General features: G+C 68.6%; 51 protein-coding genes and 12 pseudogenes (1 of these 63 running past the window's edge). 34 read left to right on the forward strand and 29 right to left on the reverse strand.

Annotated elements, in window-relative coordinates; translation table 11 throughout:
* Positions 1–671: 671 nt before the first annotated feature.
* The 4 genes from rpmG (ACFVJQ_RS33820) to ACFVJQ_RS33835 all read left to right on the forward strand — a co-directional run bounded on the left by rpmG (ACFVJQ_RS33820) (position 672) and on the right by ACFVJQ_RS33835 (position 3176).
* A complete protein-coding gene (gene rpmG / locus ACFVJQ_RS33820) occupies positions 672–836 on the forward strand; it encodes a 50S ribosomal protein L33 (RefSeq protein WP_385514679.1) in 165 nt (54 codons plus the stop codon).
* A 53-nt stretch (positions 837–889) separates the two neighbouring features.
* Positions 890–1150, forward strand: a complete 261-nt coding sequence (locus ACFVJQ_RS33825) for a type B 50S ribosomal protein L31 (protein WP_385789438.1) — start codon at positions 890–892, stop codon at positions 1148–1150.
* Positions 1151–1187: 37 nt separating this feature from the next.
* Positions 1188–1310, forward strand: coding sequence for a type B 50S ribosomal protein L36 (gene ykgO, locus ACFVJQ_RS33830; RefSeq protein ID WP_037617513.1), 123 nt, complete (start codon positions 1188–1190; stop codon positions 1308–1310).
* 525 nt (positions 1311–1835) lie between these two features.
* Positions 1836–3176, forward strand: a complete 1341-nt coding sequence (locus ACFVJQ_RS33835) for a DUF2254 domain-containing protein (RefSeq protein ID WP_385789440.1) — start codon at positions 1836–1838, stop codon at positions 3174–3176.
* Positions 3177–3237: 61 nt separating this feature from the next.
* Here the strand turns inward: ACFVJQ_RS33835 and ACFVJQ_RS33840 are convergent.
* The 4 genes and pseudogenes from ACFVJQ_RS33840 to ACFVJQ_RS33855 form a co-directional block, all read right to left on the reverse strand.
* Positions 3238–3363, reverse strand: a pseudogene (locus ACFVJQ_RS33840) (IS982 family transposase); the annotation flags it as partial.
* A gap of 103 nt (positions 3364–3466) precedes the next feature.
* Positions 3467–3808: a hypothetical protein gene (locus ACFVJQ_RS33845; RefSeq protein ID WP_385789442.1), complete on the reverse strand. Its 342-nt coding sequence runs from the start codon at positions 3806–3808 to the stop codon at positions 3467–3469.
* Entirely contained in the window at positions 3805–5526 is a 1722-nt protein-coding gene (ctaD, locus tag ACFVJQ_RS33850) for a cytochrome c oxidase subunit I (protein WP_385789535.1), read from the reverse strand. The genes ACFVJQ_RS33845 and ctaD overlap by 4 nt, the downstream gene beginning before the upstream one ends.
* Before the next feature lie 242 nt (positions 5527–5768).
* Positions 5769–6185, reverse strand: coding sequence for a transposase (locus ACFVJQ_RS33855; protein WP_385789537.1), 417 nt, complete (start codon positions 6183–6185; stop codon positions 5769–5771).
* 685 nt (positions 6186–6870) lie between these two features.
* On the opposite strand from ACFVJQ_RS33855, the gene ACFVJQ_RS33860 reads away from it, so the two are divergent.
* A complete protein-coding gene (locus ACFVJQ_RS33860; RefSeq protein ID WP_385789444.1) occupies positions 6871–7062 on the forward strand; it encodes a hypothetical protein in 192 nt (63 codons plus the stop codon).
* A gap of 161 nt (positions 7063–7223) precedes the next feature.
* On the opposite strand, the gene ACFVJQ_RS33865 is transcribed toward ACFVJQ_RS33860, so the two are convergent.
* The 5 genes from ACFVJQ_RS33865 to ACFVJQ_RS33885 are packed head-to-tail and all read right to left on the reverse strand — an operon-like array spanning position 7224 to position 12707.
* A complete protein-coding gene (locus tag ACFVJQ_RS33865) occupies positions 7224–8117 on the reverse strand; it encodes a Gfo/Idh/MocA family protein (protein WP_385789446.1) in 894 nt (297 codons plus the stop codon).
* A gap of 33 nt (positions 8118–8150) precedes the next feature.
* The gene (locus ACFVJQ_RS33870) at positions 8151–9365 is read right to left on the reverse strand and encodes an ROK family protein (RefSeq protein ID WP_385789448.1); all 1215 of its coding nucleotides are present in this window, start codon (positions 9363–9365) and stop codon (positions 8151–8153) included.
* 3 nt (positions 9366–9368) lie between these two features.
* Complete coding sequence (locus ACFVJQ_RS33875) at positions 9369–10253, reverse strand: carbohydrate ABC transporter permease (protein ID WP_385514671.1); 885 nt, start codon at positions 10251–10253, stop codon at positions 9369–9371.
* Positions 10250–11269: a carbohydrate ABC transporter permease gene (locus ACFVJQ_RS33880; RefSeq protein WP_224738860.1), complete on the reverse strand. Its 1020-nt coding sequence runs from the start codon at positions 11267–11269 to the stop codon at positions 10250–10252. Before ACFVJQ_RS33880 ends, ACFVJQ_RS33875 begins: the two co-directional genes overlap by 4 nt.
* A 31-nt stretch (positions 11270–11300) precedes the next feature.
* The gene (locus tag ACFVJQ_RS33885; protein ID WP_385789450.1) at positions 11301–12707 is read right to left on the reverse strand and encodes an ABC transporter substrate-binding protein; all 1407 of its coding nucleotides are present in this window, start codon (positions 12705–12707) and stop codon (positions 11301–11303) included.
* Positions 12708–12836: 129 nt separating this feature from the next.
* On the opposite strand from ACFVJQ_RS33885, the gene ACFVJQ_RS33890 reads away from it, so the two are divergent.
* Genes ACFVJQ_RS33890 through ACFVJQ_RS33905 form a run of 4 tightly spaced genes read left to right on the forward strand, consistent with a single transcriptional unit; the run spans position 12837 to position 17963 of the window.
* A complete protein-coding gene (locus tag ACFVJQ_RS33890) occupies positions 12837–13883 on the forward strand; it encodes a zinc-binding alcohol dehydrogenase (RefSeq protein WP_385789452.1) in 1047 nt (348 codons plus the stop codon).
* Between the two features lie 20 nt (positions 13884–13903).
* Positions 13904–14704, forward strand: a complete 801-nt coding sequence (locus ACFVJQ_RS33895) for a sugar phosphate isomerase/epimerase family protein (protein ID WP_385789454.1) — start codon at positions 13904–13906, stop codon at positions 14702–14704.
* Complete coding sequence (locus ACFVJQ_RS33900) at positions 14701–16056, forward strand: trehalase family glycosidase (RefSeq protein ID WP_385789456.1); 1356 nt, start codon at positions 14701–14703, stop codon at positions 16054–16056. The genes ACFVJQ_RS33895 and ACFVJQ_RS33900 overlap by 4 nt, the downstream gene beginning before the upstream one ends.
* Positions 16053–17963, forward strand: a complete 1911-nt coding sequence (locus ACFVJQ_RS33905; RefSeq protein WP_385514666.1) for a glycogen debranching N-terminal domain-containing protein — start codon at positions 16053–16055, stop codon at positions 17961–17963. The genes ACFVJQ_RS33900 and ACFVJQ_RS33905 overlap by 4 nt, the downstream gene beginning before the upstream one ends.
* A 316-nt stretch (positions 17964–18279) precedes the next feature.
* Here the strand turns inward: ACFVJQ_RS33905 and ACFVJQ_RS33910 are convergent.
* A pseudogene (locus tag ACFVJQ_RS33910) lies at positions 18280–18461 on the reverse strand (alginate lyase family protein); the annotation flags it as partial.
* Positions 18462–18686: 225 nt separating this feature from the next.
* On the opposite strand from ACFVJQ_RS33910, the gene ACFVJQ_RS33915 reads away from it, so the two are divergent.
* Together ACFVJQ_RS33915 and ACFVJQ_RS33920 are read left to right on the forward strand one after the other, a co-directional pair.
* Positions 18687–19592, forward strand: coding sequence for an NmrA family NAD(P)-binding protein (locus ACFVJQ_RS33915; protein WP_385789458.1), 906 nt, complete (start codon positions 18687–18689; stop codon positions 19590–19592).
* A 99-nt stretch (positions 19593–19691) separates the two neighbouring features.
* Complete coding sequence (locus ACFVJQ_RS33920; protein ID WP_385514664.1) at positions 19692–20132, forward strand: OsmC family protein; 441 nt, start codon at positions 19692–19694, stop codon at positions 20130–20132.
* A gap of 172 nt (positions 20133–20304) precedes the next feature.
* On the opposite strand, the gene ACFVJQ_RS33925 is transcribed toward ACFVJQ_RS33920, so the two are convergent.
* Complete coding sequence (locus ACFVJQ_RS33925) at positions 20305–20526, reverse strand: helix-turn-helix domain-containing protein (protein WP_385789460.1); 222 nt, start codon at positions 20524–20526, stop codon at positions 20305–20307.
* The gene (locus ACFVJQ_RS33930; protein ID WP_385514663.1) at positions 20526–21023 is read right to left on the reverse strand and encodes a DUF2975 domain-containing protein; all 498 of its coding nucleotides are present in this window, start codon (positions 21021–21023) and stop codon (positions 20526–20528) included. Before ACFVJQ_RS33930 ends, ACFVJQ_RS33925 begins: the two co-directional genes overlap by 1 nt.
* Before the next feature lie 174 nt (positions 21024–21197).
* Here ACFVJQ_RS33930 and ACFVJQ_RS33935 point away from each other — a divergent pair, with 174 nt between their 5' ends.
* The 3 genes from ACFVJQ_RS33935 to ACFVJQ_RS33945 all read left to right on the forward strand — a co-directional run bounded on the left by ACFVJQ_RS33935 (position 21198) and on the right by ACFVJQ_RS33945 (position 22950).
* On the forward strand, positions 21198–21815 hold the full coding sequence (locus tag ACFVJQ_RS33935) for a TOPRIM nucleotidyl transferase/hydrolase domain-containing protein (RefSeq protein WP_385514662.1): 618 nt from the start codon (positions 21198–21200) through the stop codon (positions 21813–21815).
* Positions 21816–21917: 102 nt separating this feature from the next.
* Positions 21918–22292, forward strand: a complete 375-nt coding sequence (locus ACFVJQ_RS33940) for a hypothetical protein (protein WP_385514661.1) — start codon at positions 21918–21920, stop codon at positions 22290–22292.
* Between the two features lie 106 nt (positions 22293–22398).
* On the forward strand, positions 22399–22950 hold the full coding sequence (locus tag ACFVJQ_RS33945; RefSeq protein WP_385514660.1) for a hypothetical protein: 552 nt from the start codon (positions 22399–22401) through the stop codon (positions 22948–22950).
* 201 nt (positions 22951–23151) lie between these two features.
* Here the strand turns inward: ACFVJQ_RS33945 and sigJ are convergent, their stop codons facing one another.
* Positions 23152–24087, reverse strand: coding sequence for an RNA polymerase sigma factor SigJ (gene sigJ / locus ACFVJQ_RS33950; protein WP_385789463.1), 936 nt, complete (start codon positions 24085–24087; stop codon positions 23152–23154).
* Positions 24088–24416: 329 nt separating this feature from the next.
* On the opposite strand from sigJ, the gene ACFVJQ_RS33955 reads away from it, so the two are divergent.
* Positions 24417–24956: a YceI family protein gene (locus ACFVJQ_RS33955; RefSeq protein ID WP_385514658.1), complete on the forward strand. Its 540-nt coding sequence runs from the start codon at positions 24417–24419 to the stop codon at positions 24954–24956.
* A gap of 197 nt (positions 24957–25153) precedes the next feature.
* On the opposite strand, the pseudogene ACFVJQ_RS33960 reads toward ACFVJQ_RS33955, so the two are convergent.
* Positions 25154–25525: pseudogene (locus ACFVJQ_RS33960) on the reverse strand (lamin tail domain-containing protein); the annotation flags it as partial.
* Positions 25526–25958: 433 nt separating this feature from the next.
* On the opposite strand from ACFVJQ_RS33960, the gene ACFVJQ_RS33965 reads away from it, so the two are divergent.
* Positions 25959–26276, forward strand: a complete 318-nt coding sequence (locus ACFVJQ_RS33965) for a hypothetical protein (RefSeq protein ID WP_385514657.1) — start codon at positions 25959–25961, stop codon at positions 26274–26276.
* A gap of 482 nt (positions 26277–26758) precedes the next feature.
* Here the strand turns inward: ACFVJQ_RS33965 and ACFVJQ_RS33970 are convergent, their stop codons facing one another.
* From ACFVJQ_RS33970 to ACFVJQ_RS33980, 3 genes and pseudogenes are all read right to left on the reverse strand, one after another.
* Positions 26759–27787, reverse strand: a complete 1029-nt coding sequence (locus tag ACFVJQ_RS33970; protein WP_385789539.1) for an alpha/beta fold hydrolase — start codon at positions 27785–27787, stop codon at positions 26759–26761.
* Positions 27788–28190: 403 nt separating this feature from the next.
* Positions 28191–28736, reverse strand: coding sequence for a hypothetical protein (locus ACFVJQ_RS33975; RefSeq protein WP_385514656.1), 546 nt, complete (start codon positions 28734–28736; stop codon positions 28191–28193).
* A 371-nt stretch (positions 28737–29107) separates the two neighbouring features.
* A pseudogene (locus tag ACFVJQ_RS33980) lies at positions 29108–29694 on the reverse strand (transposase family protein); the annotation flags it as partial.
* Here ACFVJQ_RS33980 and ACFVJQ_RS33985 point away from each other — a divergent pair.
* From ACFVJQ_RS33985 to ACFVJQ_RS33995, 3 genes and pseudogenes are all read left to right on the forward strand, one after another.
* Positions 29695–29946: pseudogene (locus ACFVJQ_RS33985) on the forward strand (IS30 family transposase); the annotation flags it as partial. It lies immediately after the preceding pseudogene.
* Between the two features lie 86 nt (positions 29947–30032).
* Positions 30033–30185 (forward strand): annotated as a pseudogene (locus ACFVJQ_RS33990) (transposase); the annotation flags it as partial.
* A gap of 21 nt (positions 30186–30206) precedes the next feature.
* Positions 30207–30644 (forward strand): cytidine deaminase family protein, encoded by a 438-nt coding sequence (locus ACFVJQ_RS33995; RefSeq protein ID WP_385514655.1) that lies wholly within the window; start codon positions 30207–30209, stop codon positions 30642–30644.
* 188 nt (positions 30645–30832) lie between these two features.
* Here ACFVJQ_RS33995 and ACFVJQ_RS34000 read toward each other — a convergent pair whose 3' ends face one another.
* The 3 genes and pseudogenes from ACFVJQ_RS34000 to ACFVJQ_RS34010 all read right to left on the reverse strand — a co-directional run bounded on the left by ACFVJQ_RS34000 (position 30833) and on the right by ACFVJQ_RS34010 (position 33097).
* A complete protein-coding gene (locus tag ACFVJQ_RS34000; RefSeq protein WP_385514654.1) occupies positions 30833–31195 on the reverse strand; it encodes a hypothetical protein in 363 nt (120 codons plus the stop codon).
* A 308-nt stretch (positions 31196–31503) separates the two neighbouring features.
* Positions 31504–32234, reverse strand: a pseudogene (locus ACFVJQ_RS34005) (recombinase family protein).
* Between the two features lie 116 nt (positions 32235–32350).
* Positions 32351–33097: a TetR/AcrR family transcriptional regulator gene (locus ACFVJQ_RS34010; RefSeq protein ID WP_385514653.1), complete on the reverse strand. Its 747-nt coding sequence runs from the start codon at positions 33095–33097 to the stop codon at positions 32351–32353.
* A gap of 133 nt (positions 33098–33230) precedes the next feature.
* Here ACFVJQ_RS34010 and ACFVJQ_RS34015 point away from each other — a divergent pair, with 133 nt between their 5' ends.
* Both ACFVJQ_RS34015 and ACFVJQ_RS34020 read left to right on the forward strand, forming a co-directional pair.
* Positions 33231–34268 (forward strand): amidohydrolase family protein, encoded by a 1038-nt coding sequence (locus ACFVJQ_RS34015; RefSeq protein ID WP_385514652.1) that lies wholly within the window; start codon positions 33231–33233, stop codon positions 34266–34268.
* 226 nt (positions 34269–34494) lie between these two features.
* Complete coding sequence (locus ACFVJQ_RS34020; RefSeq protein WP_385789467.1) at positions 34495–35244, forward strand: SDR family oxidoreductase; 750 nt, start codon at positions 34495–34497, stop codon at positions 35242–35244.
* Between the two features lie 186 nt (positions 35245–35430).
* Here ACFVJQ_RS34020 and ACFVJQ_RS34025 read toward each other — a convergent pair whose 3' ends face one another.
* Positions 35431–37185: an FAD-dependent oxidoreductase gene (locus ACFVJQ_RS34025; protein ID WP_385789469.1), complete on the reverse strand. Its 1755-nt coding sequence runs from the start codon at positions 37183–37185 to the stop codon at positions 35431–35433.
* Positions 37186–38326: 1141 nt separating this feature from the next.
* The gene (locus ACFVJQ_RS34030; RefSeq protein ID WP_385789471.1) at positions 38327–39613 is read right to left on the reverse strand and encodes an RNA-guided endonuclease InsQ/TnpB family protein; all 1287 of its coding nucleotides are present in this window, start codon (positions 39611–39613) and stop codon (positions 38327–38329) included.
* 17 nt (positions 39614–39630) lie between these two features.
* On the opposite strand from ACFVJQ_RS34030, the pseudogene ACFVJQ_RS34035 reads away from it, so the two are divergent.
* Positions 39631–39738, forward strand: a pseudogene (locus tag ACFVJQ_RS34035) (Arc family DNA-binding protein); the annotation flags it as partial.
* Between the two features lie 271 nt (positions 39739–40009).
* Positions 40010–40264 carry a hypothetical protein gene (locus ACFVJQ_RS34040; protein ID WP_385514688.1) on the forward strand — a complete coding sequence of 85 codons (255 nt, stop codon included), beginning with the start codon at positions 40010–40012 and terminating at the stop codon, positions 40262–40264.
* A 537-nt stretch (positions 40265–40801) separates the two neighbouring features.
* Here ACFVJQ_RS34040 and ACFVJQ_RS34045 read toward each other — a convergent pair.
* The 3 genes and pseudogenes from ACFVJQ_RS34045 to rpmG (ACFVJQ_RS34055) all read right to left on the reverse strand — a co-directional run bounded on the left by ACFVJQ_RS34045 (position 40802) and on the right by rpmG (ACFVJQ_RS34055) (position 41426).
* Positions 40802–40951, reverse strand: a complete 150-nt coding sequence (locus tag ACFVJQ_RS34045) for a ribosomal protein bL36 (protein WP_385789541.1) — start codon at positions 40949–40951, stop codon at positions 40802–40804.
* 15 nt (positions 40952–40966) lie between these two features.
* Positions 40967–41212 (reverse strand): annotated as a pseudogene (locus ACFVJQ_RS34050) (type B 50S ribosomal protein L31); the annotation flags it as partial.
* A 49-nt stretch (positions 41213–41261) separates the two neighbouring features.
* Complete coding sequence (gene rpmG / locus ACFVJQ_RS34055) at positions 41262–41426, reverse strand: 50S ribosomal protein L33 (protein WP_224739091.1); 165 nt, start codon at positions 41424–41426, stop codon at positions 41262–41264.
* Positions 41427–41988: 562 nt separating this feature from the next.
* On the opposite strand from rpmG (ACFVJQ_RS34055), the gene ACFVJQ_RS34060 reads away from it, so the two are divergent.
* Both ACFVJQ_RS34060 and ACFVJQ_RS34065 read left to right on the forward strand, forming a co-directional pair.
* On the forward strand, positions 41989–42690 hold the full coding sequence (locus tag ACFVJQ_RS34060) for a TetR/AcrR family transcriptional regulator C-terminal domain-containing protein (RefSeq protein WP_385514647.1): 702 nt from the start codon (positions 41989–41991) through the stop codon (positions 42688–42690).
* Between the two features lie 318 nt (positions 42691–43008).
* Entirely contained in the window at positions 43009–43998 is a 990-nt protein-coding gene (locus ACFVJQ_RS34065) for an NAD(P)-dependent alcohol dehydrogenase (RefSeq protein WP_385789474.1), read from the forward strand.
* Positions 43999–44273: 275 nt separating this feature from the next.
* Here the strand turns inward: ACFVJQ_RS34065 and ACFVJQ_RS34070 are convergent, their stop codons facing one another.
* Positions 44274–44429: a zinc-binding dehydrogenase gene (locus tag ACFVJQ_RS34070; RefSeq protein WP_385789476.1), complete on the reverse strand. Its 156-nt coding sequence runs from the start codon at positions 44427–44429 to the stop codon at positions 44274–44276.
* A 133-nt stretch (positions 44430–44562) separates the two neighbouring features.
* On the opposite strand from ACFVJQ_RS34070, the gene ACFVJQ_RS34075 reads away from it, so the two are divergent.
* From ACFVJQ_RS34075 to ACFVJQ_RS34110, 8 genes and pseudogenes are all read left to right on the forward strand, one after another.
* Positions 44563–44988 carry a PPOX class F420-dependent oxidoreductase gene (locus tag ACFVJQ_RS34075; protein WP_385789478.1) on the forward strand — a complete coding sequence of 142 codons (426 nt, stop codon included), beginning with the start codon at positions 44563–44565 and terminating at the stop codon, positions 44986–44988.
* 164 nt (positions 44989–45152) lie between these two features.
* Positions 45153–45551 (forward strand): hypothetical protein, encoded by a 399-nt coding sequence (locus tag ACFVJQ_RS34080; RefSeq protein ID WP_385789480.1) that lies wholly within the window; start codon positions 45153–45155, stop codon positions 45549–45551.
* An 840-nt stretch (positions 45552–46391) separates the two neighbouring features.
* On the forward strand, positions 46392–46703 hold the full coding sequence (locus tag ACFVJQ_RS34085; protein WP_385789482.1) for a hypothetical protein: 312 nt from the start codon (positions 46392–46394) through the stop codon (positions 46701–46703).
* A gap of 602 nt (positions 46704–47305) precedes the next feature.
* Complete coding sequence (locus ACFVJQ_RS34090) at positions 47306–48742, forward strand: Gfo/Idh/MocA family protein (protein WP_385789484.1); 1437 nt, start codon at positions 47306–47308, stop codon at positions 48740–48742.
* A gap of 387 nt (positions 48743–49129) precedes the next feature.
* Positions 49130–49346, forward strand: a pseudogene (locus tag ACFVJQ_RS34095) (hypothetical protein); the annotation flags it as partial.
* 248 nt (positions 49347–49594) lie between these two features.
* Entirely contained in the window at positions 49595–50947 is a 1353-nt protein-coding gene (locus ACFVJQ_RS34100; protein WP_385789486.1) for a M28 family peptidase, read from the forward strand.
* A 653-nt stretch (positions 50948–51600) separates the two neighbouring features.
* On the forward strand, positions 51601–52113 hold the full coding sequence (locus ACFVJQ_RS34105; RefSeq protein WP_385514684.1) for a lamin tail domain-containing protein: 513 nt from the start codon (positions 51601–51603) through the stop codon (positions 52111–52113).
* Between the two features lie 77 nt (positions 52114–52190).
* Positions 52191–52352, forward strand: a pseudogene (locus ACFVJQ_RS34110) (IS5/IS1182 family transposase); the annotation flags it as partial.
* A 129-nt stretch (positions 52353–52481) separates the two neighbouring features.
* Here ACFVJQ_RS34110 and ACFVJQ_RS34115 read toward each other — a convergent pair.
* From ACFVJQ_RS34115 to ACFVJQ_RS34125, 3 genes and pseudogenes are all read right to left on the reverse strand, one after another.
* Positions 52482–53054, reverse strand: coding sequence for a dihydrofolate reductase family protein (locus tag ACFVJQ_RS34115; RefSeq protein WP_385514639.1), 573 nt, complete (start codon positions 53052–53054; stop codon positions 52482–52484).
* A gap of 203 nt (positions 53055–53257) precedes the next feature.
* Positions 53258–53904, reverse strand: a pseudogene (locus ACFVJQ_RS34120) (transposase); the annotation flags it as partial.
* Positions 53905–54024: 120 nt separating this feature from the next.
* Positions 54025–54312, reverse strand: a complete 288-nt coding sequence (locus tag ACFVJQ_RS34125; RefSeq protein ID WP_385789488.1) for a hypothetical protein — start codon at positions 54310–54312, stop codon at positions 54025–54027.
* A 54-nt stretch (positions 54313–54366) separates the two neighbouring features.
* On the opposite strand from ACFVJQ_RS34125, the gene ACFVJQ_RS34130 reads away from it, so the two are divergent.
* Positions 54367–54584 carry the beginning of a MerR family transcriptional regulator gene (locus tag ACFVJQ_RS34130; protein WP_385789490.1) on the forward strand. 514 nt of this gene lie beyond the right edge of the window, so only the first 218 of its 732 coding nucleotides appear in the window; its start codon is at positions 54367–54369; its stop codon lies off the right edge, out of view.

Consider the following 54584-nt stretch of genomic DNA (forward strand, 5'->3'; position numbering starts at 1 on the left):
GCGCTGATCTTCGTCCCGTCGGAGAGGACCGCGAAGGCGGACAGGCCGAGGTCGATACCGGTGTCGGTGTCCAGTTCGGGGAGGGTGTCCGGCTCCTGGGTGAACGCCGGGGCTTTCTGCAAGAGTCCCAGTAACGGCGGAAGTCCTCGATCCGCCACGGGCGGCAGACCCGGTCGTGGTGTCCGCAAGCGTCGCGCGGGTCGGGCCGGGCGAAGCCGCGTCGCGCACGGACCGCTGAGGGCCGGGTCCGCGACGGGCGCCGGCTGACTGCGAAGATCGTCGTCGGAGTATGACGGCGGCCGTCATACAGAAGGGTTGCCGGCGAGTCCGTCCCTGCTCGCCCCTGTCCGTGTTGTCCCAGGGGTGGTCGATGGGGCGGTAGGTCTCAGTCGGTTTGGCGCCAGGTGCCGGGATGGTGGGTGCTGCGGCGTCGATGAGGTTCGGGAAGGCGGCGCGGCTGGCGGTGAGCCGTGTGGGGGCGACACGTTTTTCCGCGCGGCTGGAGCGGGGTCGGGGGCCGTGCGGCGCGTCGGTGCCCTGGTCGATCCGTCTCGGCGGGCCTGCGGCAGCGCGTGTCTCGCGCCGGGGCGGGAATGCGACGGCAGGAGCCGTTGTTCCAGTCCACAGGCCCTGGCATGTACCAGTCAATGCCCGGGCGAAAGGAGGACCTCATGGCACGCAACATCGCGCGCCCCGTCGTGACGCTGAAGTCGACGGTGGGGACCGGCATCACTTACGTGACGCGCAAGAACCGTCGCAACGACCCCGACCGGCTGGTTCTGCGCAAGTACGACCCGGTGGCCGGGGCGCACGTCCTTTTCCGCGAGGAACGCTGAACCACGCCGCCGCCCCCCGGGGGGACGAAACCATGAGAAGGGAAACAATCCCCATGAGGTCTGGCATTCACCCCGAAACCCGTCCGGTCGTCTTCCGTGACCGTGCCGCAGACGTCGCGTTTCTGACCCGCTCCACGGCCGCCTCGGCAAGGACGATCGAGTGGGAGGACGGCAACACCTACCCGCTGGTCGATGTCGAGATCTCCTCGGCGAGCCATCCGTTCTACACCGGGGCCTCGCGGGTCGTGGACACCGCCGGCCGGGTGGAGCGCTTCGAGCGCCGCTACGGCCGTACGGCGGCAGCCCAGCGCTGACCGCGAACCGGTATCCGCACAGGAAAGGAGCGGAGCCATGAAGGTACGCAAGTCGTTGCGCTCGCTGAAGTCCAAACCGGGGGCCCAGGTGGTTCGGCGGCGGGGCGTGGTCTTCGTCGTCAACAAGAAGAACCCGCGCTTGAAGGCCCGCCAGGGCTGACGGCACCCGTAAAACCCGACCGGCCTGGTCCCGCGACGCGCGGTGCCAGGCCGGTGCGCGCTGTTGGCCGGCCTTCCGGTGCGCGGATGCCCTGCAGGTGCCGACAGGCGGTCCACTTGCTGCCTCGGTACCCCAGCTCGCGGGTGACCGTTCTTCTTCCTCACTCCGGAAGACCGCGGGCAGTGGCCCAGCCGCGCAGTCGAGACCGGGTGATCCATGTGCCGGTCGCTTGAGTACGACCCATCACCGCCCGTATTGCCGATCGCATACCCCGCCGACCAGCACACGGCCGGACCGAGCCACACGGCCGCACGTCGCCCGGATGGGTGGTCTGCGGCGGTGTCCGTACGCCTCCGTGGAAGGCGCTCTCACGCCGCGATCGCAGGGGGCGTGATCACTTGGACAGTCGACGGACTCATCGGATACTGGGCCATGCCAGGCCGTGGTCAGCGTTGGCTGCGCTGTACGTGGAGACGTGCCCGTGTCGGCCCAGGTTGGCCACGCATCGACGTGCGGGAGTTGAACATGATCCGACGTGATGCGCTGGCGGAGTACGTTCGAGGGTCGCTGTGGGTGCTTCCCACGCTGTCCGTGCTGGGCGCACTGGTCGCTGGGTCACTGCTGTCCCTGGTCAAGACCGGTTCCGGATCGCCGCTGGCATTCCAGGGGACCGCAGACGATGCCCGGACGTTGCTGATCGGGATCGCCGGGACGATGGTCACGGTCATCGCGCTGCTGCTGGGCCTGACCGTGGTCGCGCTGCAGTTGTCGTCCACCCAGTTCTCGCCCCGGCTGCTGCGCAACTTTCTTCGCGATCGGCCCAACCAGATCGTGCTCAGTGTCTTCGTGGCGACCTTCGCCTACAGTGCGGCTGGTCTGTACACGGTTGGCGTCTCGGGAGGGGGCCGCTCCGCCAGCTTTCCCCGGCTCGCGGTGAGCGGCGCGATCGTCCTGCTCTTCGTCAGCCTCGGCCTGTTGGTGTTCTTCGCCGACCATCTCCTGCACTCCATCCAGGTCGACGCGATCATGAGCAGGGTGGAGCGCAACACCGTCCAGGTGGTCCGCGAGGGGGTATTCGCCGGCGGCGAGGAGCTCGTGGGAGTACCGGAGTGGGCCGTGCCCATCGCCGCCCGGCGGTCCGGGTACGTGCAGGTGGTGCGTCCTCACCTGCTGCTGCCTGTCGCGGCCGAGCACGAGGTCTGTCTGCGGCTGCGGCCCCGGGTCGGCGAACACGTCGTCGCCGGCACGACGCTGGCGTGGATCTGGCGTGGCTCACCGAGCGATCCCGCTCCTGATCCCCAGAGGTTCTCGCGGGTGCTGGACGCCGGGGTCCGTGTCGGATTCGAGCGCACCCTGGAACAGGACGCCGCGTTCGGAATCCGGCAACTGGTCGACGTCGCATGTAAGGCGCTGTCGCCGGCGGTCAACGATCCGTACACAGCGGTTCAGGCCATCGATCACCTGTCCGTGATCTTTTGCGCGCTCGCGCAGCGCCCACTGGGAAACCACATCGTCCGAGACGACGGCGGCGCCGTCGTGATCGTTCCCGGGCGGCGGTTTCCGGAATACCTCGCCGTGATGTGCGGGCTCATCCGCCGCTACGGGGCTCGTGAACCAACCGTCGCCCATGCTCTGCTTCGGTTGTTGCACAACTGCGCCGACGTGGTCGCTGACGATGCCGAGCGGTGTGCGGCGATCGAAGAACAAGCCCGCATCGTTGTCATCGAGGCCGAGCGACAGGTCGCCCAGCCGACCGACCTTGCCCTCGCGTACGCAGAGGCGGAATCCGTGCGTCAGCAGGTGGCCAAGAATCGGCTGACCGCTCACACACCCGGCAGCCGACCGGACGAGTCACAAATCCCCTGACCAGTCGGGCTGAGACGCATATAAACGTGCAACTGGCACCCAGGTGATCGATTCCAAGCGGTCAGTGATCGTAGGCGGTCAGTGAGTGCAGGACGAGCCGGCCGGTGTGGGTGGTGTGCCAGATTGCAGTGGTCAGCGCGAGGATGCGCTGCAGCACGCGGGCGATCACGCCGCCCGGTGCGCTGCCGCGTCCGGCATACTCGCCCGCAGCCGGTGGAGGTGCTGTTCGAACGCATCTGTCGGACATGTTGAAGATCACGCTGGAGCGTTGGGGTCACAGCCCCGGCTGGTCAGTGACGTAGCAGTTCCCACACCGTGAGGATGCAGGACGCCGTGCCGAGGGTGAGTGCGACGGTCCGCCGGCGCAGGTGCTGGTAGCGGGCCTCGTATTCGGCGCGCAGTTCGGTGCACCGGTCGGCGATGCGGCGGATGGCGGCCTTGGCCATGTCCACGCGGGCGCGGGTGTACTCCTCTTCGAGATCGTGGCGCTCGTCGGTCGTGAGCCAGGGCAGCCTGTCGCAGAAGGCCGTGGCTTCCTTGCGCGCTTCGGCCAGTTCGGCCTGCCAGTAGAGGTAGCCGTCGAGCTGGCGCAGCCCGCCCTGGACCGGATCGTCAGGGGACGGACGGTTCACCGCAGTTCCTTCCCCGGGCCGCTCACGCTCCGCGCACCCACGCCGGTGTGCTCGAGTTGGGCGATGTCCGGATGGTGCAGGTCGAATGCCGGCGATTCGGAGCGGATCCGCGGCAGGGTGAGGAAGTTGTGCCGCGGCGGTGGGCAGGACGTTGCCCATTCGAGTGAGCGGCCGTAGCCCCACGGGTCGTCGACGCCGACCGGCTTGCCGTATCTGGCCGTCTTCCAGACGTTGTAGAGGAACGGCAGGACCGACAGGCCCAGCAGGAACGAGGCGATCGTCGAGATGGTGTTCAGGGTGGTGAAGCCGTCGGCGGCGAGGTAGTCGGCGTACCGGCGCGGCATGCCCTCGGCAGCCAGCCAGTGCTGGACGAGGAAGGTGCCGTGGAAGCCGATGAACAGCGTCCAGAAAGTGATCTTGCCGAGGCGCTCGTCGAGCAACCGGCCGGAGAACTTCGGCCACCAGTAGTGGAATCCGGCGAACATCGCGAAGACGACCGTACCGAAGACGACATAGTGGAAGTGCGCCACCACGAAGTAGGAGTCGGAGAGGTGGAAGTCCATCGGTGGCGAGGCCAGGATGACACCGGTCAGACCACCGAAGAGGAACGTCACCAGGAAGCCGGTCGCCCAGAGCATCGGTGTCTCGAAGGACAGCGAGCCCTTCCACATCGTGCCGATCCAGTTGAAGAACTTCACGCCGGTCGGGACCGCGATGAGGAAGCTCATGAAGGCGAAGAACGGCAGCAGCACACCACCGGTGACGTACATGTGGTGGGCCCACACGGTCACGGACAGACCCGTGATCGCGATGGTCGCCGCGATCAGACCCGAGTAGCCGAACATCGGCTTGCGGGAGAAGACCGGGATGATCTCGCTGATGATGCCGAAGAACGGCAGCGCGATGATGTACACCTCGGGGTGGCCGAAGAACCAGAAGAGGTGCTGCCACAGCAGCGCGCCGCCGTTGGACGGGTCGAAGACGTGCGCACCGAACTTGCGGTCCGCCTCCAGCGCGAACAGCGCGGCCGCGAGGACCGGGAAGGCGAACAGGACCAGGACACTGGTCAGCAGCGTGTTCCAGCAGAAGATCGACATGCGGAACATCGTCATGCCGGGTGCGCGCATGCAGATGATCGTGGTGATGAAGTTGACGGCACCCAGGATCGTGCCGAAGCCGGAGAAGGCCAGGCCCATGATGGCCATGTCCGCGCCGACATTGGGCGAATGCTCGGCGTCCGAGAGCGGGGTGTACATGAACCAGCCGAAGTCCGCGGCGCCGTTCGGGGTGAGGAAGCCGGCCACCGCGATCAGCGAGCCGAACAGGTACAGCCAGTAGGCGAACATGTTCAGCCGCGGGAACGCCACGTCCGGCGCGCCGATCTGCAGCGGCATGATCCAGTTCGTGAAGCCTGCGAACAGCGGCGTCGCGAACATCAGCAGCATGATCAGGCCGTGCATCGTGAACGCCTGGTTGAACTGCTCGTTCGACATGATCTGCGTGCCCGGACGCGCCAGTTCGGCGCGCATGAACATCGCAAGCAGGCCGCCGAGGCAGAAGAAGCCGAAAGCTGTGCTGATGTACAGCGTGCCGATCGTCTTGTGGTCGGTGGTGGTCAGCCACTTCACCACCACATTCCCGGGCCGCCTGCGCCGGACCGGCACCTCGTTCTCATAGAAATCCACCGGCGAGGTGCTGGGTGGGAAATCGGAATGCATAGGCACGCTGTGGCTCCTGGTTGTTCTCGATCTGCGTGCTGACCCGATTCCGGTCCAGCCAACTGAATCAGCGCACACTTGCAGTGACTTTCCTGCCCTACTATGGCCTGCGATCCCATGCCCCACGCGATCGTGTCACCCGAGCGGAGGCATATCCTGGGCCACATGGGCGATGACCGTCGCCGCAGGTTTGTCGACCAGGCGGAGGGTGCGAGGTTCCCCTGTCGTTCGGGAGGCGCTGATCAGCTGGTCAGAGTGGGTTGACGGGGGTTCAGGTTCGCTCGTTCGGCCGTTGCCTGCTCGCGTAGTACTTCTCTTCGAACTCGATGGGACCGAGCCGGCCCTGACCGACCCCATGGACGCCTCAATTCCGCCCGCATCAAGCGTGTTGTGAGCTTGATGGACGTGTACTGACAGCCGTGGTCGGCATGATGGATCAGCTGTCCGGGCTCGACCTCGCGGGACGCGAGAGCGTACTCGAGCGTGGTGAGGACCAGGTCGGCGTCCGCGCGGGCGGAGGTCTCCCAGGCCACCACCCGGCGCGAGAATGCGTCGCGGATCGCCGAGAGCCACAAGGGCTCTTCAACGGTGGGGATCATCGTCAGGTCGGTGACCCACAGCCGGTTCGGTGCGGGCGCGGTGAAGTCGCGCTGGACCAGAGGCGATGTGCAGTTCCCGCAGGACGCACTCGACTCCCAGGTGCGGGTGCTCGTCGAGGAGCCCCGTCACCTGGGCCGGGTCGGGTCGAGTTGCGCCGCGAAAAAAGCCGAGGCGGTGCGCAGGACTTCGTTCGCGCGCTTGGCTGGGCGTTCTCCTTGCGCAGCGCGGCGAGTTCGGCGTGTTCCTCGGTGGTCAGCCGGTCGTCTACGACGGAGTGGCAGCCGTGGAAGTAGGTCACTCCGTGGGTACGGCGAAAATCGCCGGCGGGCTTTCCACAGCTGCGCGGTCGGCGAGTCGGCGGCACGGCGCCCTCGATTCATCCCGGCCAGGTTCGGACAACGCTCCTCCCCGGGCATCGCCAGCAAGCTCCGTACTGCCCGCAGAGCAAGACAGCGGGTGCGGGATTCGAGGACTCACCGGAAGAGGAACCGGAGAAAACATGCGCAAGCCGATCATGTCTGGCTTGGTAACTGCCGCTGTGGCGATCGCCGTGTGGGGGGCACCGGCGGCGGGAGCGAGCTCGGGCAGTCCAGCCACTGCCGCATCCGACGATTTCGAGGTCTTCACCACCGACGGCTGCGGTTCTGTCGGCTTCATCGACTACGGCGAAGGAGCACCCGGCGGCGGGCCCAACGACGACTACGCCGAGATCTGGAACTACTGCTCTGCCGACCCGGCGGAGTCATGGCTTACGCCTGGCGGGACGGTACCTATCTCGGTTCGAAGTACCTCGGGGACAACTACAAGACCCTCTGGGATCCGTTCGGGAATCTCCCGGACTGGACGTACGTGGGCCTGAAGGTGTGCATGGTCGACGGGCCGAGCGGCGCGAACCCGACCGCATGCGACTCAGCGTCTGTCGACATCAGCGAGTGAGGGCTGGCACTGCGGCCGCAGATGCCCGCACTGTTCACAGACACGAGGCCGGACACGGTCTGTCGATGGGGTGAGTCGGCGAACGGGGATTTGCCTTCGTTCGCGTTCCGGGAGGGACCGTGCCGCCCGGATGTCGGCACGGTCCCTGGAAGGGGGCTGGTTCAGCGTGGTGTGGCCTGCTCGATGAGGGTCTGCAGGTACAGGCCCCGCCGGGCGTCGAGTTCGGTCGGGGTGCGCGTACGCAGGGCGGTGGCGAAGTCGCGCCGGAGGATGGGCCAGCACTCCTCGTGGTCGATGCCGGCCGTGTCGTAGACCACCTGCGGTCCGGAGCCGAAGAGCTCGATGCGGGTCAGGACGCGCGGCACGTCGACCGCACCGGACAGGGACGCCTGACTCACGGCACCGTTGGCATGCTCGCAGGTCAGCTCGATCCAGCGGCGTGGGTCACCGGTGCCGCGGATGTGAGTGATCGGGCCGATCGCGGCGTCGAGGAGGTCGAGCAGGTGGGGGCCCAGGTCGAGCAGTGCGCCGTGTTCGAGGCGCCAGCCGGTGGCGAAGTCACCGCTCAGGAACGCGCCGTGGAGATAGCAGGAGCGGGCGCCTACCACGTCGAGCCCGCGGGCGGCGTCGAGGAAGGCCCGGGTCGTGGGGTGATAGCGCTTGGTGAGGACGAGCTGGGAGATGACACCGGCGTCGGCGACGGCGTCCGCGAGGCGTTGCGCCGCCGCCAGATCGGGGCCGAGGGGCTTCTCCAGCAGGAGGGCCTTGCCCTGCTTGGCCGCGAGCGGTGCCAGTTCGGCCTGGACGGCGGGCGGCACGGCGAAGGCGACGGCCTCACAGTGGTCGAGCAGCTCGTCGAAACTGGCGGCCACGTGCGCCGCGTAGGGAGCCGCGGCCTGTTGCGCGGCTTCGGGCCGGCGGGCCCAGACGGCGGCCAGCCGGGTCTCCGGGCCGGCGGCGAGCATGCGGGCGTGCATGGCCCGTGCCCAGGGGCCGGCGCCCACGAGTCCGACCTCCACGGGGCGGTGGGGCCAGGGGGCGGATGTGTTGGTCACGATGTTCCTGTCTGCGTGCGGTGACCCGCGTGGTCAGGGCGCGAGGCGGTTGAGGCGGGCATCGGCCCGGGCCGCGGAGTAGAGGAACTCCACGACCATGGCCGCGGCTCCGATGAGGCCGGCGTGGTCGCCGAGGCGTGAGGTGACGATCTGCAGGTTGGCCGTGGTGCGGGGCATGGCGCGCTGGTACAGCAGCTCGCGCACCCCGGTCATGAACGGGACGCCGGAGAGGTCGCCGGCCAGCATCAGCACCCCGGGATTGAGGAGGGTGACGACGGTGACGAGGACCTCGCCGGCGCGTCGGCCGGCGTCTCGGGCGAGGCGGATGGCGTCGGGGTGTCCCTCGGCGAGCAGGCGGCGGACATCGGATCCGGACGTGGTCTCGACGCCGAGGCGCGAGAGCTCCTTGGCCAGCGCCCGGCCGCTGGCGACGGCGGCCAGGCAGCCGTGGGAGCCGCACATGCACAGTGCGTCGGGCCGGTCGTGGAGCCGGATGTGGCCGATGTCGCCGGCGCCGCCGTCGATGCCCCGGTAGACCTGGTTGCCGACGACGACTCCGGCACCGATGCCGGTGGAGACCTTGACCAGGACGAACGCCGAGCAGTCTGGGTGGTTGGCCTGGTGTTCGGCCAGCGCCATCAGGTTGGCGTCGTTGTCGACGAAGACGGGGACGGGCCCGTCGTCCATGCTGGGACCGACGTGGTCGGCGTAGGCCGTCTGGAGGCGTTCGCGGATGGGGTACTGGTCCCAGCCGGGCATGCTCGGGGGTTCGACGACCCGGCCGGTCTCGAAGTCGACGGGCCCGGGTACGGACAGTCCGATGCCGCAGATGTGGGTGGCGTCGACTCCGGCGGCGGCGATCAGGTCGGGGAATCCCGCAGCCAGTTGGTCCAGCACCTGGTCCGGGCCGTCGGTGATGCGCAAGGGCCCGGTGTGCTCGGCGAGGATGGTGCCGGCCAGGTCGAGAACGGCGAGGCGCGCATGCCGGGTCTCCAGGTCGACGGCGATGACCGACGCGTGGGTCGGGTCGAAGTCGATGCGGTGGGAGGGACGGCCGCCGGTGGAGGTATTGGTGGTGTGCCGCAGCCACCCGGCGCGGTTGAGGAGGTCCAGGCGCTGTCCGACGGTGGAGCGGGACAGACCGGTCGCGCTCTGCAGGTCGGCGCGGGTGTTGGCACGGCCGCTGCGGATCAGCTGCAGCAGTTCGCCCGCGCTGGCCTGATTCGGCGTCATCAGTGGTTCCCCCATGGTTCAGCTCTTGTCGGCGCCGCTGGTCAGGCCCTCGGTGAGGAGACGTTCGGCGGCGAAGAACAGCAGTACCACGGGGATCGTCAGCACCACGGACCCGGCCATGAGGACGGTCTTGGAGACCTCGATGCCGTTGGAGAGCTGGGCCAGTCCGAGGGGGACGGTCCACTTGCCGGGCTCGGCGGCCAGGAAGAGCAGGGCGAACAGGAACTCGTTCCAGGCGATCATGAAGATGTACAGGCCGGTCGCCATGAGGGAGGGCAGGGCGAGCGGCAGGATCACCTTCCGGACGGTCTGCAGCCGGCTGGCGCCGTCGAGTGCGGCCGCCTCCTCGATGGAGTAGGGAATGGTGACCAGGTAGTTGCGGAGCATGTAGATCGACACCGGCACGGTCTGGGCGACGTAGACGATGGCGAGTCCGACCAGGCTGGAGGACAGCCCCAGTTTGGCGAAGACGACGAACAGGGGGACGGCCAGCAGGGTCGCCGGGAACATGTAGACGGCCAGGAAGAGCGCGCTGACCTGGCGGTGGCCGAAGAACTTCAGCCGGCTCACGGCGTAGGCGCCGGGAACGGCGGCCAGCATGGTCAGGGCGACTGTGCCGAGCGAGACAAGTGCGGAGTTGAGCAGGAACTTCAGGAAGCCCTGGCCGCCGTCGTCGGTGGAGCGCAGCACGTCCTGGTAGGTGGACAGGGTGAAGTCCTTGGCCGAGATCCACAGGGATCCGGGGTCGAGCAGTAGGGCGTCGATGGGCTTCAGCGACAGCAGCAGCATGTAGTAGAAGGGCACCACGGTGATCACCGCGAAGAACGCGATGACGATCCAGCGCAGGACTCCGAAGAGTCCGTCCTCGAATCGGGCCCGGGTCAGGGCGGCCTTGCGGGTCACGATTCCTCCTGCACCTTGTTGCCGAAGAACTTGAAGTAGAGGCCCAACAGGATCATGAGCGAGACGGCCAGGACGAGCGCCTGGGCAGCCGCGGCACCCACGTCGTAGCGGGCGGTGAGGAAGTCGTAGACCCGGACGGCGGCCACGTCGGTGCCCGCGCCACCACCGGTCAGCAGGTAGACGTCGTCGAACTTGTTGAAGGTCAGGATGAACCGCAGCACGCACAACAGGGCGATGACCGGCATCAGCTGGGGCAGCAGGATGTGGCGGAAGCGCTGAGTGGGAGTGGCGCCGTCCACCAGGGCCGCCTCCTCCAGGCCGTCGGGGACCGCCTGCAGCCGGGCGAGGATGAACAGGAAGGCGAAGGGGAAGTAGCGCCAGCACTCGAAGGCGATGACGGTCAGCAGCGCCAGGGGGATGTCGAAGTGCAGCCCGAGCAGGTGGACTTCGTACTCGCGGGTGGAGAGGAAGGCGATGGGGTCGTCCCAGCCGAACAGGCGCCGGCCCCAGTCGTTGACCACGCCGTACTGAGGGCTGAGCGCGACCTCCCAGACGAAGGCCACGGCCACGACGGGGGCGACATACGGCAGCAGCATCGCGGCGCGCAGCAGACCGCGGCCGCGGAAGGGCTTGCGCAGGGCGAGTGCGGCGACGAGCCCGAGGAGGACGGAGCCGAGCGTGGCACCCGCGGTGTAGATGAGGGTGGTGCTCAGGCTGGACCAGAAGCCGGCGGAGTCGAAGACCTGGGCGAAGTTGTCCAGGGACCAGTTGCCGAACAGGCCCATTCCCTGGATGTCGACGAGTTTGGCGTCCTGGAAGGCCAGCAGCACGGTCCACAGGATGGGCAGGATGACCACCACGAAGACCACGAGGAAGGTGGGTGAGACGAACGCGAGGCCCGCGCGGTTCTCGCGACGGCTGGCGGTCATCGGGCGGCGGCCCGGGGGCGCGGGCCGGTCGGCCGGCCCGGGGCTGGTGTCCCGGCGCTGCGGCGCGCCGGCTGGAGCTGTAGTCATGAGGGGACCTTCGTGACGTGCAGGCGGGCGGCTACTGCAGGGACTTCTTGAGGGCGGCGACCTCGTCGCCGGCTTCGCGCGCCGCCTCCGAGGGGGAGGTCTGGCCGCTGGTCATGGCACCGATGGCCTTGGGCACGGGCAGTTCACCGTTGGTGGCGCCGACGAGCGCGCCCTCGCCCTGGGTGATGCCCCAGCGCCGCATGTTGCTGACGCCGTCGGCGAGCTGGTTGAGCAGGCTCGCGGGGAAGACCTGGTCGAAGGGCTTCTTGGTGTCGACGCCGATCTCGCTGTGCCGCCACGTGTCGATGTAGCGCTCGGGCTCTGTGGTGGTGCCCTGCCGGACGGGGATCTTGCCCTCGGGCGCCATGCCGAACCAGGACTCGTAGCCGGTGCCCATCATGTACTCGATGAACTCGCGGGAGGCGGCGGTCTCGGCGGTCTTGGTGGTCACCCAGGAGGTGATCTCGCCGAACTGCGCCGCCTCGGTGGCGTCGGGGCCCTTCATCGCGGTGACGATGCCGCTGTTGGACGAGAGGTACTCCGGGTCCTTGCGGCACTCGGGGCAGCTGGGCAGGGCGTCCTTGCGCAGGCCGGCGAGCTCGTCCAGCAGGAACGACGACCAGATGATCATCGAGGACCGGCCCGCGAAGTAGGTGGCCCGGGTGGAGTCCACGGTCTGGGTGCCCGGGGCGCCGTAGGCACGGGCGAGCTCGTCGTAGGTCTTGAAGGCGGTCTCGCACTGCGGGGATTCGAGGGCGACCTCGTGGCTGCCGTCGACCAGCTGGCAGTCGTTGGCCAGGGCCAGGCTCTCGAAGCTCTGTGAGGTGAAGACGTCACCGGGGTCGGTGGCGGCCGATATGCCGTCGTGGCCCTTGGTGGTGAGTGCCTTGGCGGCGTCCAGGGCCCGGGCGTAGGTGTCGGGGGCCGCCAGCTGCTTCTGGTCGAACTGGTCCTTGCGGTAGACCAGCAGCTGGAGCCAGGCGTCGGAGGGCACTCCGAGGCTGGTGTTCCCGTCGGAGGTCAGGTCCAGGGCGTTGGCGTTGAAGGTGCCGCGTCCCAGCTCGCTGATGATCTCCTTCGGGATGCTCGTGTTGAGCAGGCCGTTGGTGTACATCTGCCAGACCTGGCCCATCGGGGCCGCGCCGATGACGTCCGGCAGCGTGCCGGAGGCCGCCGCCGACATGATCAGCTGAGGCATCTGCCCCTCGTCGACCCCGACGAGACGGACCTTGACCCCGGTCTCCTTCTCGAACCCGTCGATGATCTTCTGTTGGGCCGCGACGCGATCCGGCAGGTTCTCCTGGGACCAGACCGTGATCTCACGGTCCGGCTTTCCGGGCCCGGTGCTGCCGCTGGAGCAGCCCGACAACAGCCCCATCCCCAGGGCTGCTGTGATGCCCACCGCGATCGTCGTCGATCGCCGGCTCTTGGTGCGCATTGCGTGTCCTCGTTCCGACTTACGTCTACTGAGCACGCATCACAGCATCAGTTTTGCTTGTTGACAAGACATAAGTTGGGGTTATTGTCGACGCAACCGAAAAAACCCGCAACCCTTCCGGAGCCCTCCGTGGAACGCGTCGTCCAATTCACCGGCCCTCGCCAGGTGGAGGTAGCCGAGCACGTCAGAGCCGATCTGCCGCCAGGACACCTCCGAGTCCGCACCCGCTACTCGGGCATCTCCGCCGGCACCGAGCTCACGGCCTACCGCGGCACGAACCCGTACCTGACGCGAACCTGGGACCCGGAGGCGCGGCTGTTCCGCGACGGCGCGGCCGGCATCGAGTACCCCGTGGCCGGCTGGGGCTACTCGGAGGTCGGCGAGGTCGTCGAGGTCTCCCCGGAACTGGTGGGCACCCCGAGGCTGCCCCAGCCCGGCGACCTGGTGTGGGGCATATGGGGCCACCGCAGCGAGGGCATAGTCCCCGCCGAGCGCATGATCGGCCACACCCTGCCCACGGGGCTGGAGCCGCTGGCCGGCGCCTTCGCCCGGGTCGGCGCCATTGCGTACAACGCAGTGCTGGCCGGAGACATCCACCTCGGTGAGGACGTCGCCGTGTTCGGGCAGGGCGTCATCGGCCTGTTGACCACCCGCCTCGCCCAGCTCAACGGCGCCCGCGTCACCGCGGTCGACGCGCTCGACGGCCGCCTGGAGACCGCCAAGCGCTACGGTGCCCACCACACGCTCAACGCCCGCACGGACAACGTCGCCGAAGCCGTCCGGGAGGCCACCGCCGGCCTCGGCGCCGACCTCGCCATCGAGATCAGCGGCGTCTACCCCGCCCTGCACGACGCCCTGCGTTCCGTCGCCGTCGGCGGCCGCGTGGTGGCCTCCGGCTTCTACCAGGGCGACGGGATCGGCCTGCGCCTGGGCGACGAGTTTCACCACAACCGCGTACAGCTCATCTGTTCCCAGATCGGCGGCGTGCCCCCGCAGCTCTCGGGCCGCTGGACCGTCGAGCGCCTGCAGCAGACCTTCCTGCGGCTGGTCGCCGAGGGACAGGTGGACGTCGCCTCCCTGGTGAGCCATGTGATCCCGGCCGCCGACGCCGCCGACGCGTATGTGCTGCTGGACGAGCGCCCCGCAGAGGCGCTGCAGGTCGTGCTGGAATTCTGAAAGCTCTGAAAGGCCCCCTCATGCTCAAGACCGCCGTTCAGGAGCAACTCCTGCCCGGAGACACCCTGCAGGCCAAGTGGGACTTCGCCCAGCAGGCCGGCTACGACGCCATCGAACTGCGCGGCAAGGGCGACCTGGACTTCGCCGCCCGCCTCGACGAACTCCGGCAGGCCCGGAAGGACGGCGTGGTCATGCCGACGGTGTGCGTCGACATGCTCCACTTCCTCGGCGCCTTCGACGACGGGCAGCGCCGCGACGCGATCGCCCAGATGAAGTCCCAGCTCACCGTGATCGCCGAGATCGGAGGCCTGGGCGCCCAGACCCCCGCCTCCTACGGCATGTTCTCGCGCCGCCTGCCGCCCTTCGAGCCCCCGCGCACCGAGGAGAAGGACCGCGAGGTCCTGCTGGCCGGGCTGACCGAGCTCGGCGAGCACGCCCGCAAGGAGGGCGTCACCCTCTTCCTGGAGCCCCTCAACCGGTACGAGGACCACATGGTCAACCGCCTCGAACAGGCCGCCGACCTGATCCGCGCGACCGGCCTGGACTCCGTGAAGATCGGCATCGACAGCTACCACATGAACATCGAGGAGAGCGACCCCGCCGCCGCGATCCTCGCCCACGCCGACGTCATCGGCCACGCCCAGGTCTCCGACTCCAACCGCTTCCAGCCCGGCGCCGGACACCTCGACTGGCCCGCCTGGCTCGGCGCCCTGCACACCATCGGCTACGACGGCTACCTGGCCCTGGAGTGCCGCCTGACCGGCGACCCCCTCGACGCCGTCCGCTCCGTCCCCGCCTTCCTCAAGAGGTCCGGCGCGTGAACTCCCTCCTGGACCGGCCCGTGCCCACCGCAGCCGCAACCCTGACATTGCGGCGCGGTGCGGCGCGGGTCCTCATCGACAACTGGACCGGCGCCTCCACCGTTCCCTCCCGCACCCTCTACCCCCACCAGTGGAGCTGGGACTCCGCCTTCATCGCCATCGGCCTGCGTCACCTCTCGGTGCGCCGCGCACAGCAGGAGCTGGAGTCCCTGCTGGCCGGGCAGTGGGCCGACGGGCGCATACCCCACATCCTCTTCAACCCGGCCCTGCCGCACGACGCCTACTTCCCGAGCCCCGACTTCTGGCAGTCCTCGAACGCCGGCCGTGCGGCCGGCGCCCCGTCGGCTCCGGAGACCTCCGGCATCGTCCAGCCGCCGGTGCACGCCCTCGCGGCCTGGCTGGTACACCAGGCCGACGTCGGCGAATCGCGGCGCCGGGGCTTCCTGGCCCGCGTCTACCCCCGGCTCGCCGCCTGGCACGACTACCTCCTCACCCGCCGGGACCTCGGCGGCGGGGGACTGGCGGCCGTCGTCCACCCGTGGGAACCCGGCATGGACAACAGCCCGTGCTGGGACCGGCCCCTGCAACGCGTCACGCCCACCCCGCCCGACGCCTTCCAGCGCGCGGACCTGGACCACGGCCACCCCGCCGACCGGCCCACCGACCTGGACTACGGCCGCTACGTGCGCCTGGCGACCGACTACCGCGAGGCGGGTTACGACGACCGCGAGGCCCGGCACGGCTTCGCCGTGGAGGACCCCTGCTTCAACGCGCTGCTGATCGTCAGCGAACTGGCACTGGCCGGCATGGCCCAGGACCTGGGCGCGACCGCCGCCCCCCACGCAACGCGCGCCGAGGAGCTGACGCATCGGCTGGTGACCCGGCTGTGGGACGACACCGCCGGCCTGTTCCGCGCGCGCGACCTGGGCAGCGACGCCCTGGTCGACGAGCGCAGCGTCACCGGCCTGATTCCGCTGATCGTGCCGCACCTGCCGCCCGACGTCGTGCGCCGCCTGCGCGAGACGCTCGACGGGCCGCACTTCAGCGCACCGGCCACCCGGCTGGTCCCCAGCTACGACCTGACCGGCCACGCCTTCGACCCCAAGCGCTACTGGCGCGGCCCGGCCTGGTTCAACACCGCCTGGCTGATCCACCGCGGACTGAGCACCCACGGTCTCAAGGAGGGCGCCGACCGTCTGCGGCAGGGCGTCCTCGCGGAGGCCGGACGCTCCGAGTTCGCCGAATACGTCGACCCCACGACCGGCGCCGCCCGCGGCACCCGCCACTTCTCGTGGACCGCCGCCCTCACCCTCGACCTGCTGTGTGCCGACCCGAAGGAGCTCACACCATGACCGCGGCAGACACGCGTGTCCAGCTGGTGCGCGACGCCACCTTCGCCCGCCTCGACACCGACGGCGGCATCACCGGCACACGCGGCACCACACCCGACGGACTGTTCCTGCGCGACGCCCGTCACCTCAGCCGCTGGCAGCTGACCGTCGACGGCACCAGCCCCGTGGCCCTGGTGCCCGCCACAGCAGAGACGGACCACACGGCCACCGGCGTGCTGACCCCCAAGGGCACACGGGACAATCCGCCCGCCTACACCGTCTTCCGCCAACAGGCCGTCTCTGCAGGCGCGTTGACCGAACACCTGCGCCTGGTCAGCAACCGCCCCGACCCGCTGACCGCCCGCGTCGACCTCACCGTCGACGCGGACTTCGCCGACCTGTTCGAACTGCGCGCCGACGACCGTCACTACCCCAAACCCGACGCCCGCCACGAGACGCAGCCCACGGACGACGGCCTGCTCTTCGACTACCGGCGAGCCGACTGGCACACCCGGACGACCCTCACCTGCCGCCCGGCCCCCGACGCCGTCACCACCGCCCAGGACACACCGCAGTCCACCGCGCGCACCCTGACCTGGCACCTGGAGCTCGACGGTCACGGAGAGGCAGAACTCCACCTGACCGTCCGCGCGCAGCCGCAGGGGCTGCCGGCCGACATCCCGGCCGTACCGCACCGGCGCCGGGCGTCTGCCACGGCACCGGACGACCTCACCCGCACCTGCGAACGGGGCCTGGCCGACGTGGATCTGCTGACCATCCCGGTCACCGGTGTCGACGGCGAGGAGGTGTACGTCCCCGCCGCCGGCATCCCGTGGTTCCTCACCCTGTTCGGCCGTGACTCGCTGCTGACGTCGTACTTCCTGCTGCCGTACCGGCCGGAAACCGCTGCCGCCACACTGAGCGCACTCGCCGCCACTCAGGGGCAGCGCTATGACGCCTTCAGCGGCGAGCAACCCGGACGTATCGTCCACGAGACCCGCCACGGCGAACTCGCCCACTTCCGTCAGGTCCCCTACGGCCGTTACTACGGCGCCGTCGACGCCACACCCCTCTTCCTGGTCCTTCTCCATGCCCACTACGAGACGACCGGGGACCGCTCCCCGGCCGTCCGTCTGGAGCAGCATGCCCGGCAGGCCGTGAACTGGATGCTCACCGACGGCGGCTTGGAAAAACACGGCTACCTCGTCTACACCCCCGACCCGGGCGGCCTGGTCAACCAGAACTGGAAGGACTCCGCAGGCGCCATCTGCTTCACCGACGGCACCCAGGCACAAGGCCCCATCGCGGTGTCGGAAGCCCAGGGCTACGCCTACGACGCCCTCGTGCGCACCGCGCACCTCGCTCACGACGTATGGCAGGACGAGCCGTATGCGCACCGCCTCCGCGAGGCCGCCGCCCGGCTGCGCAGCCGGTTCGTGACGGACTTCTGGATGCCGGGTGCCGACTTTCCGGCCCTCGCCCTGGACGGCGACGGCCGCCGGGTCGACGCCCTCGCGTCGGATGCGGGACACCTGCTGTGGTCGGGGATCCTCGACGCGGAACACGCCCACCGGGTGGGCAGGCGCCTGCTGGAGCCGGACTTCTTCTCGGGCTGGGCGATCCGCACCCTGGCGGCCGGCCAGAAGCCCTACCACCCGCTGTCGTACCACCGTGGCAGCGCCTGGCCGCACGACAATGCCGTCATCGCTCTGGGCCTGGCCCGCTACGGGCTCGCCGCCGAGGTCAACACCCTCACCGAAGGTCTCATTGCGGCGGCCGCCCGCCACGCCTACCGCCTGCCCGAGGTCCTTGCCGGCTATGCCCGCTCCGCGACCGCCGGCCCCGTCCCGTACCCCCACGCGTGCTCGCCCCAGGCGTGGGCAGCCGCAACACCGTTGGCCCTGCGCACGGCGCTTCAGCAGGTGTGAGGGGGATGCACCCGGTCGGGCCTACGGAGTCAGCGGGCGAGAAACACGTGCACCCAGGGGGCTTTCTGCAGGAGAGTGCGTCAAGGCTGTGCGTGCAGGGCTCGGTCCCGGGTCCTGGGGCCATGAGCTGGGCAACCGTCGTGTGCACCCCGCGATCGAGTCGAGCTGTTCGGCGGCCGGCCGCACCGGCCACAGGTCTCCTCCCGGCGCTGCCTCCAGTAACGGGACGGCTCCGGCCGTCAGGGCCGCGGTAGGCCCACAGGTCCACGCGCCGACATGGCGACCGACCGCGGCCAGGCCCAGCTCTTCGTCACCGGTCGATGATGCCGATCGCCCGCCCGTCGTACTTGGAGGGGATGAACTGTGCGCGGTTCAGGTTGGGGTCATCCGCGTGGCCGGGTCCAGGAACCATGTGCGCAGGATCTGTGCGGCCTTCTGGAAGACCTTCTCGACGTCCTGACGGTCGGTGCCCGAGTCGACTTCGGGGTTGCGTTGACCGACACTCGGGACACCATGGCGAGGAGGAACGGGACGCCGGCGGCTACCTCGAGACGATCTCCTCTTCCGGTCACCTTCCAGGGCGTAGAGGCAGCGTCGGGCTTCGGCCCGACCGCCTGCTGCGTCCAGTGCCGCGGGTCAACCTTCCCCGAGACCGGTGGCGCACCCCACGGCACCGGGCGTGTACGTGTGATCACATCCCGACTCAGCCAAGGAGATCAACCGATGGTCGCCAGCAACCTGGTTTTCCTCGGCAACGCCGGTGGCGTGGGCCGCACGGTCCTGGGGCAACTGCGCGCGCAGGGCGTGCCGGTGCGTGCGATGGTGCGCCGCGACGACGATCGTGCGGCTGAGCTGCGTGGGCTCGGCGCGGAGGTCGTCCTCGGCGATCTGACCCGGCCCGAGAGCGTCGCGGCCGCGCTGGAGGGCGTCGGCAGGATGTACTTCGCGATGCCCGTATCGCCGGACCATTTGCTGGCAGCCACCGTGGTGGCCAGCGTGGCGCGCGAGCACGGAAACCTGGACGCCCTGGTGAGCATGTCCCAGATGACGGTGTCGCAGATGACCGCCACCAGCACTGCGGAGTCGCACCAGCAGCGCCTGCACTGGCTGGCGGAGCAGGTACTGAACTGGTCGGGCCTGCCGGTGGTGCACATCCGGCCGACGACTTTCCTGGACAACCCACTGTTCACCACGCTGCCGGCACGCTCGATCCGGGAGAACGGCACGATCGCGCTGCCGTTCGGCACTGGGCGCACCTCCCCGGTCGCTGTGGAGGACGTCGCCCGAGTGGTCGCCACCGTGCTGCGCGACCCGGCCCCGCACATCGGACACGTCTACGAGCTCACCGGCCCGCGCACGGTCGACATGACGGAGATGGCCGAGGAGTTCTCGCGGGCGTTGGGGTCTCCGGTGACCTATGTGGACGTGCCGCTGGACCGGTGGCGGGCCGAAGTCCTCGCCAAGGCGGGCCTGCCGTCGCACACCGAAGAGCACATCGCCACCATGGCCCGACTGCACCGCGAGAACCGCTACGACCGCGCGACGGACGACGTACAGCACGTCACGGGCGTACCTGCTCGATCGGTCGAGGCGTTCGTGGCCGCTCGCAAGGACTTCTACCTGGGCTGAGCCGCACCGGCCAAAGCAGCAACGGAGGATACCGTTGCCCCGCACCCGCTCCGGTCGACCTCCGCGGCCCCATCGCTCTGTGGCGCTACTGTCGACGGCATGAGCGAAAACTCCGAGCGTTCCGTTGTCGTCGAGCGAACCAGCGCCGGCCACTTCGTCGCGACCAACGCCCGTGGCGGATCGATCAGTTTCGGTACGGCCTCCGATGCCGGCCGGGACACCGAGTTCACCCCGGTCGAGCTGTTGCTCGCCGCGATCGGGGGCTGCACGGCCGTGGACGTCGATGTCTCCACCAGCCGCCACGCGGAGCCCATTGGGTTCTCCGTCGCGGTGACCGGCGACAAGATCAGTGACGAGCTCGGCAACCGCATGACCAACCTCATGGTCACCTTCACCGTCGCCTTCCCGGACGGTGAGGGTGCGGATCGCGCCCGCGCGATTCTTCCCCGCGCGGTCAAGGCCTCCCATGACCGTCTCTGTACGGTCAGCCGCACGGTCGAGATCGGCACGCCCGTGACCGCGACGATCAAGAACGCCTGACATTCTCGCCTCGCCGTCTCGCTCGTCAACCGAACGGCACAACGCCACCGACTGCACCTACGACGGCAACCAAACCAGGGGCGACGACGGCACCTACCCCTACGGCCCCGCCGGCCGCATCAAATCCGCCACCATTGGCGGCAACCAAGCTGAGTCTCGCCGACGGCAGGCGTCACCCGTCCGCTGCTTCCTCGGCCTCCCAGCGCAGCAGGTCTCCCGGCTGGCACTTGAGCACCTCGCAGAGTGCGGCGAGCGTCGTGAAGCGCACCGCCTTGGCGCGGCCGTTCTTGAGTACGGCCAGGTTGGCGGGCGTGATCCCGACGCGTTCCGCGAGCTCGCCCACGGACATCTTCCGTTTGGCCAGCATCACGTCGATGTCGACGGCGATCGGCATCAGATCACCTCAGCCAGCTCGGCCTGCATCTGCGCCGCCTCGATGTCGCGCGCGACGGCCTGGGCGAGCAGCATCCGCAGCACGAGCACGATGAGCGCGACCCCCAGGACCGCCAAGGCGACCCCGCCCAGCAGGAGCACAATGCCCGGGGGGACGGCCTCGCCAGGCGCCAGGACCACTCCGAGCGCGAACACCAGGAGCGCGGCCGTCACCATCGCGCCGATCACGATGTGCACGTACCGGAAGGCTGCGTGGGAGAACACCGTTCCCCGTCGAACCATCGTCACCAGTCGCCATACGCAGACCAGGACGACCTGGACCGTCACCATCCCCAGTACCGCGATCACGAGGGTCGGGGTGCGCACGTGTGCGATGTCCGCGTCGAGATCCTGCAGGTCGATTGCCAGCAGCGGCACCATCACCGCCTGCACGAACACCGAGCCGGCGAGCAGCACCACCAGCACGGCACGCAGCGCAAGCACTGTCAGCTTTCCCATTGCCTCTCCCTTCGATCGAGCAACGATGGGAATCTATCGATATTCGATAGGCGCGGCAAGGGGTAGGCCCACTAGATGGGACGCCGGTACAGACGGCAGGGGCGCCGGGCATGTCGAGCAGGGCCGTCGAATATTCCCGTGCGGTGCCGGTCGCTGAAGGTGCAGACTCGCTCCATGGCGGACATGGGGGCGTTCCGGGATGCAGTCAGCCGCTGGGCGGCCGGCGGTCCCGGCGGACCGGCGAGTGACCAGGCTCGGCAGCTGGGGCTGCGGACGGCGGTGCTGTTGGAAGGGCTGAGTGATCTCGCGGCCGTCGAGGCGCTGGCCGCACTGCGTGGCCGGGACCTGGCCGCCGAAGGAGTGTGCGTCGTGGCGATGGGCGGGGCGATGAGCGTCGGCCGTTACGCCGGTCTTCTCGGGCCGCCCGGTCTTGGCCTGCGCCTGAGGGGACTGTGCGACGCGGGCGAGCAGAGCTTCTACGACCGCGGCTGGAAGCGGGCCCGGGCGCCGCGTCGGGGCTTCTTCGTGTGCGTGGCGGACCTGGAGGACGAGCTCATCCGCGCGCTGGGCACGGAGCAGGTCGAGGAGATCATCCGAGCCGAGGGCGACCTGCGTGCCTGGCAGACCTTCCTCCGCCAGCCCGCACACCACGGTCGGCCCCGGCAGAAGCAGCTGCGGCGCTTCCTAGGCACGAAGAAGGGCCGCAAGATCCGCTACGGCCGTCTCCTGGTGGAATCCCTCGACCCCGAACAGGTACCGGCCCCGCTCGACGACCTCCTCACGAGCCTGTGACCGCCGCCGCCGGCCCATCGGGTTCTCGCCGGCACAGGGCTCGTGGCTGTGGCCTCTGTCGTGGTGTGGGCGGTCACGCTGTCGCCTCTCAGTGCTGTCGTCATGGGGTTCGATGAGGAACACGGCGCCGACCCGGTGGTCACGTCCGCGGGCAAGGGCTCGGGTGATCCGAACCCTGATGACGTTCAACTGGTGGCGTGCAGCCGCCTTGAGTGGCGCACGTTCGACATGACCTGTGCGTTCTCGGGCGGGTGGAGTGTGACGTACTACCAGGGCCGTTACCGCATCGACGTATATGAAGCGCGTACCGGCCGCAGGGCCGGCGGGCAAACGGTGGTTGCCGACAACCATCTCTTCTGCTCAGGCAACTTGGCGCGCCAAGGGAAAGGCGGCGGCCACGAGGAGGATGCTTCCGTCCCGGCCCAGGAGGAGCACCAGCGCATCATCGACGGTGTCGCTGCCGGCTCGCTCTCGTAAACGCCCCCCTTCCCTTCCTGCCGGCGCAGCGCGTGACGACGGTGGCAAGAGGGAAGACTGGCTGCCGAACACCGAACCCATGCACGCCGGGACACGGGGAGACATCATGGCCGCGACGACATCGGCCCACAGGCTGCGAGCAGGTCGCTCGTATCGGCCGGGAACGGGCATCGTACTCGCCGCGCTGGCCACCCTGACGGTGGTCGGCTGCAACAGTTCGGACGAGGCCGACGAGGCTTCCTCACCCCCTCGGCAGACCTCGAAGTCCCCTTCCGCGCAGCCCTCCTCCGGGCAGCCGTCGGTGTCGGCCGCGGACGGGCGTGACGTCGGTGCCTGCGCGGACGGCAACTGCGAGATCGCGGTATCCGAGCCGGTGACGTTCCGTTTCAAGGGCCCGGCCGGTCCGGCGACCCTGTCCGTGACGGAGGTCGGCCCGAACAAGGTCGAATACACGGTGAAGTCGGGCAACGGCCAGTCCAAGGGCGGGGCGACCGGCCCGGGACAAGGATGCATCACGGTCCTCCGCAGCAACGGTGGCGGCAACTCCTGCGGTGGGCTGGGGGACGCCACCCGGCCGAGTCCCCAGCCCCATGCCGTGGTGATCCAGGCGGCGACCGGCGAGGACGGTACGGCACTCGTCCACATCGTGTCCGACTGACAGCACGGGCGCTCGACGCCCGGGCGGACCAGACTGGCGAAGGACATCGACGGCTGGAACCCCAGCCCCTGCCTCACCGCCGGTAACCCGGGCGAGACGTCTGCAAGACGGCCACGCACGTCCAAGCCGCCGCGCGGAGGATGGACAAGATTGATCAGTTCGATGGCTTCGACTTTGGCCATCCTGGGTGAGCAGCGTGCGTCAGCCCGTCGTCCACGGCCGGAGCTTGTCGGGGTTGCGTACTGCCCAGATGTGCGTGATCCGGTCGCCGGCGACGTCGAACGCCATCACTGCCACGGTGACGTCGTCCAGCTGAAGCGCCAGGCCCGGCTGACCGTTGACCGTACGCTGCAGGATCGTCAGGTCGGGTGCCCTGCTGGCGAGATCGACGAGGTAGTGCGCGATCTGCTCGCTGCCTCCGAGCGGGCGGAGCATGGCGTCGACGAGGCCGCCGCCGTCGGCGATCGCGGTGGCGTCGGGGTCGAGGAGGCCGATGAGGGCCTGGATGTCCTTGGCTGCCCATGCCTCCTTGAACTCCTTGACGATCTCGGCGCGCTGGGCTGTCGGAGTCGCGGGAGCCCGCGACGTGCGGATGCGACGGCGGGCCGACGAGGCCAGCTGACGGCATGCCGCCGGCGTACGGCCGACGATCTCGGCCACTTCGGCGAAGGAGTAGCGGAAGACGTCGTGGAGGATGAACGCGACGCGCTCGGCCGGGGTCATCGATTCGAGCACGACGAGGAACGCCATGTTGATCGATTCGTCGAGGGTGACTCGGTCGGCCGGGTCGACCGCAGTACCGTCCGACCGCCCGCTGATCCACTCCGTACGATCGGGCAGCGGCTCCGGGATCCATTCGCCCACGTAGCTCTCCCGCCGGGCCCGTGCCGAGCCGAGCAGGTCGAGGCAGATGCGGCCGGCGACCTTCGTCAGCCAGGCGCCGGGGGATTCGATGTCCTCCTGTTGCTGTGGGGACATGGCGTACCAGCGGGCGTACGTCTCCTGCACGACATCCTCGGCGTCGGCCAGGGAGCCGAGGAGCCGGTACGCGAGATTGATCACCTGACGCCGCTCGCTCATGATCGCGCTCAGGGACGCATCGAGCCGGCCGTCTTGTGGCCCGGGTGGGGTGGACATGCTGTCGAGGACTCCCTTGGTCGCATCTGGCCTCACCGGTACGACGAGACAGTGCACCGGAATGTCAGGTCGGCGCGTCGCCTCACATTCCGAGGGGCTGTGGCGTCGTACTGCTGAGACGAACACCATCCCGCGGACAGGAAGAGCTCAGCGACATCATGACCGGCTTCCCCGTCCAGCGCATACATGCAAGGGAGGAAGCCGATGGGCGACACCACCCCCTGGCGGGCTCGGCTCCCCATGCAACGCCCCGGGCTGTGCACGGATCATGACCGGCTCGGAACCGAAGGTTCAACCACCTCTGTCCCCCTGTTCAGGAGCGACCAAGCATGACGACCACGACCGAGCTCAGCGAGCTGACCGGCGACTACGTCCTCGACAGCACCCACACGCGGATCGGCTTCGTCGCCGGGGCCGCGATGGTCACCAAGGTGCGCGGGCAGTTCGACGAGTTCGAGGGCAGCGCGCACCTGGACGGCGACGATCCGTCGCAGTCGAGCGCCGAGCTCACGATCCAAACGAAGAGCATCCAGACCCGTAACCAGAGGCGCGACGACCACCTGCGCAGCAAGGTCTTCCTGGACGTCGACAACCGCCCGACCATCAGCTTCATCTCGATCGGAGTGGAGCAGGTCGATGAGACCAACTTCAAGGTCACTGGTGACCTGACCATCCGCGGCGTGACCAAGCAGGTCACCGTGGACTTCGAGCTGACCGGTGCCGAGAACGATCCGCAGGGCAGGTTCCGGGTCGGCTTCCACGGCAAAGCAACCATCAACCGCAAGGACTGGGGCGTCAGTTGGGGAAGGGGCCTCGTCAGCGAGAAGGTGACACTGGAGTTCGACGTCGCCGCGATCCGGCAGCCCTGATGCGATGAAGGAGCGAGGCCTCCCCGGCCCCGCCACCGAGCACGTCACCGTCTTGGCTGAAGGGTCATTGCGGAAGTGCCGGAGGGCTGTTTGGTGTCGCACCTGAGTATCTGGCAGAGAGGGGTGGGGCAGACCGCGTTGCCACGGTCTGCCCCGTCGCCGACAGCCTTTGGGTCGGCTGTCCGGCCGGCTCACTGCCGGTTGTCCCAGACGTAGTCTCGGCTGTCCTGGTAGAGGTCGGTGCCGGTGTCACGGCCGGTGTGGATACGCACCGTTGAGCGGCCTTCGAGGCGGTAGTGGTCGGAGGTGTAGGTGTCACCGTCTTCGCTCTGCAGGGTCCAGCCGTCCAGGTCGACGTCGCGGCGGCTGTTGTTGGTGATCTCCACCCATTCCCTGTTCAGCGAGTGGTCGGAGCCGTCGTCGTAGCCCGGGGAGTCGTACTGCACGGCCGAGATCTCCACCTTGGTGCCATCCGGGCGGGGGTGGCCGGCGGCCGATGCCGGCAGTGCCGTGGTGCCCAGGACGGCAGCGGCCGTGAGTGCTGCGGCGGACAGACGAGGGGATGTGATGGTGCGGTGGGTGAGTGGCGGCCGGGCGGGCCGCACCTGCACACCCTGGCCGCGGCCGCGGCAGGTAAGCGCGGTACGCGCACTGTGTTATGCATCGCTCACATCGCCGTTACTCTCACCTTCGATGTCCACCTATGCGGTGAATGCTCCCGAGCTGATGGCCCGCCCGGCCTGCACCGCCCGGCAGGCACCGGCCGGCCCCGCCGCTGCCTCCCGGCGCTTCGGACGGCAACGGCCTGCCCCTCACCCGAAAGTGCGTAACAGAGCCCTCCGTCACGCACCACGACAACGCACCCCGCCGGTCGGACCAGACGATGACCTGCCGATGACGCCATCCGCATGAAGCCCCGCCACGCCCGCAACCGCCGCGGCCCCCGGGCGCCTCTGGTCCTGCAGATCTGTAAGTTGCCCGTCTGCCCGTGAGGAGAGCGACGTGACCACCACCGCCTTCCAGCACAGCGCACCCCGATCCTTCGCCGGTCCCTGCGCCGTCGACGAGTCCGCCCCCACCTGGCCGGCCCCCGCCGGACAGTCAGGGGACGCCGACTACCTGCTCCCCCCGCCGAACCCCGCCCACCGCCTCACCTTCACCATCGACCCACGCGACCAGCGACGCCTCGACCTGCACGCGGCCCTGACCGCGGCCGGCATCCCTCCCCACCCTGAAGACCGGGAAGTCATCGACCAGCTCAGCGCCCTGCCCCCCAGCATCAACGCCGCCCTCCAGCGCTGGCTGCACCACACCCCATGAAGCCCCGCCGCACCAGCAACGCGCCGGCGATCTAGGCCCTGACAGCGGGCCCGGCTGATGCGGTTGGTGCCATGGGTGGCACCGGCCACTGCGCCCGGGCGGCCAGCACGACCGGCGCACCCGCAGCACGCTGAACGGCCTCGAGCAGGCAGGGGCCGCAGCAGCACGATCTGCTCCATGAGTGCCGCCGCCCGCCGCTGGACATCTGGCGAACTCTCCTCCAGATGCGGGGTGTTGACCCTGTACCGGAATACCGCGGCCACCAGGCTGGAGAAATCCTGTACGGCGAGGTCCTTGCGTACGCTCATGCCGCGGGCGGTGGCGGGGCCGCGAACCGGTCACGTGTCTCTGTGTCGATCTTGACGGTCGTGTCAGCCATGCCCTGAGCGTGGCCAGTTCAGGCATTGACGACCACTCGACGGCTCGTTGATCACGATTGCACCATCATGGGAAGCCTTTTCACCTGGTGGGAGCCGGAGCTGTCAGGGAGCGTCCCTGCGCTGGGCCGGGATACGGGTGATCCTCGGCCTCGCGGAGGCGTGACCTTCGTGCCTGGCTGCGGAGACCTCCGTGCTCGGGGGTGTAGGCACCCCCGCACCAGGGCCGCCTGAGCGCAGCAGCTCCCGCCATTCCTCCGGGCTCCGGGTGACCGGCTCCGTCGTGGCGATGAAGTCCTCCAGCACGGCCAGGAACCGCTGCGGATCGGTGTGGAACGGGAAGTGGCCCGCGCCCTCGAAAACTTCCAGGCGGCTGCCGGGCATCGCCGCGTGCGCCGTCCCGGCGTGCCGGGCAGGCACCACCTGGTCGCGTGAGCCCCAGACCAGCAGGGTCGGCATACCGGCAGTCAGATAGCAGCGGTCGAGCATGGTCACCACCTGGCCGCGCCAGTCGACCACTGCGCGCAGCGTGCGGATGAAAGCATCACGCGAGGCGGCGTCGGGCAGCGCGTCCACCAGCCGCAGTAGATCCGGGGCGTCCTGGCCGAGCCCGGTATCGAGCAGTTTCAGCAGCCGGATCCCGATGGCGACCTGCGTCCGCATCGTCGGAAGCCGCAGCCAGGACAGGGCCAGATGGGCTCCGGGCAGCGAGGCCGCGCGCAACGCCGGGGTGACGCCGCGGCCCACCCCACCGGTACTCACCAGCGCCAGCCGCTCGGTGCGCTCGGGGAACTGATAGGCGAACTGCATGGCCACCCCGCCGCCCAGGGAGTGCCCGACGAGTGTCACCTTGTCGATGCCCAGCACCCCCAGCAGGTCCCGCATCCCGTTGGCATAGGCGGGCACCGAATAGTCGCCGCGGGGTTTGTCGGAGGACCCGTGGCCCAGCAGGTCGGGAGCGATCACCGTGTAGTGGCGAGCCAGCGCGGGAATCAGATCGGCCCAGGTGTCGGACGAGTCACCGATGCCATGGATCAGCAGCACGGCCGGGCCCTCGCCGGCCATCCGGAACGCCCAGCGGTGGCCGTGCACGACCCGGTACTGGCGCGGGACGGGCTGATGGATGACACGCAATTGCGCGCACTCACCAAGCTGTGGGGGGATGCTCGCCACACCGACTCCTCTCCGGGGCGCACGCGCCTTCGGCGACTCTCCGGTTAACGCGCTCGTAACCTCATGCGCGCTGAAGGAATCTAAGTCGACAAGTCGATTTTGCTGGAGTTGGCTACATCACACCCGGCCTCGGCCGGATCCTCTCGGAGGCCTCGGAGTGCCGTCGCGACCTGCACTTCTGGGCGACTGTGCCTCATCACAAGACGACTGATGTGGCATACGGCACAGAAGCATCACGCGCCGCCGCTCAGGCGCCGGCGCCCGTCGGGCTCGCGAAGCCGCTGCCTTACTGTGACAGGTGACGCGCTCGGGGTTGCTGGTGCCCGAATCCGACTAGACCCTGTCCATACCCGTTGTGCCTCTGTCATGCGATCAAGGTCGATTGGCCACGGTCGCGGGGAGACCGGCGCATCAGGCGGCCACGCGGTCGGCCTGAGACGAGTGCCTGCGCTGTTGGCGTGGCGTCCGTCACCCCGATCACCACGGCCTCCGTGGTGTGCCGCTGGCGCCACTTCACCCAGCCCGAGGAGAGTCCGCCGACGTACAGTGCGTCCGTCCGTTTATTCACGATGCTTTGCGCACAGAAGGTGACTGATCGTATACCTTTCGTCGTGATCGTGCCGCCGGACGGAGGGGGTTCGACGTGCGGTTGCTGACCGAGGACCGGGCCGCGTGGCTGCAGGAGGTCGGGCTGGAACCCGGTATCCCTTCCCTCCTCTCGCCGGTATTTGAGTACGACATCGGCCTGAACAGCTTCTTCCAGTCGCCGACGATGCCGGATGAAGGCGGTGAACACGCAATTCGGGTACGCCGGGAGCTCGCCGCCTTCCTGACGTTCTTGTGGGCCGCTCGACGCGGTCATCCACAACGCCGGCGTGTGGAGCGGACCGGCGGTCATGCCGGTCAGCATCCTCGCACCGCACCTGCTCACGGGCTTGCTCCGTGGCCCGCGCCGGCTGGTGTACCTGAGCGGCAGCTCGTATTTCGGTGGGGGTCCCTCGCTCGACGGCGTGGACTGGCGGGGCGAGAGCGCGGGCTCGTACTCCGACAGCAGCCTGTTCGTCACGACACTTGCCGCTGCGGTGGCTCGTCTGCGCCCGGGAGTGCTGAGCAACGCCGTGGATCCGGGAGGTGGGGGCCGTGACGACTTAGCAGGCCACGGCCCCCATTTTTTGGCGTACGGGGCGGGCCGTCCACAAACAGCCCCTCGCGGTTACGGCCTGAAGCGTGTTGCAGAAGGTCGTGAGCAGGCAGCCTGAACCGGGCTGTCGGTGTGTCTGGTCATGCGGCGAGGGCGAGGTTGTGCATGCGGGCGACGGCCTGGACGGCGTGGTGGAGGCCGTCACCGCGCTGCCGGCAGTCACGGAGGATCTTGTAGTTCTTCATCCGGCCGATCACGTGCTCGACACGGGCGCGGACCTTGCGGTGGGCCGCGTTGTCTTCTTCCTCGCCTTCAGCAGCGACCGACCGGGGCGTTTGCGGTGCGGGACAACGAGGCCGGTGTTGATGTAGGCGCCGTCACCCAGCACCGTCACCCCTTGGCACTGGTCGGCCAGGCCGGAGTCCCGCCAAGCCTCCGCATCAGCGGTAGTCCCCGGCACCGGGCGGGCGGCAGCCACTACCAGGCGCGGGTCCGCGTCCACGAGGACCTGCACGTTCGCCGAGAACCGGTAGTTACGCGAGGACGTGCCCACCGTGCGGTCACGGACCGGGATGAGGGTACCGTCCACGATCCATAACCGCTCGACCGCCTCCTGCGACGCCCGGACGGGCTCGAGTGCGAGGAGCGGACCGAGACGCTGGATTACCCGGCACACAGTGGCCGGCGAGACGCCGAACAGCGGAGCGAGCTGCCGCATAGTCAGGTTGGCCCCGCGGTCTACTTCGCCGACCCGCACAGCCCCTGGCAGCGTGGCACGAACGAGAACACCAACGGACTGCTGCGCCAGTACTTTCCCAAGGGCACCGACCTGTCGCGATGGGAGGCCGGTGAGCTGGAAGCCGTTGCTCTCGCGCTCAACAACAGGCCCCGCAAAACGCTCGGTTGGAAGACACCCGCCGAAGCCCTGAACGAACATCTACTATCAGTCGAGGAAGCCGGTGTTGCGACGACCGGTTGAGTCCGGGCAATACGTCTCCATTCGGTACACCGACCGGCTCGCCGACATCGATGCCGCCGCCTCGGTCGGCTCCGTCGCGGACAGTGTTCACTGCCCTGCGCTACTTCACCCTCGACGGCACTGACCACGCGAGCCACAAGGAGCAGGACAGCATGATCCGCCGCTACATCATCTGACGGAACAAGCACACCGCCGATATTCGCTTGCGCACTCTCGTCATGCGGGCCAACGTCGCTTGACATCCGACGAAGACAGAGAAGATGATCACGCAGACCCACCACGTCGACCACGAACTCATCGAAGCCGCAGCCCACCTCGCTCGCACGCGCTGCCGGGGCGACAACCACACCATGGCAGCCGCGGCCCGTGCCCAGGACGGCCGGATCGTCACCGCGGTGAACGCGTACCACTTCACGGGAGGCCCCTGCGCCGAGTTGGTCCTCATCGGCGCGGCAGCCGCCCAGGGCGCCTACGAGCTGGACACAATCGTCGCTGTGGGCGACCGCGGCCGAGGGGTTGTTCCCCCGTGCGGCCGGTGCCGTCAGGTCCTTCTCGACTACTTCCCCGCCCTCAAGGTCATCGTCGGCCAAGGCGACCGCATCCGAACCGTTCTCATCACCGACTTGCTGCCCGAAAGCTACGTCTGGGCCGACCACCAGCTCGAGGCCGAGCCAACCGCTCCACTCGGCACGGGCTGACACCGCCAGCCGACAACAGGGCGCACGGGGCCTGATGCGGCACTAGGAGCCCCTCGGTCCAGCAGAAGGGCCGACTTGCCCGTATGGGAGCCGGCCCTTGGTGCAGTTACTACGGAACTTGAACTCGTGTTGTCGGTCGGATCGTGGTGTCGTGCAGATCGGAACCGCTGGACGCCGGCTGTTCGGGATCAAGAGCGTGGCTGCAGCCAGTGACGCGCGGCGGCCAGTGTCACCTCGATGTCGTCGCTCCACGAACAGACTTCCAGCCACGACAGGTAGCCGCCGTGCGTAAAGACCAGGACCTCACCGGGGCACTCGCCGGCTTCGGTGACGAGCTGCGCTTCGGCCGCCACGACAGTGCTGGGGCCGGTGGGCGCGGGCTCCACCTCGTTGGTGCCGAGTTCGAAGTACGCGGTACCGCACCCGCATGCACAGCGTGCTCGCACGCTGAGGTGCGGAATCTGCCGTCGGAGCGCGGCATGAACCGGATCATCCACGTCCAGGACTGCCGCAAGCACGTCGGCTACGTCGGCAGGCAGGCTCTCGATCATCCCGTCACCGTATCTGACCAGGGGCTTTCGGCTTCGATCGTGCCCGGTGTCACCTACGTCAACGGCATCAGCGGAGAGCCGCCCCCACGGCACAGTCGCGGCCCGGTGTCGTCCTCCGTGACCACGCCCTGCCTCCTTGTGTCGCGCCTGCACCACGGTGGCTGGTGACCGGGCCGGCTGCCCTTCTCGGGGTGCCGGTAAGAACCGTGTTACCAGCCGTAAACGGCGTCTCGCCCACTCCGTCGACTGCGTAGGGCGGGGCAGTTCGGCCGCGGCTGTCGCCTCGGCGAGCGCAAGCCGACCGCCCTTCAGCTCGGGCACGTACTTGTAGCTGGTGTTCCTGGAGACACCAGCAGCTTCGCAATCGACGTGACGGTGTTCCCCTGACGAGCGAGCAAGTCACGGGCGTGACGGATCTGCTCCTCGGTCAGGGCCGGCGGGCGGCCGAGCCGGGCGCCGCGGGCACGGGCGGCGTCCAGGCCCTCGTTGGTCCCCTGGATGATGAGTTCGCGGATGAACTCCGAGAGGGCGGCGAACACATGGAAGACCAGGCGCCCGCCGGGGTGGTGGTGTCCAGCGCCTCGTGCAGTGAGGTGAAGCCGATGCCGCGCTTGCGCAGGCCGGAGACGATGGCGATGAGGTCCTGGATGGAGCGGCCGAGGCGGTCCAGCGACGGGACGACGAGGGTATCGCCTTCGCGGAGGTAGTCGAGGGCCTTCCAGAGTTCCTCGCGCTCGGCGTTCTTGCCGGACTTCTTGTCGGCGAAGATCCGGATGCAGCCCGCTTCGGTGAGGGCGTGGATCTGCCGGTCGAGCAACTGTCCCTTGGTCGAGACGCGGGCGTACCCGATGAGGGCGCCTTGCATGGCAGGAACGGGGGCGAGGAGGTCAATGTCGTCGCTCTGGGGTGGCTGCACGCGCGAGATCGTACAAAAACGGTGGGGTTCAGGTTCTTGAGCACGCCGGCTTTCTGACACCGTTTTACGAGCATGGTCTGACGCCGATCCGGCCGCGAACCGACACTTTCCGATCTTGCTCATCAATCGGTCGATTTATCAGCGTGACCGGATAGGGGTGTCCGCACCCCTAGCACCTCACTGCTCGTCAACCGGACAGGCATGTCCGATCAACCGCTCAGCACGCCGAGAGACACGCCTCAGCCGTCCGCGGCGAGGCGGTCGAGCCATTCGCCGAGTAGGTGTTGCTCTGCACTGCTGAGCGCCGTCTGTTCGGGCAGGAGGGCGCGCAAGGTTCGGGCGGCGCCGGCGGGGCCGGCGTCTTGCACGGCGGGTTTCTCGTGGGTGACGGCGGTGACCATGGATTCGCGCATGGCGGTGAGAAGGGCCGGGTCGCGCTGGTCCTCGGGCAGCGACAGCCAGGTGAGCACGGCGCCACGCGCGGTTGCGTGGATGAGAGCGGCCGCTAGCTTCTCGTCGACGCGGAGCCAGCCGCCGGCGGCGAGGCGGCGGATGCGCCCCAGCAGGATCTGCATGCCGGCCTGGAAGGCGGCGGACGTCGTGCCGCGTTTGGGCTCGCCGTACATCAGCGCGTACAGCTCTGGATTGGCGAGCCCGAATTCGACGGCGAGGTCCCAGCCCGCACGCAGATCCTCGACAGGGTCCTCGGGATGGGCGTCCACGTGCTTGGCCGCGAGGAACCTGGCGTAGCCATACTCGGCCACCGCCTCCAGGAGCCCGTCCTTGTCGCCGAACAAGCGGTAGATCGCAGGGGGCTGCGCCCCGGCGGCCGCCGCGACCGCGCGGGTGGTCACCGCGTCGCGCCCCTCGCGCGCGAGCAAGTCCGCCGCGGCCTCGACAACCCGCTGCCGGGTGACCTCGCGGGCGTCGGCTGCACCATCCGGCTCCGAGCCAGGCGTGGCGTCGGCCTTCGAACCATCAGACATGAATCGATGATAACGCCAAGCTGGTTCCACTGATGTTATCGATGTTATCGTCCTACGCGTATCATTGGAAACAGCGAGACAAGGGGAGCGCACTGTGCCTGAGAAGCTGCGCATCGTAGGCCTTGAGGAACACGTGGTTCTGCCAGTTCTGCTCGATGCATGGGCGAGGGCGGGGGTGCCGCAGATACCGCAGCTCGGCTATGGCGACGAGCCGTTCGCGCGGCGGCTGCGAGACGTCGGCGATCGGCGCCTGGCCGACATGGACGATCAGGGCGTGGACGTCGCGGTGCTGTCCCTGGCCACACCGGGCGTGCAGAACCTCGCGGCGGCGGACGCCGTGAGCGTCGCGCGGGAGGCGAATGACACGCTTGCCGAAGTCGTCGCCGCCCACCCGCAGCGCTTCCAGGCGCTTGCGGCCATCCCCACGCCGTCGCCCGGAGCTGCCGCGGCCGAACTGGAGCGCGCGGTCACGCAGCTCGGCTTCCGTGGCGCGATGCTGTACGGGCGCACGGGGGACAAGCCGGCTGACGCGCCGGAGTTCGACGACCTTTACGCCACCGCCGAGCGTCTGCGGGTGCCGCTGCACTTCCACCCGCAGACGCCGGTACAGGCGGTGCAGGACGCCTACTACGCGGGACTGCCGAACGGGGTGGACCGTGCGCTCGCGACCGCCGGGCTGGGCTGGTACTACGACCTGGGCGTGCAGTACCTGCGGATGATCTTCTCCGGCGTGTTCGACCGCCACCCCGACCTGCAGGTGATCGCCGGGCACTGGGGCGAGGTCGTCCTGTTCTACCTGGACCACATCGGGGTCCTGCAGGACATGGCGAAGCTGGAGCGTCCCCTGGCCGACTACTTCCGCCGGAACTTCTGGGTGGCGGGAAGCGGCACGGTCAGCGAGCGGTACCTGCGGTGGACGGCGGAGGTCGTCGGCACCGACCGCATGCTGTACTCGACCGACTACCCGTACACCTTCGGGACGCGGCCCGGCGGCTTCCCCTTCCTGGACACCAGCGGTGGGGTCGCCCGGTCGTTCCTCGAGCAGGCGCCGTTCACCCAAGAGGAGAAGGCGGCCATCGGGTCTGGCAACTGGGAAAAGCTGACCGGTCATGTCGCAACCGCCACCGACGTCAACAGCCGATCTGCAAATGGCCAAAGAGACAGCACCTGACCTTCGCCGGAATCGTTCCGGCGGGCTGTGCCCCGGGTAGCGGCTTTACGGCCGGTACCCCGGGTTCGCCCACCGCTCCCCGGCTGCCGTCTGCTGATCATCCGGCGCGGTCCGGGGTCCGGGTATTTCCGCAGGTCAGAGCGATTCAATGGGATCACCGGTTCTCCCGCGGAGCAGGAAAACGCCTGTCTCTCCGCGGATCCCACCCCATCGCAAGGATCACACCATGAAGACCGTTCTGATCACTGGTACCTCCTCCGGATACGGGCGGGAGACCGCCCTCCACTTCCACGCGCAGGGGTGGAACGTCATCGCCACAATGCGCACCCCGCGTCCGGACATCCTTCCCGAGTCCGACCGGCTCCGCCTCGTCGAACTCGACGTGACCAACCCCGAGAGCATCACCGCCGCCTTCGAGGCAGCGGGGCCCGTCGACGTCCTGGTCAACAACGCTGGCGTCCCATCGATCAGCGTGTTCGAGGGCACCTCCACGGCTTACGTGAGGGAGGTTTTCGAGACCAACACGTTCGGCGTCATGGCGACGACGCAGGCGGTGCTGGCCCAGTTCCGCGAGCGCGGCTGCGGCGTGGTGGTCAACGTGACCTCCAGCGTGGTGCTGGGCCACATGCCGCTCTCGGCGGTCTACAAGGCGAGCAAGATGGCCGTCGAGGGGTTCACCGCATCCCTCGCGCTCGAACTCGCGCCCTTCGGTGTGCGGGCGAAGACGGTCCAGCCGGGCGCCTGCCTGACGACCAATTTCGCCGACAAGGCGATGAACGGCGGATCGTGGGACGAGCTGGTCCCCGCGCCCTACGCACCGTGGGCGAAGAAGGCCATGGACTCCTTCACGGGCCAGGATCTGTTCACCAAGGAGAGCGACGTCGCCGAGACGGTGTGGCGAGCCGTGCACGACACGACCGGCCAGCTCCGGTTCCCGGCCGGTCCCGACGCGGTCTGGCTCGCCCAGGCGAAGTGACCAACCAGCAGGCAAGGTGACGCCGCACCGATGCCACCAGCCGGCCCCGCGCACACGCACGGAGCCAGCTCGCTGTCCAGCGCCCACCGGCAAGATCCATCTGGGAAGCCACGATCTCGTGGTGTGCCCCGCATCGCGGGATGAAATGCCGTCCATGGAATGAAACACCAGGAGAAGTACGGCCTCTCAGATATCGAGGACGTGTGGGAGGCCCAGCCGGTAGCGGACGTGGTCGGCGGCCTTGAGCTCGGCGAATCCCGGTGGTTCGACGCCGCCGAAGAGACGGACCTCGTCGGCGCCGTCGGCACCGGCGGCCTCCAGCACGGCGTTGGCGGCTCGGCGGCCGGTCTCGTTGGCGGTCTCCATGGATGTGAAGTCGAGGTTGCTGTGGGCGCGCACGTGGTCGCCGGCGAGGAAGAGGTTGGGGATGGCGGTGACGGCTTCGGATCGCAGGTGCCAGGAGGAGACGTCGTTGAGGAAGTAGGTGTCGTCGTTCTCGAGCCTGCCGACGGCGGTCTGGGTGACGGCCGGGTCGAGGAACCAGGAATGGACGATGCCGTCAGGAAGGATGACATCGCCGTTGTCCTCGAGGCCTGCCTTCATCTGCGCCCAGACTTCCTCCGAGATCTCCTTCGGGGTGCATTCCTTGGCCGGTCTGCCGTAGAGGGGGCCGGGTGTGTCCCAGTCGGAGATGACGACGGAGAGGGATTCGGCGGCCACGCCGTCACCCCAGGTCTCGGTGAAGGGATCGGACCAGAAGCGGGACTGCCCGACCGGGGCCAGTGCCCACGGGGAATCCATGAGGGCGAGGTGGGAGACGGGGCCGCGGAAGGTCTCCTTCAGGTAGTACATGATGCCCTGGCACCACGTGGTGCGCAGCCCGTCCATCTTGGCGAGTTGAGGATCGGCCGCCCGGATCTCGGGAGACCACAACTGCCGTACGCGGTCCACGGGGAGAGCGGCCACATACCAGTCGGCGTCTATCCGGGCGGTACCGGCCGCGGTGCGGGCGTGAGCGGCCGTGACGCGGCCGTCGGAGCCGAGTTCGAGGGACTCGACGAGATGCCCGGTGACGAAGCGGACGCCCAGGGAGGTGAGATGCCGCACCCACGGGTCGATGAAGCGTTCGCTGGTGGGGCCGTCGAGGACCCGGTCGAAGGGGCCGTCGGGCCCCATCCCGAGCATGGAGTAGAGGATCTTCGAGATGCCCTGCCCGCAGGTCCGGGTGCTGGCGGTCTCGGGCCGCAGAGCCTCGATGACCTTCGCCGAACCACCCCACATCACTTGGTAGAAGTCCGACTTGCCCTCGTATTCGATGAAGTCGAGCCAGCCGGTGTGCTCCCACTGCCCGAACTGGCGCTCATCGCAGCTCGTCATGAGGATGGCGAGTTTCCGGCCGAGCAACGCGCATTCATAGGGCAGGAGTTGGGGCAGGGTACGCAACAGCCCCTCGATGACGAGGGGGAGAGCGTCCGGGTCGAGGGTGCGTGTGTCGGGCGGGACGGTGGGAAGGTAGAGATCGCCCTTGCCGTTCTCTCTGTTGAACGCGAAGTAGGGGACGGTGACGAGGTTGTCCCAGACGCCGTGTGTCCGGTCACCGAAGGGGATGCGCCGCATGGTGTCCGGAAGGTTGGTGTAGAAGCCGAAGAAGCCTCGATGGCCGTGTTCACCGGGCAGGTCGCGTCGCCCACCGGCGGCCGTGCCGGTCACCGGTAGGCTGCGCGCCTTACCGCCCCATTCCGCTCGCCGGTCGTAGACGGTGACGTCGAAGCCGCGCTCGGCGAGCTCATGGGCGGCGGTCAGGCCGCCGATACCGCCGCCGAGTACAGCCACTCTCGTTCGGGCCCGCTGCGCCGCGGTCGCCTTCGCGGGCCGGAGTCCGAACGCCCCGGCTGCCGCCAGCGATCCACCCCAGCCCAGCACCTGCCTGCGTCCCGGCATCGCATCCTCCCCCTCGACGGCGTCGTCGCCGGGACGCTAGGGGGGCACCCTCAAGATCGGAACGCTGAGCTCGCCATGTTCGCATCTTCCGCACATCGGTGAAACAGCGGGCCTTGGTGCCGCACTTGACCTGCACGGGCCTCGCATGCAGGAAAGACCGCTTCACGTGCCGCGAGCAGCGTTGCCCCGGCTGACGCGGCGATGTCCGAGCCGTCAGTTCACCGCCACCTGCAGCCCATGCATGTGCCGGCCGGCTCACCCCGGTGGACCGGAGCTCCTGACGAGGCCCGCAACCGGAAGAAACTCGGCTCCCACGGCGGTCGTCCGCCGAAATCCGACCCGGAGGACTACACGGCGCGGCACGCGGTCGAGTGCGGCATCAATCGTCTCAAAAGGCACCACGCCGTGGCCGCGAGGTACCACAAGCTCGGTCCGCTACGAGGCGACCGTCCTCGTCGCAGCCATCAACGAGTGGCTGTGACGGCGCATTCGAAATACGGCCTGACGCCAATGATGCGGGCCATGGAGTGCTTTGCCGCTTGGCGTACCCGTCACCGAGGCTCCGCTCCCCACCGGTCCTTTCGGCGGGAGCGAGCCGACCGATGGCTTCTTCTGCCCGGGTGATCAAGCCTTCAGCCCGAGAGGCGCACTTCCATGATCATTCGCGCGTTCATTCAATACGACCTGGCGGCATCGTCCCCCTGCGCTACATGGTGGCGTTCATCTACCCGATCGCCGCCACGATGCGCCGGTTCCTGGCGAACAAGGGCCACGCCGACGAGGCAGTGGGAACGCAAGCACCAGGCATGGTTCAAGTCGGTGACGCTGCAGACCGCCCTCTGGCTCCAGCCCTACGCGGCCGACCAGTGGTGAGACCATGACCAGGCGACGGCGGGCGGTGCGGGGTTCCCAACTGACGAGCAGTTGGTGCACGCCGTAGTCAGCACGTCCGAGCGCATCGTTCCGCCCTCCGTCGGCCGGGGCGAGGCGTAGGTCCGAGAAGGCGGTCGGACAGCGCCGGCAGGGCCACGCTGTCGGCACCAGTCGACGCCTGATCAGACAGCCGGTACCGACGCGGAGAAACCAACAGCGTCACCGCCACGGATCGGAGACAGTCTGCGACGTTGACATCCTCCCCCTCTTAAAAGCGGGGGATTCCAACCCGGGTGGGTTGAGGTTCACGGACGCTCGAACGGCCGGTGGCCGCTGTCGTCCCTCCGGCACCGGCTGATCGCCGGGGGCGGGAGCACCCGCCCTGTCCTGCCGCGACATTGACTGCTGCGTTCTCGTCCGCGTTGCAGGTGAAGCCGCAGGACACGCAGACGAAGTCGGCTTGGCTCTTGCGCGACTTCTTCTCGATCCATCCGCAGGCGCTGCATCGCAGAGAGGTGTACGGGGCGGGGACGTCCTCGACCCGGCCGGGAGCCTTGTGCTCGGTGCGCTGACGGAGCAGGCCCCAGCCCTGGGCGAGGATCGCCCGGTTCAGCCCGGCCTTCTGCCGCACGTTCTTGCCCGGCGCCTCCATGGTTCCCTTCGCGGAGGCGGTCATGTTCTTGATGTTCAGCTTCTCGAACCGCACCAGGTCATAGGTGCGGGCGAGCATGGTGCTGGACTTCTCGCACCAGTCCCTGCGCCGGCCGGCTTCGCGTGCCTTGAGCCTGGCGACCCGGGCGTACTCGGCGGTCTTCTCCGGACTGTTCTTGGGTGCGCGGGCGGCCCGGCGCTGGTGCTTGCGGATCTGGGCCCGTTCCCTGACGGTGAGCTGCGGGCAGTTCAGCTTCCGCCCGTCCGAGAGGGCGGCGGTGATGGTCACGCCCCGGTCGATGCCGATGACTTCGCCCGTTGCGGGCGCGTCGATCGGCTCGGGGATGACGGCGAACGCGATGTGCCACTGGCCGTTGCGGAAGGTGACGCGGAACGTCTTCGCCTTCGGCAGTTCGGCGCGGGTGAGCCGGAAGCGCACCCACCCGCAGCCGGGCACTTTGACCTGCGCCCAGCGCCGGTTCAGCTTCTGCACCACGACGGAGCGGCCCATGACCTGCTTGCTCTTGGCGTTCAGCTTCGGCGACCCGTCCGCCTCGAACTGCGGCACGCGGTCGGTTCCGATGACCCGGAAGCCTTCGTGCACGTACTTCTTGCGCCAGGTCGGCTCACCGAAGCCGGAGGTGAACCTGGCGTTCTTGGCCTTGGCGAAGTCCTTCAGGGCCTGCTGCTGCACATCCGCGTTACCGGCACGCAGCCATTCGCTGTCATGCCGGGCCTCGGTGAGCTGGCGGCACTGCTCGGCGAAGCCGGGCGCTGCCTTGCGGCCCTTGTACCAGTGCGCGTGCTGCTCGACGGCGAGGTTCCACACGTACCGGGCGTGCGCGCAGTGGTCGAGCATGATGCCCGCCTGCGCGCTCGTCGGGTACATCCGGAAACGCGACATGCCGCCACAGTACCGGCATGATCAAGTTCACGCTTCGCCTCCCCGACGACCTCCACCCACAACTGACCGACCGGGCGACCACCGACCGGCGGTCCTTCAACTCCGAGATGCTGCACCTGCTCGAGGCCGCCCTCAGCGTCGTATCCTCCGGAACACCGGATCGCCCCGGCGGCGATTCGGCTTCCCCTGCCCCGCTACGCGGGAGCGGGCATTCACCCCGGCCTGAAGGACCGGGCACCCTGCCCGAAAGCAAGGTGGAGATCGAGCGGCAGGCCGGGTTGAAGTCTCCCGGGGGGGCCGCAGGTTTCGCATCCAACGACATTTCTCGACGACATCGCCGCCCAGCCGCAGGCCGAACGCATCGCGGACTTCAAAGCCGCGCTGTTGGTGCTCCACTTGCCGACGGACGAGCTGGTGGGCGTCGACAACGCGCGACGCATCTTCGACACCGCCCGCCATCCCAAGTCCTTCGTCGCCCTCGACGGAGCCGATCACCTACTCACCAATCCGACCGACGCGGCGTACATAGCGACCGTGCTCGCCGGCTGGGCAGGCCGCTACGCGCTCAGCCCGACCGCCCGCCATGACCTTCCGGCCAGGGAAGGGCAGTATGCGCACGGCCGGGCGCACGTGACCGCGAAGGGTCTCTAAGGGCGGGTATTACACTCGGCGCAGCGTGATGCGCTGGTGATGCCGGGCAGGGGGGGGCTCCGCGGCCTCGTTGATCCACTCGGGTAGACGGGTGTCGCCCCTCCCGCGTGGGATGGGGCGCTGTGCACTGCTCGGAGTCAGATCCATGGGGTGGAGCACGGCCACGATGCTGCCCGTGCGGCCGAGGCCCAACCGCACCCGCCCAGCGATGACCAGGCACCTCGCCGGGCGGGTGGGCCCATGTGCGTCGGGGCCATGCGATAGCCGGCAGGTGATCGACAGGAGGCTGCACCAGGCGCGGACCAGGGTGCAGTGCCGGGATCCGCCGGAGCGGTTGGGGCTGTGCAGGGCGGTCTGGGCTCTCCCTCTCGACTGAGTGGGGACCGCCCCTCGGGGTGCGTCCTGCTCCCCCTGCGGACTGCGGGCGCAGGCCCTGTCTGGGACCGAAGGGCCATGTCACGTCCCGGTCGTCACCCTTTGATACCGACGGGCGGCCCCCTGGGAGGAGGCCGCCCGTCGACGTACTGGCTTGGGTGCTCAGCCCTGGCGGGCCTTGAAGCGGGGATCCTTCTGGTTGATCACGAAGGTCACGCCCCGTCGGCGCACCACCTGGGCGCCGGGCTTGGCCTTGAGCGAGCGCAAAGACTTGCGTACCTTCACGGGTGTCCTTTCGTTGTGCCTGCGCACCGGCCGTGCCCAGCGGCGGGCCGGGGCCGCGCGGCCGTAACGCCGTTCGACGCGGCCCGCGATGTCCACGATCCGCGACGTGCCGGTGTGGAACGGGTGGCTCGCCGAGGAAATCTCGACGTCGACCAACGGGTAGGTGTTGCCGTCCTCCCACTGCACCGTCCGCGGCGAGTCGGCGGTCGAGTGGGTGAGGAACGCAACGCCCGCGGCTCGGTCGCGGAACACGACCGGGCGGGAGACGGGATGGACGGCACGCCTCACGAGATGTCCTTCCTCGCGGCCGCCCACCGGTCGGCGAGGGCCGTTGGTCCTACCTCTCCTCGCGGAAGAGAACATGCTGTCCGGCCACCGGGTCGTACTTGCGCAGAACCAGCCGGTCGGGGTCATTCAACCGGTTCTTGCGCGTCACGTAGGTGACTCCGGTCCCGGCTGCCGACTTCAGCCGGACGACGGGACGTGCGGTGCTGCGAGCCATGAGGCCCTCCTTTCACCGACCGACACGCACTGCCTTGATCCGTGCATGCCGGTCACGTGCGCACAACAGCGGGCCGTGCCGGGACATTCCCGCCCGATGAAAGCGGCGCTCACCTGCCGGTCTGTGCGTGCAACACGGCGCTGCTGCGTCCGCGGTCCGGCCGCCGCTGCACGCCTGTGGCGGGATCGACCAAGGCGCCCGCCTCGGCATCGGGCCGACACCGAAGAGCAGGGGAAAGATGGGCACCGCCAGATGCGAGTTGTCGGCCTGCTGCCCCTCCTGCTTGCGCGGGGCCGTGCCGATCCCTTGCTGCGCCAGCCGGGCGTCGACTCCCTTGTCGATCGACTCCGTGACGCGTAACGCCGGCGACGAAGGACTCCAGCGCGGCGCGCTCGTAGGCCGGGCCCAGCTCCCTGTGGGCCTCGTGCGACGCGGAGGCTTCGTCGTGGAGGTCGAGAGCTACCATGGCTCGCGCGCCATCCCTCCTGGTTTCCGCACAGGTGGACGCTGCACACCTGTCAGGGGAGGGACCGGCTCCGGGCCTTGGCCCAAACGAGAGGGGATGGTGGAGATAACCAGGCAGGCCGACGCCGCCGCGCAGTCCCGCACACCCTTGAGCAGGAAACGGGTACTGGACGCCGCCGTCGCCCTGGCCGACGAAGGCGGGGTCGACGCGCTCAGCATGCGCAAGATCGCGCAGGCGCTTGGCGTGGTGCCCATGGCGTTGTACAAGCACGTGACCAACAAGAACGAGCTGCTGGACGGCATGATCGACGTCCTCGTCGGCGAGATCGACCCGCCGGCCGACGATGCCGACTGGAAGACCGCCATCCGTCGGCGGGTGCTGTCGGCCCGCCGCATGCTGCTGCGCCACCCGTGGGCGTCCGGGGTCATCGAGTCGCGGATCAAGGCGCGGGCCACCCCCACCCCCGCGGTGATGGAGTACCTGGACTCGATGATCGGGATCTTCCGGGCCGGCGGGTTCTCGATCGACCTGGTCCATCACGCGATGCACGTCATGGGCAGCCGTCTCCTGGGCTTCTCCCAGGAGCTGTTCGACGACACCTCCGACCGTGAGCCGGATCCGGACGCGATGCCGCCCGAGGAGATGGCCGCACGCTACCCCCACATCACCGAACTGGCCATGGCGGTCGCCCACGACCAGGAATCCGTCGTCGGCTCGGGTTGCGACGACCAGTTCGAGTTCGAGTTCGCTCTGGACCTGACGCTGGATGGCCTCGAGCGGCTCCGGGGCACGCCCTGACCTTCCCGGTGACGGACCGGGCAGTACCTGCGTGAGGTCTTCGGTCTTCAGCCGCCACCGTCGCCCGGAACCTGCTCTTTCTCCTCTTCTTGCGAGGGCGCGTGGCGTCGGTTGCGTGGTCATCCGCGTTGATTCCTGCTCGTGCGCGGCGCGCCTCGAACTCGGTTCTCTGCACCCCTTGACAGGTGTACGGCGTACACCGACAGTGTCGGTGAGAGGTGTACGCCGTACACCTCAGGTGCTCGCTGCCGGTCGGTAGGTGCCGTGCCCAGCGCGGACGGCGAGCAGCAATCGATCACGAGGTGATGGGGAGACCGGATGAAGGCGATCGTTCAGGAGCGGTTCGGCCCGCCGGACATCCTGCGGCTGGCGGAGGCCGACCGGCCCGAGATCGGGGCCAACGAGGTGCTGGTGCGGGTGCACGCTGCCGCGCTCAACCCCTACGACTGGCACATGATGCGTGGCGACCCGTTCGTGGCGCGGCTGATGGGAGGCATGGGGCTGACCCGGCCGAAGTCCCGGGTGGCCGGAATCGACGCGGCCGGACAGGTGGAGGCGGTCGGGGCGGACGTGCGCGGGCTCCAGCCCGGCGACCAGGTGCTGGGCTTCTGCCCGGGCTCCTTCGCCGAGTACGCGCGCACCACCGCAGCCCTGCTGGTGGCCAAGCCCGCGCGCCTGACCTTCGAACAGGCCGCCGCCGTTCCGATGGGGGCGGTGACCGCCCTGCGCGGCATCCGGACCGTGGGTCAGGTGCAGGCAGGGCAGAGGGTGCTGGTCAACGGAGCCGGCGGTGGCGTGGGCACGTTCGCCGTGCAGATCGCCGCCGCCCTGGACGCGGAGGTCACCGGGGTGTGCAGCACCCGCAACGCCGAGCTGGTGCGCTCACTGGGCGCCGCGCACGTCGTCGACTACACCCGGGAGGACTTCACCGACGGGCGCCTGCACTACGACCTGATCCTGGACAACGTGGGCAACCACCCGCTCAGCCGGCTGCGCCAGGCGCTCACCCCGACCGGGAACCTGGTTGCCAACGGCGGCGGCTCGCCCGGCCACGTGTTCGGGGCGATGGGCTCCATGCTGCGACTGATCGCGGTCAACGCGTTCGTCCGGCAACAGCTCCGCGTGATCCTCCCGGCCGCCCCGGACGGGCCGACCCACGAGGACCTGCTCGCCGTCACCGCGCTCATCGAAGCCGACAAGCTCACCCCGGTGGTCGACCGGACCTACCCCTTGACCGACGCAGCCGAGGGCGTGCGCCATGTGGAGCAGGGGCACGCCCGCGGCAAGGCCGTGGTCACCGTGCCGTGAGCGTGCTTGTCGCGCGCCACCGCTCGGGCAGGAATCCAAGGCCGCTGTCCGCCGGCTCTCCCAAGGTGGCGATCTTGAGCGCGGCGCGTGACTGTCCCACGGATCAGTGCACCCGCTGTGGCGGAAAGCGCGTCAGCGGCAGTCGTCACCAGCGTGTCCAGCGCTACATCGCCCTGATGCTCAGACGCCCAGCCTTCAGCGAGACGAACATGCTGAGCCTTTCCAACCTGGCTGCTGTGCTTGATGCCTGGCCACAAGCGGGCACTCATTTGAGGTCAGTTCGGCGGTACAACGGTGATGACGACGTGGTCGATCTTCTGCCCGGTTTCGACATACCGGTAGGCGTCGACGATCTGTCCCAACGGGTAGCGTCGGTCGATGACTGGCCTGAACTTTCCTGCCTCGATCAGGTCCCGGAAGTGCCGCATCATCTCCTGATCCTGCCTGGGAAGGGAAACTTCGCCGGCCGGCGCCGGTAGGCGCCCAACTCCCGGCTTTGAGACGGAACAGTCATCAAGCCTTCTCTGATGAATACGATGAGATCGTGACAGAAAGGGTGAAGCTATGAGTGGTCTGCCGCGTGAACTGCGAGACTTGATCGCCTCCGGCCCTATGGCTCACCTGAGCACCATCAATGCCGACGGAAGTCCCCAGGTGACAGTCATCTGGATCGGGTTGGACGGCGATGATGTGGTCAGTGGCCATATGTCGTGGCACGTGAAGCTGCGCAACATTGAGCGGGATCCGCGGGTCGTGTTGTCCTTCGATGCGCCGCGGGTGCCCGGCGTCTTCTTGAACGAGTACGCCGTGTTGCGGGGGCGGGCCGCCGTTCAGCCGAGTGACGACGCATGGAATTTGCTCAACCGCTTGGCGAAGGTCTACATGTCCCCTGACGCCGAGTTTCCGGTACCGAAGGGTCCGGGCTATGTCGTGCGCTACTCCGTCGAGCGCATCGGCGGTGTTGGCCCCTGGGCGCCGACCTCGCGCTGAGCTGCGGGCATTGACAGCGGCCGTGGCGGGGTGTTCCCGCGCTGCATCGACCGCCGTCGCGGGCAGGGCATGGACGCCAACGCACTTATCGGTTGTTCAACCGGGTCGCCAGCCGACTCGGACGGACCCGGCGCAGGTCGCGGCCATGGCCGCGAACTTCTGAGATGCCCAGGCAGCCGTCACAATCCTTGGACTGGAGCGCACCACACAGCGGCTACGGCCGCCGGATACCTCACCGAGGAAGCGGCACGAGTCGTAGCCGCCAATGCAGCGACAAGGGGCCCTCCGGGAACGGCTCCCGGCGGGCACGGACAGCGACGAACGCTGTCGACTGGCCCGAAACCGCCCGCGAAAACGTGGGCATGCTGCACCTGTACGCCAGCCACCACCCACACGATCCCCGGCTGGCCCAGCTGGTCGGCGAACTGTCCGTCAGCGACCGGGACTGCCGCCGGTGGTGGGCGGACCACGACGTGTACCAGCCACAGCACGGCTCCAAGCGCTACCACCACCCCCTGGTCGGGGACCTCACCCTCGGCTTCGAAGCGTCTCTGCTCAGTTAAGCAATCCCATGCAGGGCGTAGTGCCTGGCGTGGGTTCTGCCCACCGTGGAGGGGAAGCATGGGCGTGCAGGTGGAATCCCGCGCCCAGTGCTGCCCCTCGCGGCCTGTGCGGCTGGTGGGTGTGCTTGACCGACGTGTTCACGCCCTGGTGCCGGTGGGTTGCGCGGGGCAACCGCCTCCGGTCCGTGTGAGCGTGTCTCTCCGGACGCTGACCTGCCCGTCCTTGCGGATGGCTGGGGGAGGGTGTCCTGCGTCGCCTGGGCGCGGGGCGTGTTGTACGACGCCGGGTGGGGCCGGTCTTCGACCGGTCTTTCCGGCTGGTTTTGGTGGTCAGGGTGACCACGGCGCGGGTTTCGAGTTTATCGACGACCTTGCGGATCACCATCGTGCCGCTGGCGCGGTCGGCAACCGTCTCGGTCTGGTGGGTGAGGCCACGGGCTGCGATACGCCGCCACGCGCCGGCGTCGCGGTCGCCCTGATACCGGTAGTCGAGGTTCGGGCAGATCGCCCACTTCCAGCCCGGGACGGTGGGACGGTCAGGGGCCTTGCGGCGCCGGAGTGGGGTGAGGCTTGCGGGCAGTGCTTGGAGGTGTTGCGGGCGGGTACCGTCGCCACGGCGATACCCACCTCGGCCGCGAGATGCCGTATGCGGTCCACGATCTGCCCGCGCACGGCCTGGGACAGGCGCGTGTTCATGGTGCGGCCCATCCCGCGGGCCTCCAATGACCGCAGGTCTTCGACATAGATCACGCTCGCCCCGGCGGCAACAGCTTGATCGACGGTCCAACGGGCCGCGGACCACGCCAACGCGTCGTTGAGATTCGACCTGCGGGCCGAGACGTGAGCGATCTCGTCTCGCAGCACCTGGTGTTTCACGGTCAGGGCTTGATCCTCGGCGCCGCCGATGAGCCGCTCGTACTGGTCAGCCTTCGCATGCAGCCACTCATCGTGCCGGCGGAGCCGGTGCTGCCTGGCGAGCACACCAGCAGCACGGAACATGCCCCCGGAACCGCGGGAGACCCCGACCAGACGCTCGTTCTGTACACAGTCGAACCCGGATCACCGTCGGAACACACCCTGCACATGCCAGCCAGCTGGACCGCCGACAACACCCACACCCAGCCCGAAGAGGCCGCCGAGAACGAGCACTGACATCGCTCTCAACCCGCCTGCGGTCGGGTGTGTTTCGTCAGAGGCCGCCATGAAACCAGGACTCGCAGTTCGCCAGGCCGGCGCGCCGTGCAGGGACACTGCGGGTCCGACTACCTTGTCAACTCCCTTTGCGCTCGGAGCGCTTCGCTGCGTTTTGGCCGTCCTGTCCCGACTGGCGGCGCTTCTTCCGCTGGACCGTTCCTGCTCGTTGCTGACCTGCGTGGTGTTCACGCTCGCGGCGATCCGCGATCCGCGATCCGCGATCCGCGATCCGCGATCCGCGATCCGCGATCGGCGGCCGCGGGTCCTCGGGCCTTGCCGTCGTGGGTGTGTGGGAAGGGCTCGGTGCGTTGGTGACGTGCGTGGCGCTGGCGTTACGAGAGGCAGCGCAAACCGGCCCCTGCGAGACCGGCGCCCCGACCGGCGAGGAACCTTCGGGGAAGTCGCCGGGCGGTCGAACTGCTGGCGGGCCTGCTGGGCTTGATGCTCATTTCTGCTCGCAACGCCGTGTTTTCGAGCAGCTATTGACGTCCTGCCCTCCGGTCGACAAAGTCATGCGGCAACAAGAGCAGCCGGCCACACACAAGGGAGCGTTCAGCGCCATGGATGAAACCCCTGCTGTCTCACGCCGTACTCTCATGGGCGGGGCTCTGGCCTCCGGTGCCGTCGTCGCAGGTCTTGGCACCGCGGCCTCCGCCACGCCGGCCACCGCCCCGATCACCGATGCCGCTCCGGCCCGCCGCCGCGGCCAGAAGTCAATGATCAACGTGCCCTTCGACGAGTACCGGACGGTCCGCGTCGCACTGATCGGCCTCGGCAACCGAGGCCACGGCATGGCCTCGGGATGGGCTGCCGTTCCGGGCTGCACCGTGACGGCCGTGTGCGACATCCGCGCCGACCGCGCGACAAGAACCGCCGACAAACTGGTCGTCGAGGGCCGGCCCCGCCCGGCCGAGTACGGCGGCTCCGCCGACGCCTACGAACGCATGCTGCGCCGCGAGGACATCGACCTCGTCTACGTGGCCACCCCCTGGGAGTTCCACTACGAGCAGGGCCGCGCCGCCCTGCTGTCCGGCAGGCACGCCATCGTCGAACTGCCCATCGCCACCGAACTGCACGAGCTGTGGGACCTCGTCGGCACCAGCGAGCGAACCCGCAGACACCTGTTCCTGTCCGAGAACTGCAGCTACGGACGCAACGAGCTGGCGATGCTCAAGATGGCCCACGACGGCCTCTTCGGCGACGTCACCGACGGCCACGGCGGCTACCTGCACGACCTGCGCGAGCTGCTGTTCTCCGACACGTACTACACCGACGCCTGGCGGCGGTTGTGGCACACCCGCAGTACCGCGTCGTTCTACCCCATGCACGGGCTCGCCCCGATCGCAGCAGCCATGGACATCAACCGCGGCGACCGTATGACGACGCTGCGGGCCACCGCCACCGAGCCCAGAGGCCTGGCCGACTACCGCGAGCGGTTCATCCCGCGATCCCATCCCAGCTGGAAGGAGACCTACATCAACGGTGATTTGATCACCTGCCTGATCGACACCGCCCAGGGCCGCGTGATCCGCGCCGAGCACGAGGTCAGCTCGCCCCGCCCCTACAGCCGTATCAACTCACTCGCCGGCAGTCGCGGCATCTTCGAGGACTACGCGGGTGTGACCTCCGCGAGCGGAGGCCGCGTGTACCTCGAGCCCGATCACAGCGGCCACACCTGGCGGCCGTTCGACACCTACCTCAAGGAGTTCGACCACTGGCTCTGGCAGAAGATCGGTGACGACGCGGCCAACAACGGCGGACACGGCGGAATGGACTACGTCCTGCAGTGGCGCACCGTCCAGCAGATGCGCGCCGGGCTCGTCCCCGACATGGACGTCTACGACGCCGCCGTCTGGTGCTCGCCGATCCCGCTCAGCGTCAAGTCCCTTGCGGCGCAAGGCCGTCCGGTCGCCGTTCCCGACTTCACCCGCGGCTCCTGGGTCAACCGCCGCACGGGCCTCGACTCCCGTCCCAGCGAGATGCCGCCAGTCACCTGACCCTTGGCCCCAACCGGTGGCAGGGGGCTGCGGGCGGCCATGAAAGCCGCGGGGCAGTCGCGGCGTTCGCGAGCCGGACACCGATCGACTGCCCCGCTTGGCAGCGGGCCGGCAGCCGCCGAACCGCACCTGGGTGACCGACTTCAGGCACGTGGCGGCCTGGGCGGGCGTCGTCTATGGGGCGTTCGTCGTGGACACCTTCTCCCGCCGCATCGTCTGCTGGTCCGCCTCGATGTCGTGTCGAAGGGACCCAACTCGTTCTGGCCGCACTGGACATGGGGTTGGGGCAGCGCGACCGCGAAGGCCGCCCACCTGTCCCCGGCGAGCTCGTTCCACTCGGATGCGGGTTCGCAACCTGGACTCAACTGGTCGTCGCAACGCCTGGTCATGGAGGTGTTGCGTGGGAAGACCACCGGGGTGGATGACAGGTTGACGGGGCGTCCGGCGATGCGTTCGCCCGAGGCGGCCTCCGATCCGTCGGGACGTGGAGCGGGCGTTCTGGGTGAAGATTGCCGAGGGGCTGACCAGCGAGGACGCGGTGATCGCGTGCGGCGTGCCGGGTCCGGTCGGTTCACGGTGGTTCCGCGAGCGTGGCGGCATGCCATCGGCCGAGATCCCGGAGGTGCGTATCCCTGCGTTCTCCGCCCCGTCCCGTCGCCTCGCTCCATCGCCGCGGGTTCCGGTTCCCGGTCCAGGTGTCCGCTGAGCGGACGGCCGTGACCGGATATAACCCTTGACGGGATGCCAACACCTGACTGAACATCAGGCGCACACAGCACCCGCACAGCTCTGGCACCACCGATCCAGGCATCGCTCGACTCCCCACATCGACGAGAAAGTGCGGCTCCCCACATGACGCATCCGAGAACCAGCCTGCCCAGGACCACCTCCAGACGTATGGCCGCCGTGGCCCTCGTAGCCGCGGCGGGTCTGCTCGCCGCCTCGCCGGCCTCCTCGGCCACGCCCGACCGGACCGGGGCGGCCGCCGCCGGCGCCGGGACCCTGGCGGCACCCGACATCCCGATCAGCAACGTCAAGGCGCACCTCACGCAGTTCCAGTCCATCGCCACCGCCAACGGCGGCAACCGGGCTCACGGCCGCACCGGCTACAAGGCCTCGATCGACTACGTGAAGGCCAAACTCGACGCGGCCGGCTTCACCACCACCGTCCAGCAGTTCGCCTACTCCGGCAGCACCGGGTACAACCTGATCGCCGACTGGCCCGGCGGGGACCCGAACCAGGTCCTGATGGCCGGCGCGCACCTCGACTCGGTCTCCTCCGGCGCCGGGATCAACGACAACGGATCCGGCTCCGCGGCCGTACTCGAGACGGCCCTCGCCGTCTCCCGCGCCCAGCTCCAGCCGACGAAGCACCTGCGGTTCGCCTGGTGGGGCGCCGAGGAACTGGGACTGGTCGGCAGCAGGTACTACGTGAACAACCTGACGGCCGGCGACCGCGCCAGAGTCTCGGGGTACATCAACCTCGACATGGTCGGCTCCCCGAACCCGGGTTACTTCGTCTACGACGACGATCCGGCGATCGAGAAGGTCTTCAAGGACTGGTACGCGGGCATCGGCGTACCGACCGAGATAGAGACGGAAGGCGACGGCCGCTCCGACCATGCGTCCTTCAAGAACGTCGGCATACCGGTCGGCGGCCTGTTCACCGGCGCCAGTCGTACGAAGACGGCGGCGCAGGCCGCCAAATGGGGCGGCACCTCCGGCCAGGCGTTCGACCGGTGCTACCACTCCTCCTGCGACACGAGCACGAACATCAGCGACACCGCGCTCGACCGCAACAGCGACGCTCTCGCCCACGCGATCTGGACGCTGGGGACGACGGAGCCGCTGCCGCCCGGCGAGTCGTACGAGAACACCGCCGACGTCGCCATCCCGGACAACGCGGCTGCGGTGACCTCGGCCCTCACCGTCTCCGGCCGCACGGGAAACGCGCCGGCGGCGCTCCGGGTCGGGGTGGACATCAAGCACACCTGGCGCGGTGACCTGATCGTCGACCTGCTGGCGCCGGATGGCACGGCCTATCGGATGAAGAACTCCAGCAGCTCGGACTCCGCGGACAACGTCATCACCGCATACACCGTCGACGCGTCCACCGAGACGGCGAACGGAACCTGGCGGTTGCGCGTGCAGGACGTCGCCTCGCAGGACACGGGCTACATCGACAGCTGGAAGCTGACCTTCTGACCGATCGGTTGCCGAGGCCGAGCCACGTCCGAAATGCCTTGTCGAACACGTGGGCGACGTTGCGGTTTGATCGGCATTGTCGCGTACAGCACGTGATCAGTCGGCGCGTACGTGTGATCGAAGGCACCCCAGGGGGCTGAGCATCGCCTCGAGTTGAGTGTGGCTGGCCCTCAGATCCTCCCGCCCAGACGAACTCCCCGGGAAGGGGGGGCCGCATCGGGCGCGCCGGATGCTACGGGGCGGCCTCGGCGTTCACCTGAGCCACCCACGCTCCGGGCGGTGCCTGTGGTTCTGTTACGCACTTTCGGGTGCGGGGGCGGAGGGGTGCCGGTTGGTGTGCCGGGGTGCGGTGGCGGGTTTGGTCAGTGCCTGCAGCGGGTTGCGGGTCGGCGGGCCATCAACTCTAAGCATTTGCTACATAAATGGACATTGAAGGCGAGAGTAACGGTAATGTGGGCAACTCGTAACATGGTGCGCGTATCGCGTTCGTGTCCTGCAACTGCAGCCAGTGTGTGGGTGCGCGGCCAGCCGGCCGCCATCCGTACACCGCGCCATCACATCCGTTTCCAGCCCCGCTGACGGGCTGAAAAGCGGATCGGTGCCCGTCTCTGCAGGAGGCCTTCGTGTCTTCTTCCGTTGTGACCGCCCGTCACATGTCCGCCGCCGTCCTCGCGGCCGCCGCGGTCCTCGGCGCCGGGGCATTGCCGGCGTCGGCCGCCGACCACCCTCGCTCGGACCGTGGGAAGGTGGAGATCTCGGCGGTGCAGTACGACTCCCCGGGCCGTGACGACTGGTCCAACCGCTCGCTGAACAGGGAGTGGGTGGAGATCACCAACAACAGCCGCCGCGACGTCGACCTGGACGGCTGGACCCTTCAGGACGAGGACGGTTACACCTACGTCTTCGACGGCTACCGCCTCGAGGGCCGCTCGACGGTGCGTATCCACACCGGCGTCGGCCGCGACACCGAGGCGGACCTCTACCTGGACCGCCGCCGCGAGGTCTGGGACAACCGCTCCGAAACCGCGACCCTGCGCGATGACCGCGGCCGCTTCGTGGACGACTACGCGTGGGGCGACGACCGCGACCGTCGCCGCGGCGGCAGCCACCAAGGCCGTCACCACCATGGCGGCGACCACCGCGGCGACGGCCACCACCGTCGATAGGGCGGCGGGCAGCTGACACCCGTGGTGTAGGCGACGGGGCAGACCGCACGATGCGGTCTGCCCCGTCACTGCTTGCCCGAGCCCGGCCAGACATGCTCTTGGCCGGCAAGGCGTACTCGTCGCGCGCCATCCGCGTGCACCTGGGTAAGCGCGGTATCCGCGCGGTGATCCCTGACCCTGCGGATCAGCGCCGCCGCCGACTGCGTCGAGGCAGCCATGGCGGCAGGCCACCCGCTTTCCACGTCTGGCCGGCTCCACATCGCGGGCATCTTCCTCTGGTCCGTGCGGTGATACAGCGCCCGCCGAGCAGGTCCTTGCGACGAGTGCCACGTCCGGCGACCGAGGGCACGGCGAGTGCGGGAGACTTGTCAGCGGACGACGTCGAAGACGTTCTTCTGCAGACCGTTGGCGTAGACCTCGTGCTCGACGAGCTCCAGCTTCTGGGTGTCCTTGTCCGTGGCGCTGAAGAGCCGCTTGCCCGCCCCGAGCAGGAGCGGGAAGACGATCAGGTGGTAACGGTCGATCAGGCCGGCGTCCGAAAGGGCCTGGTTCAGGCAGGCGCTGCCGTGGACGATGATCGGGCCGCCCTCGGTCTCCTTCAACGCGGCGACGTCGTCGAGCGAGCGCAGGATCGTCGTCTCGCCCCAGTCCGACACCAGGTTGTCCTCGGTGAGGGTGGTGGAGACGACGTACTTGGGCATCACCTTGTAGTCGGCGAAGTCCTCCATGCCGGGCCATACCGGGCTGAACGCCTCGTAGCTGACCCGGCCCATCAGCATCGCGGTGGCTTCCTTCTGCTCCCGGCCCTTGATGTCGAATGCCTCGGGGAGGAACTCGACGTCCTTGAAGGTCCACCCGGCGTTCCGGTAACCGGGCTCGCCGCCCGGGGCCTCCACGACGCCGTCGAGCGAGATGAAAGCGGTGCTGATCAGGGTACGCATCTAAGGTTCCTCGGTGTCTCGTGTCCGGTTCTCAGCAGGTTCGGCCGGTGCACGCTTCGACCACACTCGCGGCTGCAGCGCACCAACCATGATCTCTGACTGCGGAACACGGAAAAACTCATCGGCCGTCGCCGGTCCCTCTCGGCGGCCTCAGCCATCCGGATCATCTCGGGGGAGCCGCACACGTGCCCGACTGCGGGGACCTACCAGCAGCGCAACAGTGACGAGCGGTGCATGATGCCACATCGGGCAATGCTCGCCCTGTCGAGGATGGCGCGTAGGCGCCGGTCGTCGGCGTGGCGGTTTCGCCAGATGATGTAGCGGCGGATCATGCTGCCCTGTTCCTTGTGGTCGGCGTGGTCGGTGCCGTCAAGGGTGAAGTAGCGCAGGGCGGTGAACTGGGCCTCGATCCGGTTGAGTCAGGAGCTGTTGGTGGGGTGTAGGCGATCTCGACGTTGTTCGCCGCCGCCCAGATGCCGACCCGCCGGCACCTCTTCGTGGTCAGGTGCGGGGAGAGGTTGTCACAGACGATCGCGATACGGCCCCCGGGCGGGTAGAGGCTGCGCAGGTAGCGGCAGAACTCCAGGAACTGGGTGCGCTTCTTGACCGGCTTGATGTGGCCGTAGAGCTTGTCCCGGGTCAGATCGAGGGCGGCGAACAGGTGGCGTACGCCGCCGTAGCCGTTGTAAGTCGCTCGCTGTCGATGACGGGGTTCGCGGTCGAGGCCCTTGTGCTTGCCGCCGCGTTCGGCCCACTGCCGACCCGGGTGATGCACCAGGTTAAGCGGCCCGAACTCATCCATGCAGAAAATGACTTCGGGCTCACCGTCCTCGGGTACGACCTCCCCGTCGTCTGTCTCGCGCACGCGCACCAGTTCGGCCATGCCGAACACTCTGGGCCGAGCACGCCAGCCGTGAGCCGAACCCGATGGCCCTGGCCTGGAACGCTGCTGCAGCGGCCGGCCGGATCCTCAATCCCGATGCCCGTCGGTCGGTGCCTTCAGCAGCCGATCCAGCTCCTTCCCGGCCTCGTCATACCCGGCGTCGGAGATCCGTTGCAGCTCGTGCAGGTCGCCGGTCGCGGCCGCGCGTCGAGTGAGCAGGAGCCCGGCGTGCATGGATCCATCGTCCAACAGCTGGCTCAGCTCCCCGAGGTCGCCGGCTGCGTCGGCGAGGTCGGCCAGCCGGTCCAAAGCCGTCTCATTGCCCTCATCGGCCAGCTCGCGCAGGGTCTCCCGATCGACATTCATGTTCGCCATGACGCCATGCTGCAACCCTGCCCCAGGGGAAGGGTCAAGTGGAAGGATCGCCGGGTGATCACCATCGGGCAGCTGGCCAAGTACGCCGGAGTGTCGATCAAGACCATCCGCGTCTATCACGGCAAGGAACTGCTCTCCGAGCCCGACCGCGATGCGTCCGGCTACCGCCGGTACGGCGCGAACGCCGTCATCGACCTGATCAAGATCCGGACACTCGCCGAAGCCGGCGTCCCCCTGGCCCGTATCCGTGACCTGAGATCAGCGACCGACGA

Origin of the sequence: Streptomyces sp. NPDC127197, from assembly GCF_042672405.1 — a bacterium.
GTDB classification, from domain to species: Bacteria; Actinomycetota; Actinomycetes; order Streptomycetales; family Streptomycetaceae; genus Streptomyces; species Streptomyces flavusporus.

Excerpts from the sequence above, each read along its gene's own strand:
- ACFVJQ_RS34000 (WP_385514654.1), bottom strand. The coding sequence starts at position 31,195 with ATGATCGAGAGCCTGCCTGCCGACGTAGCCGACGTGCTTGCGGCAGTC.
- ACFVJQ_RS34070 (WP_385789476.1), bottom strand. The coding sequence starts at position 44,429 with ATGATGCGGCACTTCCGGGACCTGATCGAGGCAGGAAAGTTCAGGCCA.
- rpmG (WP_385514679.1), top strand. The coding sequence starts at position 672 with ATGGCACGCAACATCGCGCGCCCCGTCGTGACGCTGAAGTCGACGGTG.
- ACFVJQ_RS33895 (WP_385789454.1), top strand. The coding sequence starts at position 13,904 with ATGCTCAAGACCGCCGTTCAGGAGCAACTCCTGCCCGGAGACACCCTG.
- ACFVJQ_RS33995 (WP_385514655.1), top strand. The coding sequence starts at position 30,207 with ATGATCACGCAGACCCACCACGTCGACCACGAACTCATCGAAGCCGCA.
- ACFVJQ_RS34030 (WP_385789471.1), bottom strand. The coding sequence starts at position 39,613 with ATGTCGCGTTTCCGGATGTACCCGACGAGCGCGCAGGCGGGCATCATG.
- ACFVJQ_RS33940 (WP_385514661.1), top strand. The coding sequence starts at position 21,918 with ATGGGGTTCGATGAGGAACACGGCGCCGACCCGGTGGTCACGTCCGCG.
- ACFVJQ_RS33885 (WP_385789450.1), bottom strand. The coding sequence starts at position 12,707 with ATGCGCACCAAGAGCCGGCGATCGACGACGATCGCGGTGGGCATCACA.
- ACFVJQ_RS34075 (WP_385789478.1), top strand. The coding sequence starts at position 44,563 with ATGAGTGGTCTGCCGCGTGAACTGCGAGACTTGATCGCCTCCGGCCCT.
- ACFVJQ_RS34090 (WP_385789484.1), top strand. The coding sequence starts at position 47,306 with ATGGATGAAACCCCTGCTGTCTCACGCCGTACTCTCATGGGCGGGGCT.
- ACFVJQ_RS34010 (WP_385514653.1), bottom strand. The coding sequence starts at position 33,097 with ATGTCTGATGGTTCGAAGGCCGACGCCACGCCTGGCTCGGAGCCGGAT.
- ACFVJQ_RS34080 (WP_385789480.1), top strand. The coding sequence starts at position 45,153 with ATGCCCAGGCAGCCGTCACAATCCTTGGACTGGAGCGCACCACACAGC.
- ACFVJQ_RS33870 (WP_385789448.1), bottom strand. The coding sequence starts at position 9,365 with ATGGGGGAACCACTGATGACGCCGAATCAGGCCAGCGCGGGCGAACTG.
- ACFVJQ_RS33905 (WP_385514666.1), top strand. The coding sequence starts at position 16,053 with ATGACCGCGGCAGACACGCGTGTCCAGCTGGTGCGCGACGCCACCTTC.
- ACFVJQ_RS33880 (WP_224738860.1), bottom strand. The coding sequence starts at position 11,269 with ATGACTACAGCTCCAGCCGGCGCGCCGCAGCGCCGGGACACCAGCCCC.
- ACFVJQ_RS34105 (WP_385514684.1), top strand. The coding sequence starts at position 51,601 with ATGTCCGCCGCCGTCCTCGCGGCCGCCGCGGTCCTCGGCGCCGGGGCA.
- ACFVJQ_RS33930 (WP_385514663.1), bottom strand. The coding sequence starts at position 21,023 with ATGGGAAAGCTGACAGTGCTTGCGCTGCGTGCCGTGCTGGTGGTGCTG.
- ACFVJQ_RS33825 (WP_385789438.1), top strand. The coding sequence starts at position 890 with ATGAGGTCTGGCATTCACCCCGAAACCCGTCCGGTCGTCTTCCGTGAC.
- ACFVJQ_RS33835 (WP_385789440.1), top strand. The coding sequence starts at position 1,836 with ATGATCCGACGTGATGCGCTGGCGGAGTACGTTCGAGGGTCGCTGTGG.
- rpmG (WP_224739091.1), bottom strand. The coding sequence starts at position 41,426 with ATGGCTCGCAGCACCGCACGTCCCGTCGTCCGGCTGAAGTCGGCAGCC.
- ACFVJQ_RS34125 (WP_385789488.1), bottom strand. The coding sequence starts at position 54,312 with ATGGCGAACATGAATGTCGATCGGGAGACCCTGCGCGAGCTGGCCGAT.
- ACFVJQ_RS34025 (WP_385789469.1), bottom strand. The coding sequence starts at position 37,185 with ATGCCGGGACGCAGGCAGGTGCTGGGCTGGGGTGGATCGCTGGCGGCA.
- ACFVJQ_RS34065 (WP_385789474.1), top strand. The coding sequence starts at position 43,009 with ATGAAGGCGATCGTTCAGGAGCGGTTCGGCCCGCCGGACATCCTGCGG.
- ACFVJQ_RS33915 (WP_385789458.1), top strand. The coding sequence starts at position 18,687 with ATGGTCGCCAGCAACCTGGTTTTCCTCGGCAACGCCGGTGGCGTGGGC.
- ACFVJQ_RS33925 (WP_385789460.1), bottom strand. The coding sequence starts at position 20,526 with ATGCCGATCGCCGTCGACATCGACGTGATGCTGGCCAAACGGAAGATG.
- ykgO (WP_037617513.1), top strand. The coding sequence starts at position 1,188 with ATGAAGGTACGCAAGTCGTTGCGCTCGCTGAAGTCCAAACCGGGGGCC.
- ACFVJQ_RS33935 (WP_385514662.1), top strand. The coding sequence starts at position 21,198 with ATGGCGGACATGGGGGCGTTCCGGGATGCAGTCAGCCGCTGGGCGGCC.
- ACFVJQ_RS33975 (WP_385514656.1), bottom strand. The coding sequence starts at position 28,736 with ATGCTGACCGGCATGACCGCCGGTCCGCTCCACACGCCGGCGTTGTGG.
- ACFVJQ_RS34100 (WP_385789486.1), top strand. The coding sequence starts at position 49,595 with ATGACGCATCCGAGAACCAGCCTGCCCAGGACCACCTCCAGACGTATG.
- ACFVJQ_RS34060 (WP_385514647.1), top strand. The coding sequence starts at position 41,989 with ATGGTGGAGATAACCAGGCAGGCCGACGCCGCCGCGCAGTCCCGCACA.
- ACFVJQ_RS34115 (WP_385514639.1), bottom strand. The coding sequence starts at position 53,054 with ATGCGTACCCTGATCAGCACCGCTTTCATCTCGCTCGACGGCGTCGTG.
- ACFVJQ_RS33920 (WP_385514664.1), top strand. The coding sequence starts at position 19,692 with ATGAGCGAAAACTCCGAGCGTTCCGTTGTCGTCGAGCGAACCAGCGCC.
- ACFVJQ_RS33860 (WP_385789444.1), top strand. The coding sequence starts at position 6,871 with ATGGCTTACGCCTGGCGGGACGGTACCTATCTCGGTTCGAAGTACCTC.
- ACFVJQ_RS33955 (WP_385514658.1), top strand. The coding sequence starts at position 24,417 with ATGACGACCACGACCGAGCTCAGCGAGCTGACCGGCGACTACGTCCTC.
- sigJ (WP_385789463.1), bottom strand. The coding sequence starts at position 24,087 with ATGTCCACCCCACCCGGGCCACAAGACGGCCGGCTCGATGCGTCCCTG.
- ACFVJQ_RS33945 (WP_385514660.1), top strand. The coding sequence starts at position 22,399 with ATGGCCGCGACGACATCGGCCCACAGGCTGCGAGCAGGTCGCTCGTAT.
- ACFVJQ_RS34020 (WP_385789467.1), top strand. The coding sequence starts at position 34,495 with ATGAAGACCGTTCTGATCACTGGTACCTCCTCCGGATACGGGCGGGAG.
- ctaD (WP_385789535.1), bottom strand. The coding sequence starts at position 5,526 with ATGCATTCCGATTTCCCACCCAGCACCTCGCCGGTGGATTTCTATGAG.